Here is a 45,666-nt window from a genome sequence, read left to right as displayed (position 1 = left end):
GGTTGATAGGCCGGATATGGAAGCCCTGTGAGGGGTGGAGTTGACCGGTACTAATAGGCCGAGGGCTTGTCCATAGTTGCTTGCGTCCACTGTGTTAGTTCTGAGACCACGAACAGCCGTGTTTATGTCCGGTGTTGTGTGTTTCATAGTGTTTCGGTGGCCATAGCGTGAGGGAAACGCCCGGTTACTTTCCGAACCCGGAAGCTAAGCCTTTCAGCGCCGATGGTACTGCATGCGGGAGCGTGTGGGAGAGTAGGACGCCGCCGAACTCCTTTTATGTTGAGGGCCCTTGAGCGGGTTCCCGGTGACAGTGTCACTAGGGACCCTGCTCGGGGGCCCTTTTCGCATGCCCGAAAACAGCAGAACCCGGCCCTGGCATTTCACATCTCCTTGGCGGCTCAAGAGCGTACGTACGCGTACGGCCCGGGCAGTACGGCGCCTGTACGTACCCGCGTGTGTGCCTTCTCGCTGCTTCCTTACTCGATCTAGAGGCGTCCCGCTGCCTTCAAGGCGAGGTACGCGTCCGACAGCGCGGGAGCAATATCCGCGGGCAAGGCGTCGACGACGATGACGCCATGACGGCGAAGGCGGTCGGCGACATTTCTGCGTTCCGTTTGCGTACGAGCTGCTGCGGCTGCGTCGTACACCGCCTCGACGGTGCCACGAGCACGTGTCATTTCCTCGATACGGGGATCGGCGACAGAAGCCACCAGGACCGTGTGGCGCTCCGTGAGAAGAGGCAGCACAGGGAGAAGCCCCTCCTCGATTGCCGAGGGCTCCAGGCCCGTCAGCAGGACGACGAGGGAGCGATGTGAGGCGATGCGCAGCGCGGTCGACGCCAGCCCACGGGCATCCGACTCCACCAGGCTCGGTTCCAGCGGGGCCATGGCCCCCACGAAGGCCGGCAGCACGTTGTGCGCGGTGCGGCCCTTGACGGTGGCGCGGGAGACGCGGTCGTACGCGAGAAGGTCGACGCGGTCGCCCGCACGCGCGGCGAGCGCGGCCAGGAGAAGCGCGGCGTCCATGGAGGTGTCGAGACGGGGCGCGTCGCCCACGCGCCCGGCGGAGGTGCGGCCGGTGTCGAGGACGATGAGGATGCGGCGGTCGCGTTCGGGGCGCCAGGTGCGGACGGCGACGGCGGACTGGCGGGCGGTCGCCCGCCAGTCGATCGATCGGGTGTCGTCGCCTGGCACGTACTCCCGCAGGCTGTCGAATTCGGTGCCTTCGCCGCGCGTGAGGATGCTCGTGCGGCCGTCGAGTTCGCGGAGGCGGGCCAGCTTCGAGGGCAGGTGCTTGCGGCTGGCGAAGGCCGGGAGGACGCGGACGGTCCACGGAACGGCGTGGCTGCCCTGGCGGGCCGCGAGACCGAGTGGACCGAGGGACCGGACGGTGAGGCGGTCAGCACGGTGGTCGCCGCGGCGCGTGGGGCGCAGGGGCGTGGTGATGCGTTGCCGTCCGCCGGGTTCGACGGTGAGGCGATGACGTCCGGAGAGGGGCCCTGCCGCCTCCGGCCAGCTGCTGGGGGGCCAGGCGTCGCGCAGCAGGGCGCGCAGCGGTCGCCGGGAGGGGTTGGTGACGACGACGGTGACGTGCGCATCGTCGCCGAGTCGAACTGATGTATCACCGGATCGTGTGAACTGGAGCCGATTCACTGGTGCTGCCCGTGCGAGGTCGTACAGGATTGCGAGTAGCAGCAGGAGCTCGACGGCGAGGATGCCGGTCCAGCTCGGTAGCAGGAGGCCGACCAAGAGGGCGCCGAGGGCCGCGAGGAGGGCGGTGCGTCCGGTGAGTGCCATGGGGGTGCTCGCCAATCAGCCGAGAGCGTCTCAGCGGGGGACCGGGACGTGGGCGAGGATCGAGTTGATCACGCTGTCCGGAGTGACGCCCTCCATCTCGGCCTCGGGACGCAGTTGGACGCGGTGCCGCAGGGTGGGGAGAGCGAAAGCCTTGATGTCGTCGGGGATGACGTAGTCGCGGCCGGTGAGCCAGGCCCAGGCGCGAGCGGCGGAGAGCAGAGCGGTGGCCCCTCGGGGGGAGACTCCGAGGGCGAGTGAGGGGGAATCACGAGTGGCGCGGCAGATATCGACGACGTATCCCGTGACTTCGGGGGAGACCGAGGTCTTGGCGACGGCGGCACGTGCGGCTTCGAGTTCGGCAGGGCCCGCGACGGCACGGACGCCGGCCGCTTGAAGATCGCGTGGGTCGAAACCTTCGGCGTGGCGCGTCAGGACGTGGATTTCGTCCTCGCGGCTGGGCAGCGGAAGGTTCAGCTTTAGCAGGAAGCGGTCGAGCTGTGCCTCGGGGAGGGGGTATGTCCCCTCGTACTCGACCGGGTTCTGGGTGGCAGCGACGAGGAACGGCTCCGGGAGAGCGCGGGGCGTTCCGTCGACCGAGACCTGACGTTCTTCCATGGCTTCGAGAAGCGATGCCTGAGTCTTCGGCGGGGTCCTGTTGATCTCGTCCGCGAGAAGCAGGTTGGTGAAGACAGGACCGGGCTGGAAGGAGAACTCGGCGGTGCGCGCGTCGTAGACGAGCGATCCGGTGACGTCGCTGGGCATGAGGTCGGGGGTGAACTGGAGCCGCTTTGTCTCCAGCTCGAGTGTGGACGCCAGCGTGCGCACGAGAAGTGTCTTGGCGACGCCGGGGACGCCTTCGAGCAGTACGTGTCCGCGGCAGAGCAGGGCGATGACCAGTCCGGTGACGGCCGCGTCCTGGCCGACGACTGCCTTGGCGATTTCAAGGCGCAGCGATTCAAGGGCGCTGCGGGCGCTGTCTGCGGAAGGGGCGCTCACGGGGTGCGGTCCTTGTCTGTGGGAGACGGGGCGGGGGACGCGGCGGTCATGCGTCGTTCGAGTCGGTCGAGTTCGTCGGCGAGCTGGATCAGAGCCGTGTCGTCCTGTGGTGGGGCGCCGAAGAGGAGGGCGCGGATGCCCGCGCTGTCCGTGACGGTTGGCTCGTCGCCTTGCGGGGGCCCGGAAACGGGAGAGACGGGGCCGGTGGGAGGAGGAGCCATGTCCGCCGGTGTGTGTGCGGCCATTGCCGGAGCGAGGACTTCGGGCGAGTGGGCTTGGGAGAGGGGGACACCGACGAGAGGAGCCAGACGGGTGCGCGTCGCGGTACGGAGGGCGTCGGCGGCGCGATCGCGCGCATGAGCCCTGCGGTAGAGACGGGCACGGCCTTCGGTCGCCTCGGAGGCACGTACGGAGACGGGGAGGCGTTCGGGAACGAGCGGGCCGAGACGGCGGGCACGCCACAGGGCGGCGAGTACGGCGGCGATGCCGAGTTGGAGCAGGGCCCACGTCCAGCCGTCGGGCAGGAGGGCGAAGAAGCCACGGTTCTGGCTGTCCGTGGCGGAGGTGTCGGAGGGCGAGGGGAGGTACCAGACGAGATGTTCGCGCGAGCCGAGAAGCTGAAGTGCGAGCGAGGCGTTCCCGCGGTGGCCGAGGCGGTCGTTGTACAGGGGGTCGGGGGCTCCGAGCAGCACGGTGTCCCCGGTGTCGGGGCTTGTGCCACTGTCGCCGTGACCGCGGTCGGCGGGCAGGCGCAGCAGGGACGGCAGGCCCTGGTGCAGGTAACAGGCGTCGGCGTGACGGGGAGCGCCCGCGTAGCGGAGGCCGCCGAGGTCCGCGTCTCCCGCCCGTTCGGCGGCGGGGAAATCGCAGTCGGGCGGAGTGGGCTGGATCTCGGCCGGCGCGGCTGCGCGTACGCCGGGTGCGAGCTCCGAGGCCGAGGCTCGTCCCGGAGCGACGAGGATGGTGCGCCCCCCGCGCTCGGTGGCTTCACGGATCTTGGACCGTTGGTTTTCGCTGAGGCTGTCGGGCTGGGCGACGAGGAGGGTCGTGTCGGGACCCGCCTTGGCGGCCGCCTCGGTGATGGTGGTGGCCACTTCGGTGTCGACGCCTTGCTGGGCGAGGAGTTCGGCAGCGGCTCTGCTGCCGTAGCGGTCGGCGGACCGGGGGTCGAGTACGCCATGGTGGCCCCCGGAGCGCATGGCGGCGAGGATCACGCCTGCCGCGGCGAGGACGGCGGCGGCGATGAGCAGGCCGCGGGCTCGCTTCCACAGTTGGCGGGCTGTGGGGGAGAGGGACGTGGACGCGTCGGAGCTGCTCAACGGCCGCCTCCATGCGCGGAGGCGGGGCCGGAGCCCTCGTCCTTGGCGGCCAGGGCGTGGGCTTCGGTTCCCGCTCTGGCACCGGCCCCGGCGAGGCGGGGCTTCGCCCGCTGGAGTGCGGTGTCCAGGTCACGCATGCGGGTGTACGCCGGGGCGTCGGCCGACCGCCCCGCGTATGTGACTTCGTCGAAGTCGTGCGCGGCAGAGCGTAGGGCGGGTGCGTGGTCGGGCAGTTCACGGCCCGCTTCGGTGGCGGCCTCGTCGGCGGTCCGGCCCGGGCCGGGGTCCAGCAGCGCACGTTCTTCGAGGGAGCGGACGATGGCGCGCATCCGTTCCTGGAGGGCTTCGCTCCAACGGGCGGCCGAGGCATGTGCTTCCGCGGCGGCGCGGTGGTCGGCGGCGCTGCGGGGTCCATCGTGGAAGAGCGCGCTGTCCTGGGAAGAGGACGTCGGGCGGAATTTGCCCAGCCGGAGCCGCAGCGCCACGACCAGCAGCACGAGCACCAGCGCCAGGACCGCGAGGCCGACCCAGCCGCCCGGGGTCGCGCCTGCCGCGGCGGACAGCAGGTTGTTCACACGCTCCCAGACCCAGTCGAAGAGCTGCTGGAGCAGGCTCGGGTCGTTCTCGTGGTACCGCGCTTTGGACAGCTCGCGTTCCGCCGCTTCCCGGGCGGGAGCGCGGGGGACGGTCACCGGCGGACCGTCGTCGTCCGCCGCGGAGGACGACGACTGCCGGGTGAGAACCGGGAGCAGAGCCGCTGTTGCCAGACCCCCAGCCATGGCGTCAGCTTCCGGGCGTGGGGTGGTCGGTCCGCATGCCGCCGTCGCCGTAGCCGGGCACGCCTGCGGCCCGTGCGAGTTCGAGGTCGAGGGCCTCGCGGCGGATGCGCTGGTCGAGATAGAGGAGAGCGGTGACTCCGGCGCTGATGGGAAGGGTGATCGTGGAGGAGACCACTGCTCCGATGCCCGTGATGATGAGGAACGTCCAGCCGGTGGGGGGTGCCGTTCCGGTGAAGGCGGAGGTGCCCTCGCCTCCCGCGAGCATGCCGATGAACGTGGTCGGCATCTGGATGATCGAGGAGACGATGAAGACCAGGATGTAGGCGAGCAGTTGGATGCCGAAGATGCGCCACCAACTGCCTCTTACGAGCTTGCCGGAGCGGCGCATCGAGGTGAGGACGCCCTGCTTCTCCAGCATCAGCGCGGGCGGGGAGAGGCTGAAGCGGACCCAGACCCAGACGGCTCCCGCCAGCCCGATCACGAGGCCGATGAGGAGGAGGGCCACACCGGGGCCGTCGGCGCCGGCGGTGAGAAGGGCGAAGCCGGGTACGGCGCCCGCGAGTATGACGAGGCTGACCAGCAGCGGGACCAAGACGAGGAGGCCGAGCAGACGCAGCAACTGAGGGCGGGCGTCCCGCCATGCCTCGCCGGTCGAGACGCCCCGGCCGAGGACGGCGCGGCTGACCACGACCGTCAGCATGGCCGTGGCGATCACGGAGCCGAGTATGCCGACGACGGCGGCGACGGCGGAGCTGCTGAGGGTGCCGCTGGTGGCGCTCAGGATCTCGTCGGAAGTGGGGTTGGGGTCGTTCGCCAGCGCTTCCAGGTCGCTGGAGCCCTGGAGCCAGAGTCCGCTGACGACGGTGGCCACGACCTGGGTGACGATGGCGACCGCGAGGGAGATCCCCAGCACGGTGCGCCAGTGGGCGCGCATGGTGGTGACCGCGCCGTCGAGGATCTCGCCCACGCCGAGGGGGCGCAGCGGGATGACGCCGGGCTTGGCAGCGGGGGCCTGGTGCCAGGTGGCGTTCCAGTTGCCCCAGCCGGGCTGCCCAGGCGGTGGCGGAGGTGGAGCGGCGCCCCAGCCCTGTCCCTGCGCCGGGGGCGGCTGCTGTGCCGACCAGTTGCGAGGTTGCTGGTCCGAGGGAGTCTGCGGAGACGTGCTCCCGGACGCCTCCGACCCGTTTTCTTCGGAGGGTCGGTCGGCCGGGGAGGATCCGGGCGAGGCCCAGCCCGGAGAGTCGTTCACGTGTGGTCACCTCGGAGTGTCGGTCGCTCCATCGCCTGGTTGGCAGCCATCGTGCCACGGCCCGATGTTGCCCGGGCCGGGCCCCGGGGCGTTCCTTTGCCTTCTGGTGATGGTGCGGGTGGGGGCAGACTGTGCGGATGGCTGATCAGTTTGTTCCGGTGTTGCGGTGGGAGGAACGTCCGGAGGGGCCGGTTCTGGTGCTTCTTGACCAGACACGGCTGCCCGTCGAGGAAGTTGAGCTGGTGTGTACGGATGTACCCGCTCTGGTGGCGGCAATCCGTGCCCTCTCTGTGCGCGGTGCCCCGTTGCTGGGTATCGCGGGTGCTTACGGCGTCGCGCTCGCCGCCGCGCGGGGGTTCGATGTCGCGGACGCGGCGGAGCAGTTGGCGCACGCGCGGCCGACGGCGGTCAATCTCGCGTACGGGGTGCGCCGGGCGGAGGCGGCGTACCGGCTCGCGCTCGACGCGGGGACGGGCGACGCGAGCGCTGCCGCTGCGGCGCTGACCGAGGCGCGGCTCGTGCACCGGGAGGACGCCGAGGCGAGTGCGCGGATGTCCGAGCTGGGGCGGGAACTGCTGGACGAGCTGCTGCCGGGCGGTCGGCTGCGGATCCTCACGCACTGCAACACGGGCGCGCTGGTGTCCGGCGGCCAGGGGACGGCCCTCGGGGTCGTACGGGCCGTGCACCAGGCGGGCGAGCTGCGTCGGCTCTGGGTGGACGAGACCCGGCCGCTGCTCCAGGGGGCGAGGCTGACGGCGTACGAGGCGGCACGTGACGGCATGGCGTACAGCCTGCTGGCAGACAACGCGGCGGGGTCGCTGTTCGCGGCGGGCGAGGTGGACGCCGTACTGATCGGCGCGGACAGGATCGCGGCGGACGGGTCGGTGGCCAACAAGGTGGGCAGCTACCCGCTGGCGGTGCTGGCGCGCCATCACCGGGTGCCGTTCATCGTGGTGGCGCCGGTGACGACGGTGGACATGTCCACGGAGAGCGGGGCGGAGATCGAGGTCGAGCAGCGGCCGGGGTTCGAGGTGACGGAGATCGCGTCGCCGTACCACTCCGACACGAGGGGAGAGGCGGGCGCGGGCCTGACGGAGCAGCCCGGCGCCGGGATACCCATAGCGCCGGTGGGTGCCCAGGCGTACAACCCCGCCTTTGACATCACCCCGGCTGAGCTGGTCACGGCGATCGTTACGGAGCGTGGCGTGATCTCACCGGTGACCAGGGAAAACGTGAGTGGGCTGTGTTCCACGTCACGAAAGGGAACGTCACGATCAGGCGATGGGATGATGAACCCATGAAGGGACGCGTCCTCGTCGTCGACGACGACACCGCACTGGCAGAGATGCTTGGCATCGTGCTGCGCGGCGAAGGCTTTGAACCGTCGTTCGTGTCGGACGGTGACAAGGCGCTTGCCGCTTTCCGCGAGACCAAGCCGGACCTTGTGCTGCTCGACCTGATGCTGCCCGGCAGGGACGGCATCGAGGTGTGCAGGCTGATCCGGGCCGAGTCGGGGGTGCCGGTGGTCATGCTGACCGCCAAGAGCGACACCGTCGACGTGGTGGTCGGTCTCGAATCCGGTGCGGATGACTACATCGTGAAGCCGTTCAAGCCCAAGGAGCTGGTAGCAAGGATCAGGGCACGGCTGCGGCGGTCCGAGGAGCCCGCGCCGGAGCAGCTCGCTATCGGGGACCTGGTGATCGATGTCGCCGGGCACTCGGTGAAGCGGAACGGGCAGTCCATCGCGCTGACGCCTCTGGAGTTCGATCTCCTGGTGGCGCTGGCCCGTAAGCCATGGCAGGTCTTCACCCGTGAGGTGCTGCTGGAGCAGGTGTGGGGTTACCGGCACGCGGCGGACACGCGCCTGGTGAACGTGCATGTGCAGCGGTTGCGCTCGAAGGTCGAGAAGGATCCGGAGCGGCCGGAGATCGTGGTGACCGTGCGCGGCGTGGGATACAAGGCCGGGCCTAGCTGACATGTCCCGGAACGGCTCTGCTCCGCACCGTACGGGTGGGGGCGGAGCCGGGGACCGCGAGTCCGAAATGTCTAAATTCGGGCGGTTGTGGCGCAGTGGCGCGCTCTTCTCCGAGGGGCTGCTTCCCGAGGGGGCGACCGGCCCGCGTGCGCACCCGATGGTGCGGATCTTCGTCCGCTGGGTGCGCCGTCCGCTGCTGCCCGTCTTGCGGCTGTGGCGGCGCAACATCCAGTTGCGGGTGGTCGCCGCCACGCTGCTGATGTCGCTCGGCGTGGTGCTGCTTCTGGGGCTCGTGGTGATCGGCCAGGTGCGTAACGGGCTGCTCGACGCCAAGGAGAAGACCGCGCAGAGCCAGGCCGCGGGCGGCTTCGCGGCCGCGCAGGAGATGGCCGACAGCTCGGGGAGCGGCCGCGGTGGCGAGGGCGGTGGAAGCTCGCGCGCCAGCGGCGGCAGGAGTACGCAGAACACCGGCACCTGGCTGAACAACCTGGTGGAACAGCTCGCCAGCGGTGGCCAGGGCGTCTACTCGGTCGTGGCGCTCGGCTCCGACAACAACGAAGCGCCCTTCCTGGGCACCGGAAGCACGAGCACCAGGGGGCCCCGCTCCTCCGGTGACATCCGCCCCGAGGAGAGCGTCCCCGCCGACCTGCGCAAGGCCCTCGACGAGCAGCCGGGCACGCACCAGCGCTACGCGAAGGTCTACCGCATCAACGGCGACAGCGATGCCGCGCTCATCGTCGGCAAGCGCCTCAACGACGCCAGCGGCAATCCGTACCAGCTCTACTACGTCTTCCCGTTCAGCCAGGAGGAGGAGTCCCTCAGCCTGGTCAAGGGCACGCTGGCGACCGCGGGGGTCTTCGTCGTCGTCCTGCTCGGAGCCATCGCGTGGCTCGTGGTGCGGCAGGTCGTCACGCCCGTACGGATGGCCGCCGGGATCTCGGAGCGGCTGGCCGCTGGCAGGCTCCAGGAGCGGATGAAGGTCACGGGCGAGGACGACATCGCGCGCCTCGGCGAGTCCTTCAACAAGATGGCGCAGAACCTCCAGGTGAAGATCCAGCAGTTGGAAGCGCTGTCCCGGATGCAGCGGCGCTTCGTCTCGGACGTCTCGCACGAGCTGCGTACGCCGCTGACGACGGTACGTATGGCGGCCGACGTGATCCACGAGGCGCGGGAGGACTTCGATCAGGCGACCGCGCGCTCGGCCGAGCTGCTGCTCGGCCAACTGGACCGGTTCGAATCGCTGCTCGCCGATCTGCTGGAGATCAGCCGTTTTGACGCGGGAGCGGCCAATCTGGAGGCCGATCCGATCGACCTGCGCAATGTCGTCAGCCTCGTCGTCGAGGGATGCGAGCCGCTGGCCGAGCGCAAGGGCAGCCGGATTCTGGTGCGGGGCGACGAGCGTCCCGTGATCGCGGAGGCCGACGGCCGCCGCATCGGACGTGTGCTGCGCAACCTCGTGGACAACGCGATCGAGCACGGCGAGGGCCGCGACGTGGTGATCCGCCTGGCCTCCGGGGGCGGCGCGGTCGCGGTCGCGGTCCGCGACTACGGGGTCGGGCTCAAGCGGAACGAGGTCAACCGCGTCTTCAACCGTTTCTGGCGCGCCGACCCGGCCCGCGCCCGTACGACCGGGGGCACGGGGCTCGGCCTCTCCATCGCCGTCGAGGACGCACGGCTGCACGGCGGCTGGCTCCAGGCGTGGGGCGAGCCGGGCGGCGGCTCCCAGTTCCGGCTGACGCTGCCGTGTGCGGCCGGAGACACGCTGCGCGGCTCCCCGATACCGCTGGAACCGGCCGACTCGCGCCGCAAGCGGGGCCTGGACAGCGGCGTCCCCCCGCAGACCCGCATGAGCGACGACGCGAACCCCTCCGCGAACCCGCCGGCGCCCGCGCCCCTGCCCGCGCTGCCGCCCGGCCGGACGGAACCGCAGCGGGCGCCGAGATCGTCGGCTCCGGCCGAGCCGTCGGCCCTCGTCGGCGCCAGAGAGGCCAGAGAGGCGCGGAACGGCAGAGACGCCGGAGACACCACGGGCACCGGCGACGGCGGTGGAGACGGCGACAGCGGTAACGGGAAGCGGAACGGGCCGGGAACGCGCGCCACGACGCGCGGGGACACGCGAGAGGAGGGCAGGGATGAGCGCTGAGCACCGACACGGTCACCCCAGCGGTCCTAGTGGTCCCAGTGGTCCCAGCGGTCCCGGTCGCCCGTCTGCCACCCGCCCCCGCTCGCGCGCCGTCGGCGTGCTCCTGGTGGCCTGTGCCGTGCTGCTGTCCGGATGTGCGTCGATGCCGGACGAGGGCAAGGTCGACCGGGTGGACTCCTCCCACCGGGCCGAACCCGATTCGCAGGTCCGCGTCTTCGGCGTCAGCCCGCAGAAGGGCGAGGAGCCGCAGCAGATCGTGCGCGGCTTCCTGGAGGCGACGACGAGCGACGAGGCCACGTTCACCACGGCCAAGGAGTACCTGACCAAGGGCCTGGCGCGTAGCTGGGACCCGTTCGCCCGTACGACCGTGCTCTCGGACGGGCCGAGCCCCGGCAGGGCGCACCGCACGACCGGAGAGCGGGGCTACACCGTCGAGGTGTCCGGTTCCCGCATGGCAGTCGTCGACGGCAAGCACGCGTACTCACCGGACAAGGGCGACTACACCAAGGGCTTCCACCTCTCCAAGGTCAAGGGGGAGTGGCGGATCGACCGCATGCCGAGCGGGCTGGTTCTCGGCGAGTCCGACTTCCAGCGCATCTACCGCCCCATCAACACGTACTACTACGCCCTCCTGGGCCCCGACTCCGAGTCGGTGGCCGGAGGCAAGGACGTGCTGGTCGCGGACTCCATCTATCTGCGGCGCAGGATCGATCCGGTGACCGAGACGGTCGCCGCCCTGCTGGCGGGGCCGACCGACTGGATCGACCCGGTGGTCACGTCCTCCTTCCCCAGGGGCGCGAAGCTGGCGCGCGGTCAGCACCTGTCCCTGGACGACTCCGGCGCACTGTCCGTACACCTCAACGCGCGGGGGGCGCGCGCCGACCGCGCGCAGTGCTCCCGAATGGCGGCCCAGGTGCTCCATACCGTCCAGGGCCAGGCGTCGGCGAAGGTCAGCAAGGTCGAGCTGGCGGGGCCCGACGGCGAGGGGCTCTGCGAGCAGACGCGCGAGCAGGCCGAGATCTACGAGCCGGGCAGGCTCAACGGGCGTGCGGCACGCCAGTACTTCATCGACGACAAGCACCGTGTCGCCGCGTTCGCCGGGAACAGCGAGAAGCCCAAGCCCGTCGAGGGCGCCCTCGGCCAGGGCAAGGTCGAGATGGGCTCCGTCGCCGTCAGCCGCTCCGAGCGCGAGGGCGCGGCCGTCACGCGCGGGCGGCGCTCGCTGTACGTCGCCTCGCTGGCCCAGGGCAGTGACCTGGGCGAACCCGTGCTGACGAGCAAGGCGAAGAGCGAGGAGGACAGGCTCACGGCGCCCAGCTGGGACGGCCTCGGGGATCTGTGGGTGGCCGACCGCGATCCGGACAGCCCCCGGCTGCTGCGGCTGCGCGGCGGTACGGAGACGCCCGAGGAGGTCACGGTCCCCGGCCTGCGCAAGGGGCAGCGGATCGAGTCCCTGCGCATCGCGTCCGACGGCGTGCGGATAGCCCTGCGGATCCAGGAGCCGAACGGACGCAGGACGCTCCAGCTGGGCCGTGTCGAGCGCTCGGGAACGGTCGAGAAGCCCGAGGTGACCGTCGCCGAACTGCGCCCCGTCGCCCCGCAGATGGAGGACGTCGTCGCCGCTTCCTGGGCGGGCGGCAGCCGGCTCGTGGTCGTGGGGCGTGAGTCGGGAAGCGTGCAGCAGCTCCAGTACATGGAGACGGACGGCTCGGTCTCCAACCAGCCGACGCTGCCCGGCATCAACGACGTGACGGGCGTGGCCGCCTCGGAGGACGAGGACAAGCCGCTGCTCGCCGACTCGGAGGACGGCATCGTGCGGCTGCCTCCCGACGCCAACTGGAAGACACTGACGGGCAGCGGGTCGGAACCGGTCTACCCGGGATAGGCACCGCCCACTCCCGGATAGGCCACCACTTCCACGTCCCGCCGCTGGTCCCGTCGACGCTCCGTCTACCTGCGGTTTTGCCTCCGCTCCCCCTCCCGTCCCTGAGTTATCCACAGGGGTGGTGGCGGGCGAGCAACGCTGACACAGTGGTGGTCATGCGGGAGTTGTGGCAGGAACTCCAGCAGGAACTCACCGGGCTGGTGCTGCCCGCGGACTGCGCAGGTTGCGGATCGCCGCGGGCACGGGGCCAGCTTTGCCGGGAGTGCAGCAGCGCGCTGACATGCGCGGTGCCGCGACGGGTGTGGCCGTCGCAGGTGCCGTCAGGATTGCCCGCGGTCTACGGAGCTGTGCCGTACGCCGATGAGGCACGGGCCGTGCTGCTCGCTCACAAGGAACGTGGGGCGCTGCGGCTGGCCGCGCCGCTCGGGGCCGTGCTGGCCGGAGCGGTGCGTATGGCGGTCGCCGGGGCCGGGGCCACACCCCCGGCCACGCCACACGTCCCCCGCGGACCGGTCAGTCTCGTGCCCGTTCCCTCGGCGCGCCGCGCCGTCGCGGGGCGCGGGCACGATCCGGTGCGGCGGATGGCGGTGATCGCGGCACGGGAGCTGCGGCGGAGCGGAGTGCCCGCGCGGGTGCTGACGGTGCTGCGGCAGCGGCGCGCGGTCGCGGACCAGGCGAGGCTGACGGCCGAGCAGCGGCTGGCGAATCTTAACGGCGCGCTGGAGTCCGCGCCCGGCAGTGCGAGATTCCTTGAGGAGGGGGAAACGGTGCTGGTGGACGACCTGATGACGACGGGAGCCTCCCTTGTGGAGGCGGCCAGGGCGATATCGGTGGAGGCTGGAGGTGTGGCCGGAGCCGCGGTGGTCGCGTGGCGTCCGTGAGCCGGTACGCATGGTGCGGGAGGTGGCTGGGAATGCGGTACGGAACTAGCAGAGACCCGGCATCGTTGCAGGTAATAGATGCCAAAAAGTCCCTGAACGGAGGTACGTGCCAGTAGGGGGTGCCGACCATCCCCCAGTGGAGGTACGTTCGGATTGGGGTGACGATCTTCCCTTCGGGGGAGAAGGAGGTGACAGTCGCAAGCCGACGTTTTCCGGAGGTCAAGCGGCAGGAAGCCGACCTCTGGTGTCAGTGCACAAAGGATGCGCTCCGCGCGTCGAGGCGTGGGCCGTCCGGGAACGGAGTTCTGCGTGGACATCGTCGTCAAGGGCCGTAAGACCGAGGTGCCCGACCGGTTCCGCAAGCACGTGGCCGAGAAGCTGGAGAAAATCCAGAAGCTCGACGGAAAGGTGATCAGCCTGGATGTCGAGGTGTCGAAGGAGCACAATCCCCGGCAGGCCGACCGTTCCGACAGGGTGGAGATCACCCTGCGAAGCCGAGGGCCGGTCATTCGTGCGGAGGCAGCGGCCTCCGACCCCTACGCGGCGCTGGACCTGGCGACCGGGAAGCTGGAAGCGCGGCTGCGGAAGCAGCACGACAAGCGCTGCGTCAAGCGCAAGGGGAACCGAGCACCGATGAGTGTGGCGGAGGCGACCGCGCCCCTTGCGGCGGAACTCAATGGTCAGCTCGACGCGGCGGTGTCCGCCGCGCCCGAGGGCGGCGGTCAGGCCGTGATCACCAAGGTCGGACCGCTGGACGTGCAGGGAGAGGGCCCGCTGGTGGTCCGCGAGAAGACGCACGCCGCCGCCCCGATGACGCTTGACCAGGCGCTTTACGAGATGGAGCTGGTCGGGCACGACTTCTATTTGTTCGTTGACGCCGAGACCAAGCAGCCGAGTGTCGTCTACCGGCGGCACGGCTACGACTACGGGGTGATCCACCTGGAGCCCGATCCCTTCGTCGAAGAGCCACCTCCGGGCGCCGGTGGCGCTCTTGGCGGCTGACCGTCCCCAACTGCCCCACACCTGAGTGAGCGGCGCCCCCGGCCGGGTCGAGAGCCCAGTTGGGGGCGCGGGCATGGAATTATGTCCCCACACGCCAACCCGCTCTGTGCGCAATGGGGTTGGTGCGGCATAGCCTTGCAGGGGGAGGAACCATGGTGGACAGCTTCGGGCCAGCGATGCCCATGCCCCACGCACACTCGGGCCCGTCGGACGAGGATCTGCGCGCGAGGGAACTGCGCAAGGAGCCCATTCGCGTCCTGGTCGTGGACGATCATGAGCTTTTCCGTCGCGGGCTGGAGATCGTTCTCGCCCAGGAGGAGGACATCCAGGTCATCGGCGAGGCGGGGGACGGAGCCGAGGCCGTGGACAAGGCCGCCGATCTGTTGCCCGACATCGTGCTGATGGACGTGCGGATGCCCAGGCGCGGCGGCATCGAGGCGTGCACCTCGATCAAGGAGGTGGCCCCCAGCGCGAAGATCATCATGTTGACGATCAGCGACGAGGAGGCCGATCTCTACGACGCGATCAAGGCCGGGGCGACCGGTTATCTCCTCAAGGAGATCTCCACCGACGAGGTGTCCGCGGCGATCAGAGCCGTGGCGGACGGCCAGTCCCAGATCAGCCCGTCGATGGCGGCGAAGCTGCTCACCGAGTTCAAGTCGATGATCCAGCGCACCGACGAGAGCAAGCTGGTGCCAGCGCCCAAGCTGACGGACCGCGAGCTGGAGGTCCTCAAGCTGGTGGCCACCGGGATGAACAACCGGGACATCGCCAAAGAGCTGTTCATCAGCGAGAACACCGTCAAGAACCACGTGCGCAACATCCTGGAGAAGCTCCAGCTCCACTCCCGCATGGAGGCTGTCGTCTACGCGATGCGGGAGAAGATCCTCGAAATCCGCTGAGCCCGGCGGCCGGAGCCCCCGGGCGACGGTGACCGAGCGCCGGGCCGGACCGGGGCCGGGCGGGCCGGTTACGCGGAGGCGGCCAGCGCCGAGAGCAGCTCAGCGCGGAGGACCGGATCGTCGCACCGGTCGACGCGCACCTCCTCGCACCCCACCCACTCCGCCGCCTCCCACAGGGCCTGGGCCATCGGTGCGACCGCCTTGGGCCCCGCCATCGACACCTGCCGCGCCACCAGCGCAGCGCCCTCGCGCCCAGGGTCCACGCGTCCCGCCAGCTTGCCGCCCGTGAGCAGCGGCATCGCGAAATAGCCGTGCACCCGCTTCGGCTGCGGCACATACGCCTCCAGCCGGTGGGTGAAGCCGAAGATGCGCTGGGTGCGCGGCCGGTCCCAGATGAGGGAGTCGAAGGGGGACAGCAGCGTCGTACGGTGCCGTCCGCGGGGCACCGACTCCAGCGCTGCCGGGTCCGCCCAGGCCGCGGCGGTCCCGCCCTTGTCCTTGCCCCACCCCTCCACGTCGACCGGCACAAGACCCGTGTCCGGCAGGACCTCGTCCACCTGCTCGGCCTTCAGCCGGTGGTAGTCGGCGAGATCGGCGCGGGTCGCCACGCCCATGGCGGCGCCTGCCTGTGTGACGAGGCGGCGGACGCACTCGCGGTCGTCGATGTCGTCGTGCAGGAGCGCGTCCGGGATGGCGCGCTCCGCCAGGTCGTAGACCCGCTTCCAGCCGCGACGCTCCGTGCACACGACCTCACCGGTGTCGAGCAGCCACTCCACCGCGATCTTGGTCTCGGACCAGTCCCACCACTCCCCGCCGTTGCGTCCCCCGCCCAGCTCGGCGGTGGTCAGCGGGCCCTCGGCCTTCAGCCGGTCGCGAACGAGCGCCGTGGAGCCCTCGCGGTCCTCCATCCGGTGCCAGCGGTGCCCCCGCGCGAGGAAGGCCCGGCGCCGGAAGGCGAAGTGCGGCCACTCCTCGACGGGGAGGATGCAGGCCGCGTGCGACCAGTACTCGAAGCTGTGGCCCCCCGACCAGTAAGCGGACTCCACCGTGTCCCTGCCGACGGCGCCGAGACGGGCGTACGGCACCAGCTCGTGCGAGCGGGCCAGCACCGAGATCGTGTCCAGTTGCACGGCGCCGAGGGCACGCAGCACGCCGCGCACTCCCGCACGGCGGTCCGGCGCCCCCAGGAAGCCCTGCGCGCGCAGCGCGATCCGACGGGCCTCATCGGCGGAGAGGGAGATCCTGGCAACCGGGGTGCTCGTCGCGCTCGACGTCTCGCTGCTCGTCATGCGGCTCACCATAAGTGCCGCCACCGACAATCCACTTGGACCCGGTCACCGTCGCCCCTCCGCCCCGGCCACCCCTCCGCCCCGGCCACCCCTCCGCCCCGGCAGCGTCGGCCGCCCCGGCAGCGTCGGCGCCGTCACCCCGTCGCCGACCCCGCCCTCGCCGCCGGGAGGTAGGGCGTCCGCAGCGGGCGCCCCCAGTCCGTGGGCAGGAGCGCGGCGACGCGCGCGTCCCTGCGCGTACCCCGGTGCGCTATGCGCGCCCGCTGCACCCCCTCCAGCACGAAGCCCAGCCGCAGCGCCACCGCCAGGGACCCCTCGTTCCCCACCTGCGCGACCCATTCGAGCCGCTCCACGCCCAGCCCCGCGAAGGCCCAGTCGATCACCGCGCGGGCCGCCTCCACGGTGTAGCCCTTGCCGCGCTGCTCTTTCGCGGTCCAGAAGCCCAGCTCGGCCTGACGGTCGGGAGTGCGCAGCAGACCGAGCCGCACCAGGCCCATGGAACCGACGAAGGCGCCGTCCCTGGTGAAGACGCCGAAGTTGTACATGGTGTCCGACTGCCATCCGTCAGGGCTGACGCCGAGCACGAATTCCTCGGCGTGCTCGCGCTCGTACGGCACGGGCACCGGGATCCAGCGGGGTATCTCGGGGTCCTGGCAGGCCGCCCGTACCGCTTCCACATCGCGCTCGTCGAGGGGACGCAGCAGCAGGCGCTCGGTGCTGAGGGTGATCGGTTCCATTCTCCGATTGTGCGCCGCCCCTGCCAGCGCGTCCCGCGTCTCCCGGCACCTTCCGGGACTCCGGCACGTTAGGGGTACAGGGGCCGTCGCCCCTCGCATACGATGGCCGGTGCGGCGGGGACCGTATCGCCGTGCCCGCGCACTGACCGTGCCAGGCCCGACCGGCAAGGAGCCACCCTAAGTGTCCGTCTTCGGCAAGCTCATGCGCGCAGGTGAAGGGAAGATCCTGCGCAAGCTGGACCGCGTCGCGCGGCAGGTGAATTCCATCGAAGAGGACTTCGTGGACCTGTCGGACGCCGAGCTCCGGGCTCTCACGGACGAGTACAGGGAGAGGTACGCCGACGGCGAGAGCCTCGACGACCTGATGCCGGAAGCGTTCGCGACGGTTCGCGAGGCTGCCAAGCGTGTGCTCGGGCAGCGCCACTACAACGTGCAGGTCATGGGGGGCGCGGCCCTCCACCTCGGCTACGTGGCGGAGATGAAGACCGGTGAGGGCAAGACCCTCGTCGGCACGCTGCCCGCCTACCTGAACGCGATCTCCGGTGACGGTGTGCACATCATCACCGTCAACGACTACCTGGCGCAGCGCGACTCCGAGTGGATGGGCCGCGTGCACCAGTTCCTCGGCCTGACCGTCGGCTGCATCGTCGCGAACATGACGCCCCAGCAGCGCCGTGAGCAGTACAACTGCGACATCACCTATGGCACGAACAACGAGTTCGGCTTTGACTACCTCCGCGACAACATGGCGTGGTCGAAGGACGAGCTGGTCCAGCGTGGCCACAACTTCGCGATCGTCGACGAGGTGGACTCCATCCTCATCGACGAGGCGCGTACGCCGCTGATCATCTCCGGTCCGGCCGACCAGGCCACCAAGTGGTACAGCGACTTCGCCAAGCTCGTGAAGCGGCTGGAGAAGGGCGAGGCGGGCGATCCGCGCACGCAGAAGCCCGAGACCGGTGACTACGAGATCGACGAGAAGAAGCGCACCGTCGCCATCCACGAGGCCGGTGTCGCCAAGGTCGAGGACTGGCTGGGCATCGACAACCTCTACGAGTCGGTGAACACGCCCCTCGTCGGCTATCTCAACAACGCGATCAAGGCCAAGGAGCTGTACAAGAACGACAAGGACTACGTCGTCATGGACGGCGAAGTCATGATCGTCGATGAGCACACCGGCCGTATCCTCGCGGGCCGCCGCTACAACGAGGGCATGCACCAGGCCATCGAGGCGAAGGAGGGGGTGGACATCAAGGACGAGAACCAGACGCTCGCCACGATCACCCTCCAGAACTTCTTCCGGCTCTACGACAAGCTCTCCGGCATGACCGGTACGGCCATGACCGAGGCGGCCGAGTTCCACCAGATCTACAAGCTGGGCGTCGTCCCGATCCCCACGCACCGCCCCCTCGCGCGGCTGGACCAGGCGGACCTGATCTACCGCACCGAGGTCTCGAAGTTCGACGCGGTCGTCGACGACATCGCGGAGAAGTACGAGAAGGGCCAGCCGGTGCTGGTCGGCACCACCTCGGTCGAGAAGTCCGAGTACCTCTCCAAGCAGCTCAACAAGCGCGGCGTGCGCCACGAGGTCCTGAACGCGAAGAACCACGAGCGCGAGGCCGTGATCGTCGCCGAGGCGGGCCGCAAGGGCTCGGTCACCGTCGCCACGAACATGGCGGGCCGCGGTACGGACATCAAGCTCGGCGGCAACGCCGACGACATCGCGGAGAAGGAACTGCGCGCCCAGGGCCTCGATCCCGTGGAGGACGCCGAGGCGTGGGCTGCGGCGCTGCCCGCCGCGATGGAGAAGGCGGAGAAGGCGGTCGAGACGGAGTTCAAGGAGGTCAAGGACCTCGGCGGGCTCTATGTGCTCGGCACCGAGCGGCACGAGTCGCGCCGTATCGACAACCAGCTCCGCGGCCGTTCAGGGCGTCAGGGAGACCCGGGCGAGTCCCGCTTCTACCTCTCGCTGGGCGATGACCTGATGCGGCTGTTCAAGGCCCAGATGGTCGAGCGCGTGATGTCGATGGCGAACGTCCCCGACGACGTCCCGATCGAGAACAAGATGGTCACCCGCGCCATCGCCTCCGCGCAGTCGCAGGTCGAGCAGCAGAACTTCGAGATCCGCAAGAACGTCCTCAAGTACGACGAGGTCCTCAACCGTCAGCGCGAGGTCATCTACGGCGAGCGCCGCCGCGTCCTGGAGGGCGAGGACCTGCACGAGCAGGTGCGCCACTTCATGGACGACACCATCGAGGCGTACGTCCAGGCGGAGACCGTCGAGGGCTTCGCCGAGGAGTGGGACCTGGACCGGCTGTGGGGCGCGTTCAAGCAGCTCTACCCGGTGAAGGTCACGGTGGAGGAGCTGGAGGAGGCCGCGGGCGACCGCGAGGGCATCACGGCGGACTTCATCGTCGAGTCCATCAAGGACGACATCCACCAGCAGTACGACGCCCGCGAGGAAGAGCTGGGCTCCGAGATCATGCGCGAGCTGGAGCGGCGCGTGGTCCTGTCCGTGCTCGACCGCAAGTGGCGTGAGCACCTCTACGAGATGGACTATCTCCAGGAGGGCATCGGCCTGCGCGCGATGGCCCAGAAGGACCCGCTGGTCGAGTACCAGCGGGAGGGCTACGACATGTTCCAGGCCATGATGGACGGCATCAAGGAGGAGTCGGTCGGCTATCTGTTCAACCTGGAGGTCCAGGTCGAGCAGCAGGTCGAAGAGGTTCCCGTCGAGGACAAGAAGCCCGAGGAGGCGAAGGCGTCGCTGGAGAAGGAGCCGCAGGACGCGGTTCCCGCCACGGCCGGGTCCGGCGGCTCCGGCGGGTCCGGGACCCCCGCGATCCGCGCCAAGGGCCTCGACGCGCCGCAGCGCCCCGACCGCCTGCACTTCTCCGCGCCGACCGCCGAGGGCGGTGTCGTCGAGGGCGAGATGGAGACCCCCGGCACCCCGGTCCGCTCCGAGGCGGACGGCATGACCCGCGCGGAGCGGCGCAAGGCGCAGAAGGGCAAGCGCCGCAAGAAGTGACGGTGAGACGGTGAGGTGACGGCCGTCCGCCGCCCGCCCCCGCCGCCTGACGACGTTCCTGACCCGGCCCCGGCATCCCCGTGAGGGGGCGCCGGGGCCAGGTCGTGTGCGGGGCCGCTTCGCGGGGTGCGGGCGCGGGCGGTGTGTCAGGTGTGTGCCGGGGTGGGGAGGGGGCGCCTCCGGGGCGGGGGTGGTGCGGTGCGGCTCGTACGGGCCGGGCCCGCGTGGGGGCCGGGGCCCGTGCCGCCGGGGCTTCGTGAGGGGGCGCCGTCGAGGCCGTCGAGCGCGAGCGCGGCACAGCGCCAGCGCGGCCCGTCGCCGTCGCCGTCCTCGTCCGCCTCCAGCCGGAACGCCAGCGCACGAAGGCGCCCGCCCGACGTGATCCGCGCGAACGCCTCGATCACCCCCGCACGCGGCTGCTGCCTGTCCACCTCCGCCACCACGGGGGCACCGGAACCGACGCCGCGCGGCCTGAGCGGCGCCCGCGGGGCGAGCCGCGCCAGCTCCTCGAAGACCGGGCCCTGGACGTGCCCGAGCAGCGTGTGGACGGGGCGCTGTCCGCTGAGGACGAGCAGCAGCCGCTGCGCGAACCAGTGGTGCGGCTGCTGGGCGCGGCCGTGCTGTGCGGCGGCCCGCAGCGCGGAGTCGGCGGGCCGCGCGCCCGTGCGGCGGCGCTGCGGGGCGCGCCCGGGCCCCCGCTGGTCCCGCCGCCCTGGCGGGCCCTGGCGGCGGCGCGCGGACGGCGACGGCGATGGCGCCGAGGGCAGCGGTGCCGACGCGGTGGCGGGGACGGGGCGGGCGGCGGATGGCTTGGACGGCTGGGACGCGCTGTTCATGGGGACCCCCGATGCGTGGCGGGCACGGGCAGGGCCGCGGTTGCGGATACCCGGCGGTAGCTTCGGTGTCGGTTGTAGCGGGACCGCTCACGGGGCCGCAACGCGCCCGTACCCGGCCGCGCCGGGCCGGGAGAGGTTCACCTATCAGGACCCACGGGCGGACGCGGGCTGACGCCGCACCCCGGTCACCTGCGGCTTCGCGGCACGCCCGTACGGGTGCGCGCGGACGTGCGGACCGTATCCTGGCGGTGCATACGGTCCGGCGATACACGAAAGCGGCAGCCATGCGTGTCTATGTCCCCCTGACTCTTTCCGCTCTCGAAGAGGCGCACAAGGCGGGTGAGCTGGGGCCGGGGCCGGGGCCGGGGCCGTCGCCGGAGCAGGACGCGCTGGTCGCGTACGCGGTCACGCCCGGGCTGCGCGAGTGGTACCTCTCCGACGACATCGAGGAGCTGGAGTACGCCGCGCTCGGCCGCGCGGCCCAGGCTTCGCTGCGGCTCCTGGCGGCCGACCCCGGAGCGGCACGGCGCCGGGTGGTCGTGGCCGCCGACGTACCGGACGCCGCCGTCAGCCCCGCGCCGGGCGACGGCGCCGCCGCCGGAGGCTCGGGGGACCCGGCCGGGCTGGGCGAGGTACGGGTCGCGGAGACGGTACGGCTCGCGAAGGCCGCCGCGGTGCATCTCGACGCGGCCGACGCGGAGGCCGACGTGGCGGCGGCCGTGGACGCGCTGGACGCGGCCGCGCGTGGCGACGAGGACGCGCGTTTCACCGTCGACGGCGCGGAGGACCACGAGCTGCTGTGGTACGCCACACAGGAGATCCCGAACCTGCTCGGCTGAACGGCCCCTGAACCGGGCCCCTGAGCTGGGCTGCCCTGACTCTGTCGAGCCCCGTGGGGCGGACCCGTGGGGCGGGGCTGACGGGCGGGGCGGGAGGAATCCGGTACCGGATTGTCGGACCCGGCGCGTACGGTCGGGAGACATGGGAACGGGGAACCTGAAAAGACGTCCGGGGCACGAGGGGCACGCGGCGCACATCGTGTGGGACTGGAACGGCACGCTGCTGCACGACATCCACGCCGTGATCGACGCCACCAACGCCGCCTTCGAAGAGCTGGGCATGGCGCCCATCACGCTGGAGCGCTACCGGGAGCTGTACTGCGTGCCCGTGCCGCGCTTCTACGAGCGGCTGATGGGACGGCTGCCCACCGAGGAGGAGTGGGCGGTGATGGACGAGACCTTCCACCGCCACTACTGGCAGCGCGTCCACGACGCCGTGCTGGCCGAGGGCGCCATGGAACTGCTCGCCGGGGGAGGCGAGGCGGGGCGCACCCAGTCGCTGTGCTCCCTCGCGCCGCACGACAGACTGCTGCCCCTGCTGCGTACGCACGGCATCGAGCGGCACTTCCTGCGCGTCGACGGCGCGACGGGCCCTTCGGGCGGCGGCAAGGCGGCCCAGATGGAGCGGCACCTCACCCTGCTGACGTCGCTCGGCGGCGGCGTCGAGGCGTCCCGCACCGTGGTGATCGGGGACGCGCTCGACGACGCGCTTGCCGCGGCCCACGTAGGTGCTCACGCCGTGCTCTACACCGGCGGTTCGCACAGCAGGGCCAGCCTGGAGGAGGCGGGTGTGCCCGTCGTGGACACCCTCGTGGAGGCCGTCGATGAGGCCGAGCGCCTCGCCCGCGCCTGAGGCGGCTCCTGAGCCCGCGCCTGAGCGGCCCCCTCGTGGAACGGGCGGCGCCCTCACGGGCCCGGCCTGCCGCGAGTCGCCGCACCCCCGCCAGCCGTGCCCTCGCCGCATGACCGCCCCGCTACGAGACCGGTGCCTTCGCCCGCGGCACCGTCAGGAACTCCCGCATCCACCCGGAGTGGTCCGGCCAGGCGCGGGAGGAGACGAGGGTGCCGTCCACCATGGCCTCGGAGTCCTGGAAGGTGGTGCCCGCGGCCTCCATGTCCTGCTCCAGCGCCGGGTAGGCCGTGACGCGGCGGCCCCGGAGACCGCCGACGGAGGCGGTCAGCAGCGGGCCGTGGCAGATCTGCGCGACGGGCTTGTCGGCGTCGAAGAACGCCTTGAGGATCTTGCGCAGCTCGGCGTCGTCGCGCAGATATTCGGGCGCACGGCCGCCCGGGATCACCAGAGCGGAGTACTGGCCCGGATCGACATGAACGTTGTAGCCCTCCTCGCGCAGCCGTTGATACGGGGAGAGGACTTCCAGGGACTCGGCCGCGTCACCGGTCACGATCAGGATGCTGGCGGTCATGGTGTCCACATCCGGAGCGCCGCGCGTATTCAACGTGCTCCGGGCGGGCGTTTTGCCAAGGGCGCGCTCAGGCCCCGCTCGGCCCCGGTCAGGCCTCGTCCGGATCCCGTCGCGGCCCCGCTCCGGCTCCGCCCTCGGCACGCCCGCTGCCTGCGGGTTCGTCCCCGGGCAGCGCTGTCGCTGTCCATTCCGTCAAAGTCCGGCCTCCGCTTTTGTACAACTGCGGCCCATGACGGGGGTGCGGTGCGGGACGATAGCCTTACGTACGTGATCAGCCCGATATCCACCGGAGGCAACGCCGCCTCCACCCTGCGCCCACCGCGTCACAGCGCCCGGGCCGCGGCTGGTCGTTTCTCGCGGCGCTGCGTCGAACCCGAGCGGTCACCCCGCGTGCCTCGCGTTCCTCGCCGCGCCTCCGCCACACCCGACGTCACGCAACGGCGCGCGACAGGAGCCAGAGGACATGCAGACCAAGCTGGATGAAGCAAAGGCCGAGCGGCTGACGGAGGCCGCTCGGGTAGCTGAGCAAAGCCCCGCCGGGGGGAACCACCCGGTGGAGGGCCTTGAGAACGGCGCCCTTGAGGCGTTTCTCCAGCGCTACTACCTCCACACCGCGCCCGAGGACCTCGCGGACCGCGATCCGGTCGACATTCTCGGAGCGGCGCTCGCGCACTACCGGCTCGCCCAGGAGCGTCCCCAGGGGACGGCCAATGTGCGGGTCTACACGCCGACCGTCGACGAGAACGGCTGGACCTGCACGCACACCGTCGTCGAGATCGTCACCGACGACATGCCCTTCCTGGTCGACTCGGTCACCAACGACCTGTCCCACAAGGGCCGCGGCATCCACGCCGTCATCCACCCGCAGGTCGTCGTCCGCCGCGATGTGACGGGCAAGCTGCTGGAGGTGCTGGACGCCGGGCTGGACCCGTACGAGCCCGCCGGCGCGCGCACCCGTAAGGAGCTGCCGCACGACGCGGTCACCGAGTCGTGGATCCATGTCGAGATCGACAGGGAGACCGACAGGGACGATCTGAAGCAGATCAACTCCGATCTCCTGCGCATCCTCTCGGACGTGCGGGAGGCCGTCGAGGACTGGCAGAAGATGCGCGGCGCCGCCACCCGCATCGCCGACGAGCTGACGGACGAGCCCCTCCCCGCCGACCTGCCCGACCAGGAGGCAGAGGAGGCCCGCGAGCTGCTGCGCTGGCTCGCCGACGACCACTTCACCTTCCTGGGCTACCGCGAGTACGAGCTGTCCAAGGAGCCCAGCGACGAGGAGCTGGCCCTCGCGCCCGTCCCCGGCACGGGCCTGGGCGTGCTGCGCTCCGACCCGCACCACACCGACACCGACGCCGAGGGCCACCCGGTCTCGCCGTCCTTCAACCGGCTGCCTGCCGACGCGCGCGCCAAGGCCCGCGAGCACCGGCTCCTGGTGCTGACGAAGGCCAACAGCCGCTCCACGGTGCACCGTTCCTCGTACCTCGACTACGTCGGCGTGAAGAAGTTCGACGCCGAGGGCAACGTCGTCGGGGAGCGCCGCTTCCTGGGGCTCTTCTCGTCGGCCGCGTACACCGAGTCCGTCCGCCGCGTGCCCGTCATCCGCCGCAAGGTGGAGGAGGTGCTCGCCTCGGCGGGCTTCACCCCTGACAGCCACGCGGGCCGCGATCTGCTCCAGATCCTGGAGACGTACCCGCGCGACGAGCTGTTCCAGACCCCCGTCGACCAGTTGCGGTCCATCGTCACCTCCGTCCTCTACCTCCAGGAGCGCCGCAAGCTGCGGCTGTACCTGCGGCGCGACGAGTACGGGCGGTACTACTCCGCGCTGGTCTACCTCCCCCGCGACCGCTACACCACGGCGGTCCGGCTGCGGCTGACGGAGATCCTCGCCGAAGAACTGGGCGGCTCCAGCGTCGACTACACGGCGTGGAACACCGAATCGGTGCTCTCCCGGCTGCACTTCGTCATCCGGGTGCCCGCGGGCGCGCGGCTGCCCGAGCTGACGGACGCCGACACCGAGCGGATCGAGGCCCGTCTCGCCGAGGCGGCCCGCTCCTGGGCGGACGGTTTCGCGGAGGCGCTGGTCGCCGAGTTCGGCGAGGAGCAGGCGGCCGAGCTGAGCCACCGCTACGGCGCCACCGCCTTCCCCGAGGGCTACAAGGCGGACTTCCCGCCGCGCGCAGCGGTCGCCGACCTCCAGCACATCGAGCGGCTGGGCAAGAAGGGCGACGGCGAGGGCCACGACGGGGGTGACGACGGTGAGGGGTCCGACTTCTCGCTGAGCCTGTACGAGCCGGTCGGCGCCGCCGCCGGAGAGCGCCGCTTCAAGATCTACCGCACGGGCCGCCCCGTCTCGCTCTCCTCGATCCTCCCCATCCTCCAGTCCATGGGCGTCGAGGTCGTCGACGAGCGCCCCTACGAGCTGCGCTGCTCCGACCGCAGCAAGGCGTGGATCTACGACTTCGGGCTGCGGCTGCCCGTGGCGCCCGCGAAGACCACGGCGCACGACCTCGGCGAGGACGCGCGCGAGCGCTTCCAGGAGACCTTCGCCGCGGTGTGGACGGGCCAGGCCGAGAACGACGGCCTCAACTCCCTCGTCCTGTCCGCCGGGCTGACGTGGCGGCAGGCGATGGTGCTGCGCGCCTACGCGAAGTACCTGCGGCAGGCGGGCGCCACGTACAGCCAGACGTACATGGAGGACACCCTCCGGCACAACGTGCACACCACGCGGCTGCTGGTGAGCCTCTTCGAGGCGCGCATGTCGCCGCGCCGCGCGGGCGCCGGGCACGAGCTGACCGACGGCATCCAGGAGGAACTGGACGGCGCCCTGGATCTGGTGGCCAGCCTGGACGAGGACCGCATCCTGCGCTCGTTCCTCACGGTCATCAAGGCGACGCTGCGCACGAACTACTTCCAGAAGGACAGCGCGGGCGGCCCGCACACCTACGTCTCGATGAAGCTGGACCCGCAGGCGATCCCCGATCTGCCCGCGCCCAGGCCCGAGTACGAGATCTGGGTGTACTCGCCGCGCGTCGAGGGCGTGCACCTGCGCTTCGGGAAGGTCGCGCGCGGCGGTCTGCGCTGGTCCGACCGGCGTGAGGACTTCCGCACGGAGATCCTGGGCCTGGTCAAGGCGCAGGAGGTCAAGAACACGGTCATCGTGCCCGTCGGCGCCAAGGGCGGCTTCGTCGGCAAGCAGCTGCCCGACCCGGCCGTGGACCGCGACGCCTGGCAGGCCGAGGGCATCGCCTGCTACAAGACGTTCATCTCCGGGCTGCTGGACATCACGGACAACCTCGTGAACGGCGAGGTCGTCCCGCCCGAGGACGTGGTGCGGCGCGACGGCGACGACACCTACCTCGTCGTCGCGGCCGACAAGGGGACGGCGACGTTCTCGGACATCGCCAACGAGGTCGCCGTCGCCTACGGCTTCTGGCTGGGCGACGCCTTCGCCTCCGGAGGCTCGGCGGGCTACGACCACAAGGGCATGGGCATCACGGCGCGCGGCGCCTGGGAGTCCGTGAAACGGCACTTCAGGGAGCTGGGCCACGACACCCAGACGCAGGACTTCACGGCCGTGGGCGTCGGCGACATGTCGGGCGATGTGTTCGGCAACGGCATGCTGCTCTCGGAGCACATCCGGCTGGTCGCGGCCTTCGACCACCGGCACATCTTCCTCGACCCCGACCCGGACGCGGCCACCTCGTACGCCGAGCGGCGCCGCCTGTTCGAGCTGCCGCGCAGCTCCTGGGCGGACTACGACAAGGAGCTGATCTCGGCGGGCGGCGGCATCCACCCGCGCAGCGCCAAGTCCGTGCCCGTCACCTCGCAGGTCCGCGCGGCCCTCGGCATCGACGCGGGCGTCACCAAGATGACCCCGGCCGAGCTGATGAAGGCCATCCTGAGCGCGCCCGTCGACCTGCTGTGGAACGGCGGCATCGGCACCTACGTGAAGGCGTCGACGGAGATCCACGCGGACGCCGGTGACAAGGCGAACGACGCCATCCGCGTCGACGGCCAGGACCTGCGCGTCAAGGTCGTCGGAGAGGGCGGCAACCTGGGGCTGACGCAGCTCGGCCGGATCGAGTTCGCGCGCAAGGGCGGCAGGGTCAACACCGACGCGATCGACAACAGCGCGGGTGTGGACACCTCCGACCACGAGGTGAACATCAAGATCCTGCTCAACGCGGTCGTGGCCAACGGCGACATGACCGTCAAGCAGCGCAACGCGCTGCTGGCCGAGATGACCGACGAGGTCGGCGAGCTGGTCCTGCGGAACAACTACGCGCAGAACGTCGCCCTGGCCAACTCCATCGAGGGCGCGCCCAGCCTCCTGCACGCACACCAGCGGTACATGCGCCGCCTGGTCAAGGAGGGCAAGCTCGACCGCGGCCTGGAGTTCCTGCCCTCGGACAAGCTGATCAGGGAGCGGCTGACCAACGGGCAGGGCCTGACGCAGCCCGAGCTGGCGGTGCTGCTCGCGTACACCAAGATCACGATCACCGACGAGCTGGTCGGCACGGGCCTGCCGGACGACCCGTATCTGCGCGGCCTCGCCCACGCCTACTTCCCCAGGGCGCTCCAGGAACGGTTCGCCGACGAGATCGACCAGCACGCGCTGCGCCGCGAGATCGTGACGACGCTGCTGGTCAACGACACGGTGAACACGGGCGGCAGCACCTTCCTGCACCGCATGAAGGAGGAGTCGGGCGCCTCGACGGAGGAGATCGTAAGGGCGCACACGGCGGCCCGCGCGATCTTCGGCATCGGTGCCATCTGGGACGAGGTCGAGGGGCTCGACAACCAGGTCCCGGCCGACGTGCTCACCAGCATCCGGCTCCACTCGCGCCGCCTCGTGGAGCGGGGCACGCGCTGGCTGCTCAACAACCGGCCGCAGCCGTTGCAGCTCGCGGAGACCATCGAGCTGTTCGGCGAGCGGGTGCGGACGGTCTGGGACCAGCTGCCCGGGCTCCTCAAGGGCGACGACCTCAAGTGGCACCAGCAGATCCTGGACCGGCTGGAGGGCGCGGGCGTCCCGTCCGGGCTGGCGCTGAAGGTGGCGGGCTTCTCGGCCGCCTTCCCAGCGCTGGACGTGGTCGCGGTCGCGGAGCGTACGGGCGTCGAGCTGATGGACGTCGCCGCCGTCTACTACGACCTCGGCGACCGCCTCGGCATCACCCAGCTCCAGGAGCGGGTGAGCGAGCTGCCGCGCAACGACCGCTGGCAGTCGATGGCGCGCGCGGCCATCCGCGAGGACCTGTACGCGGCGCACCAGCTCATCGCGGCCGACGTGCTGTCCGAGGGCAGCGGCGCCTCGACGCCCGAGCAGCGGTACGAGGCGTGGGAGGAGAAGACCTCCACGATCCTCTCCCGTGCGCGGGCCACGCTGGAGGAGATCCAGGCGTCGGACACCTTCGACCTGGCGAACCTGTCGGTGGCCATGCGGACGATGCGGACGCTGCTGCGCAGCAACCGCTGAGCGGCGCTCGCTGAGCGGCAGCCGCTGAGCGGGCTTCGCCGAGCTGACGAGGGTGCCCCCGGAACGCATCGTTCCGGGGGCACCCTCATATGCGGAGGCGGGTGGGGGTCAGGTGCTGGGAACGCGTTCCGCTTCCGCTTCGGCCGCTTCCCGTACGCCCTCCACGGTGACCCCGCGCAGCCGTGGCGCGCTGAGCCAGCCGCAGGTGTTCAGCCGGAGCAGCACGTCCCAGGTGCCGGGCGCGAGCGGGCCGCCCTGGTCGGCGGTGGCCGGGTCGATGGTGAACTCGGCCTCGTAGCACAGGGCGCGGCCCTGCCCGTTCCGGCTCGGCGGCGCTTCCTCGTCCGGCGGGCTCGTCAGGCCCAGGCGGCGTGCCGCGCGCGCCAGGAGCCCGGCGGGCCCGGGTGCCTCGGGCGCTGCGGTCGCTGCGGCGTCCGGGTCGGCCTCGTCGGGGCCGAGGGGGAGTTCGACGAGGCGCGAGGTGCCGTGCACGGCGATCTCGGTCCTGTCCTCGCGGTGCCGCAGCAGCCCCGTCGCCTTGCCGTGCCGCACCTCGTCGGTGAAGTCGGCGGCCTCGGGGACCCCGGGGACGGCGGTCAGCGCGTGCGGCAGCCTCCAGTGGAAGCCGCCCTCGCCGCCCTCGGTGTCCCTGGTGTCCTCCGCGTCGCGCGTGAAGACGACGGGCGCTGCGGGCCGGTCGGCGACGGCCCGGTGCATCAGCCGCGTGCGCGCCTTCACGGTGAGCAGGGGACCGTCCCACTCGGCCGAGATCAGCCGCGGCAGATGGTCGATGTTCGCTTCAAAGACGGCGAAGTCCTCCAGCAGCGACAGATCCCCGTGCCGGGCGAGCGCCGACAGGACCCGCAGCCGCGCGGGGAGGTGCGCGTCGGCCTCCGGGGGCAGGTCGGCGGCCAGGGAGCTGACGGCGCCGAACCACGCGTCGCGGTAGTCGCCCGGCTGCATCAGCAGGCCCTTGCCGGTGAGGCGCCGCAGCGCCTTGTTGCCGTACCAGTTGGCGAGCAGCCGCTCGCGCAGCGGGCCAGGGGGGACGTGGGTGTCGGGCGCGTCGAGCACGGCGAGCACCCGGCGGATGCTGTCGACGTAGGGGGCGGGCTCTATGCGCTGATAGCTGATGTTGTGGAGGCCGTCGCGGTGCCGCACCCAGTGGTAGCAGGTGTAGTCGTGGACGGTGGCCACGCCCGACGCCAGCAGATAGGCGCGGAGCATGAAGAGGTGGTCCTCCAGGCGCACCCTGCCTTCGGCGAACCGCAGCGCGTGGTCCGTCAGGAAGGCGCGGCGGAAGAGCTTGTGCACGGTCATCGACCCGGCGAGGACGGTGTCCTTGCGGAAGTCGCCGTGCGCCATGGGCTTGGCGAAGGGGGCTCGCGGGGCGCCTCTGCCGTGGCCCGCCATGCGGCCGATGACGATGTCGGCGCCGGTCTCCCGCGCCCGCGCGTACAGCTTCTCCAGCGCCTTGGGGGCGAGCCAGTCGTCGTCGTCCAGGTAGTGCACATACTCGCCGCGCGCGGCGTCGGTACCTATGTTGCGGGGGCGGCCCGGCCAGCCGGAGTTCGTGGTGCGTATGAGCCGCATATGGGGCTCGTCCGCGAGGGCCGACTCCAGTAGCGCGGCGGTGTCGTCCGTCGAACCGTCGTCCACGTAGAGGACCTCGAAGTCCTCGCGGTCCATGGACTGTTCGCGCAGCGACCGCAGCCCGTCCAGAACAGTGCGTCCCGTGTTGTACGTGGGGACGACCACGCTCACCTTGAGAGGCCGGTTCATATGAGCCCCTGGGGCGGGTGGTGGGGCACGGGGTGACGGGGCGCACGGGATGCGGGGGCGGGGGCGAGCGCGGCTTGGGCGGCGGTCTGCACGGGGGTCCTCCAGGCGTACGCGTGTCCGGTATATGGCGTATGGAAATGCTAGAGGCGTGTGACCTGAATGTCGCGATCGGAGGGGGTGCCGCGGCGCGCGTGAGACGTGCGATGCGCGTGGGGCCCGCGCCGCGCAGGGGCCCCGGGGTGCTGCCCCGCGTCCCCGGAACGGCCCAGTGCCGCGCGGCACCCGCCCGCTTCCGGGCATACGGTGATCATTCCGGCACGCTCCGTACATGCGCCCTGGTCCCGGGGCCGGGAAGGTGTGACGTTGGAGAAGAACGGACCCACGAGCGGCCCGGTGATGCCCTTCGAGAGCCGGCTGGCAGCGCCCGTCGTCGCGCTGCCGCTGCTGGCCGCCGCCTGTCTGCTCCAGCTGCTCGGCATCGTGCTCGCGGCTGCGGCGCCGGTCGCGGCCGGCGCGCTGCTCGCGGTGCTGCTCGAAGTGCTCCTGCTCCGCAGGCGATGGCGCGGCCTGGGCAGAAGGCTGGGCCGCATCCAGCTCAGCGCCACCGTGCGGCACCTGGTGCGCGACGGGCTGCTGCTCGTCGGGCTGGCACGGCTGGACGCCCTGCACCCCGTGGTCGAGGGGGTCCCGCTGCTGGCCGCGATGCTCGGCTACTGGGGGCTGCACTTCGTGTGCCAGGCCGTCGCGGGCCGGGTACGGCTCTCGCGCAGGCTGCCCGTCGTCACCCGCAACATCGACGCCTCCGCGCTCAACCTCACCCCCGCGCCGCCCGCGCTCTTCGGGCGGCAGAGCACGCTGCGGCTCGCCGGTGTCGGCCTGCTGACCACGGCGGGGATGGCCGCCACAGCGCTGACGGGGTACGCGCTGTGGGGCGCGCTGGCGGCCGGGGTGTGCTGTGTGGCGCTGCTGGCCGGGGTGGGGCACCTGGCGGGCTGGCTGCTGCCCTCGCGCCGTCCCGTGGGGGAGGCGGAGGCGCTGGCGTGGCTGGACGCGTGGCTGGCGGAGTACCGGCCGACCATCGGCATGTACTTCTCCGGCGGCACCGCCTCCGCCTACCAGGCCAACATGTGGCTCTCCACGCTCGCCGAGCTGGACGGGCGCCCTGTCATCGTGCTCCGTGAGCGCTTCATGGTGCAGAAGCTGGACGCGACGGACATCCCCGTGCTGTGCGTCCCCCGCGTCGCCCATCTGATGCGGCTGGAGCACTCGACGCTGCGCGTGCTGCTCCACCCGGCGAACTCGGGCAAGACCTCACAGGTTCTGCGCATCCCCACGATCAAACACGCCTTCATCAACCACGGCGAGAGCGACAAGCTCTCCTCCTGCAACCCGTACGCGAAGGCGTACGACGAGGTGTGGGTCGCGGGTGCCGCGGCACGCGAGCGCTACCAGTCGGCCGACATCGGCGTGGAGGACAAGGACGTCGTCGAGGTCGGCCGCCCCCAGCTCGCGCCCATTCACCCGTACGAAGGACCTCCGGCGCCGGGTGGGACGACCACGGTGCTCTACGCGCCGACCTGGGAGGGCTGGACCGACGACCCGGGCAACACCTCGGTCGTGCTGGCCGGTGAGGCGATCGTCCGCGCCCTGCTCGCCGACCCCGCCGTACGGCTGCTCTATAAGCCGCACCCCATGACCGGCTCCGTCGACCCGCGCGCCGCCGAGGCCGACCAGCGCATCCGGGAACTGGTGCGCGAGGCGAGCGCCGCGCGCGCCGCGGAACGGGGCGAGCGGGACGGGGGAGCCGGGGAGGAGGCGGCGGAGCTGGAGCGGCGCCGCGCCGAGCTGGAGGCGCTGACCACGTGCGCCTTCCGCCGGGGCGCCGACGAGGCCGAGCGGATGCTGCTCCAGGGCGCGCCCAGGGGCAGCCGCACCGCGCGCGTGGAGGAGGCCACCCAAGCCTGGGAGGAGGCGTACTGGGCCTCGTTCCCCGAGTGGGAGCACCGCGTCGTCACGGGGCGCAGGCCCGGCATCTACGCCTGCTTCAACCGGACGCACCTGCTCGTCTCCGACGTCTCCTCCGTGGTCTCCGACTTCCTCGCGAGCCAGAAGCCGTACGCCGTGGTCAACACCAGCGGACTGAGCGAGGCCGACTTCAAGGCCGGGTACCCGACCGTGCGGGCCGCCACGATCCTCTCCCCCGACGCGTCCGGGGTGCCCGCGCTGCTGGAGTCGGTCAGGCACCCTTCGGCTGACACCCTCGCCCAGGCGCGCAAGGAGCTGAAGACGCACCTCCTCGGCCCCTCGGAGCCGCCCTCCCTCGTCCGCTTCAACCAGGCGGCGCTCGCCCTCGGGGCGCAGGCCGAGGCGCGCAACGCGCGGCAGACGAACGGGCACGCGGCGCGCCTCGCCGAGGCCGAGGCGGTGGGCAGGGAGGCCAGGGACGACGCCGAACTCGTCGGCCGTCAGGCCCTGGCCGACGCGCTCGGCGACGAGGAGGGGCTCTGCCCCTGACGCGGTGAGGACGGGTGGCCCTGGGCCGGGCGGCCCCCGGTCTGGTGGCCGCCGGTCTGGTGGGGCGTCCGCTCGGCCGGTGCCTGCTCGGGCATGGTGTCCGCCGTCTGCGGCTCCTCCTCCGGGACGGGCTGGAGGGCGAGCGCCAGGTCGTTGTTGACGGAGAAGTACGCGCGGACCCCCGTACCGCTGTCGCCGAGTCGCGCCCGGGGCAGCACGTCCGTCTTCTTGCGGGCCGCGAGGTCGTCCAGCAGCCGCGCGAGGCGCACCGCGGCCGCGTCCTGGCCGCCGGGGCGCAGCCACAGGTCCCAGACCGCGTCGCCGGAACCGGAGTCCAGGGCGCCGGGAAGGTCGTAGGGCAGCTCGAAGGCGACCGACGGCGGCCCGTCGGCGCCGTCCGCCGCGCTCGTGACGCTCACCGGCACCTCGAAGCCGCGCTCCTTGTCCGTCCGCGCGACGGCCAGCACGGCCGCCTCCCTGAGCGCTTCGGGGTGCCCGGCAGCGCCGTACAGCAGGGCCTCCACGTGGAAGGCTTCCCGCCCCAGGGCGATCGAGGTGACCTCGGCGTGGCCCTGGCGGCGCCAGGTGCGCAGGGCGAGATAGCCGTCGGCGGTGGTGTACGGGATCCAGGGCGCCACGGCCCCGTCCTCGTCGAGCGGCACGGGCAGGGACAGCAGCCGCGCCGTCTCGACGAGGTCGGCGCGCACGCGCTTGCGCTTCCCGTCCCGTTCCCGCTCCACGTAGAGGTCCCAGCGGGCCTCGGCGAGGCGGTGGCCCGAGCGGTCGAGGCGGGTCTCGGTCCAGCCGTCGACGGCGGCGCCGCGCGGGGGGAGCGGGACGCGGACGGTCTCCGTCCTGGCGCCGTGCCGGGTGCGCAGCAGCAGTGCGGCGCCGTCCTCGGGGAGCCGCTTGGCGCGCAGCCTGACCACGACCGAGCCGTCGGCGGCGACGCGCACATGGGCCTGCGGGCGGGGCAGCGAGGCCGGGGCCTTGCGGGGCACGGGCCGCTGCCCGCGCAGCAGCCGCCGCACGGGGCGCAGGAGGGGGGCGAGGCGGCGGCGCAGGGAGGGGCGGAGGAGACGGCGCAGAAGGCGCCGCAGGGACGGACGGCCGCGGCGCTTCCCGCCGGGGCGCTTCCCCTTGCCGCCCGCGCCACCGGACGCGCCGGGCCTGTCGCCCGCGCCGGACCCGTCGCCCGCGCCGGACGACGCGCCCGCCCCGTCGGACCCCGTGACCGTGGACGTGGCCGCGCCCGCGTCCGCGCCCTCCGGAGGCTGCGCCTGCCGCGCGCCCCTGGCGGGACGGGCTGCGGCCAGCACGGGCCGCTCGGCCAGCAGCTTCCCGATGAGCTGCTCGTACTCGGCGGCGACGCGGTCCGGCGCGTACCGCGCGGCCTTCAGCAGCGCTGCCTGGCCCATGCGGCGGCGCAGGTCCGGGCTCTCGACGAGCTGGAGCAGCGCGTCCGCGTAGGCGCGCACAGTGAACGATTCCTCGTCCGCCAGCGGCGCGAGGAGACCGTCCTTGCCGTTGGTGAGGATCTCGCCAGGACCGTACGGGCAGTCCGTGCTGACGACCGGGACCCCGCAGTGCATGGCCTCGACGAGGGTCATCCCGAAGGACTCTGCGTCGGAGGAGACGGCGGCGATGGCGCCCTTGGCCCACTCCGGCTCGATGGGGGAGTGCGCGCCCATGAGGAAGGCGCGGTCGGACAGGCCGAGGCTGTCGATGTGGGCGCGCAGCGCGGGCTGGCGCTTGCCGCGCCCGTAGAGCCGCAGTTTCCAGTCGGGGTGCTTCTCGGAGACGAGCGCGAAGGCGTTGAGCAGCCGGTCGTAGCGCTTGATCTTGATCAGCCGCCCGGCGGCGACGATCAGCTTGCTCTCGCCGTCCGACGGCTCGATGTCGGCCGCCGGAACGGCGTTGGGGACGCAGACGACGCGGACGCCGGTGCCCTCGTCGTTCTCGTCCCTGGCGCCCAGCGCCTCGCGGTAGTGGGCGGCGTCGGCGTAGGAGACGGTGACGAAGGCGTCGAGCCGTCTGATCGCGGCGTCCTGGTGGCTGCGCACGTGCTCGACGTGCATCTCGCGGGTGAGGTGCTCCTGGCCGATGCGCACGTACCGGTCGCTGCCGTAGGCGGCGAGGTAGTCGTTGAGCTTGGGCCGGGTGGCGATCACGACGTCGGCGTCGGTCCGGTGCAGGTAGTCGCGGATCCGCTGGTCGCCGAGGTGGGTGGCGATGCCGCGCTCGAAGTGGTCGGTGCCCTCGGTGAAGCGTCTGCTGGGCCGGTGGAAGAGGGGGTCGTCGCCGTCGTAGTCCCGGGAGTCCTTGCGCAGGTCGAGGAGCGGGATCAGCTTGACCCTGGGGTCGAAGGGGAGGGCGGGCTTCTCCGTGTTCCGGCGGAGGCTGGCGACCTCGACGGTGTGGCGGTCGGCGAGTGCCCGGGAGAGGTTCACCGTTGACCGGATCGTTCCGCCGATGCCGTAGGCGTTGTCCAGCAGGAAGGCGATCTTCATCTGCTCCAGCTTCCTCACAGAGTGCGACTCGGAAGACGCGGTCATAATGCCCCACATCGTGAATATTGTTCCGTTATGTAGTGAATGCCGCGACAGGGGTTGACGAGGGCTCGACGCGCAACGCGGTCAGGTGATATGGGCTAAGAGAACGTCGTATGTCCCTCTTTCGGGGGTGCGGCGGCATGGCCCACCCCGTGACGCGGAGGGCGCGCCTACGGTCTGGTCAATGTCCTCAGCCACGCTCGGCCGCACCGACCGGTCCGATCACACCGACCGCACCGTGGCCGCGGCCCAGGCCGGAGCCGGGGCCGAAGGTGCCGCCCGTGATCCCTTCCTTGACAACGCCAAGTTCCTGCTGGTGGTTCTGGTCGTCATTGGTCACGGATGGGGACCGATCTCCGACGAGATGCGCGGTCTCAAGACGCTCTATCTCGTCGTCTACGCCTTCCACATGCCGGTCTTCGTCTTCCTCTGCGGCTATTTCTCGCGGGGCTTCACCGGCCGCCCCGAGCAGATCAGGAAGCTGGTCGCCGGGGTCCTGCTGCCGTATCTGGTCTTCGAGACGGTCTACGCGGGGCTGTACGCGCTGCTGTGGGACGACCCGTTCCCCGTCTCCCCGAGCGACCCCCTCTACCTGTGCTGGTTCCTGCTGGCGCTCTTCCTCTGGCGGCTGACCGCGCCCCTGTGGCGCGCCGTGCGCTGGCCCGTCGCCGTCGCCGCCGTGATCTCGGTGGCCGCCGGGGCGCTGGACGTCGGCTACGAGCTGGGGCTCGCCCGCGTGCTGATGTTCCTGCCGTGGTTCGTGCTCGGGCTGCGGACGCGGCGCGAGCACCTGCGGCCCCTGCGCTGCGCGGCGGCCCGCCGCCTGGCCCTGCCCGTGCTGGTGACCGCCGTCGCCGGGGCCTGGTGCGTGGCCCCGTACGTCAGCACGGGCTGGCTGCTGATGCAGCACGGCGCCGCTGACCTGGGGGTGCCCGACGTGGTCTACGTCCCCATGCGGCTCGCCCTGTTCGCGGTCAGCGCCGTCGTGGGCGCCGCCTTCCTCGCCCTCGTGCCGGGGCGCCGCGCGGGCTTCACGGCGCTGGGCGCGGCGACGATGTACCCGTTCCTGCTGCACGGGCTCGTGATCAAGACCTTCGAGGGTGCCGGGGGCTACGACGTCATCCTCTCGGGTGGTCTTCTGGCGGGCGCCGTGTTGACGGTCGCGACGACGGCGCTCGCGCTCGGCCTCTACGCCCCTCCCGTACGCCGCGTGCTGCGGCCCGTCGTCGAGCCCCGGTTTCCCCGGTGGCTGGAACCGGACGCGGAGCGGGGCGGCAGGCGGGACGCGGCGCGGGGGAGCCCGGACGTCGAGCGGGGCGGGGGAGGGGCAGGTGAACGGACCGGTGAACGGGCCGGGGAGCGCCGCCGTTCGTCACCCGTACGGACGAATCCGGCGACGGATGCCGGCCCGTCCAACACGAGCTGAACCCTCAGTGGACGCCCCGAGGCGCCTGGCGGAAGCCCTTTCCGGCCACCGGCCAACGGGATGCGCCACCCCGCGACGCCGCCGTATACAGGATGGCCAGATGCTCCGCCGTCCGAGGAGAAGCGCTCCGCATGACTCCCGCAGCAACTGCAAACGCCACCGCCGCCTCCACCACCTCGTCGGCCGGGGACCTGCCGCAGCCGCGGTCCTTCTACGAGGTGCCCGGCTGGTTCTACAACTCCGACGTCGTCCTGTTCGACTGGTTCCTCGGCCGCCAGTGGCGGCGGGAGCAGCGGGGCGACCTGCTGGAGATGGGCGCGTACATGGGCAAGAGCGCCGTGATGATGCGCGCCTACCTGCGCGAGGAGGAGACCTTCACCGTCTGCGACCTCTTCGACTCCGAGGAGGCCCCCAGTGAGCACAACGAGCGCGAGATGCGCGGCTCCTACGCGTCGCTGACCCGCCGTGCCTTCGAGGCCAACTTCCTCGCGTTCCACGACGAGCTGCCGCGCATCATCCAGGCCCCGACCTCCGTGGTCCCCGACGAGGTCGAGGCGGACAGCTGCCGCTTTGTGCACGTCGACGCGTCGCACATGTACGAGCACGTGCACCAGGACATCGCCTCGGCCCGCGACGTGCTCACGGACAGCGGCGTCGTCGTCCTCGACGACTTCCGCTCCGAGCACACGCCCGGCGTCGCCTGCGCGGCCTGGCAGGCGGTGCTGGAGGGCGGTCTGAAGCCGGTCTGCGTCAGCGGCCAGAAGCTCTACGGGACGTGGGGCGAGCACGCGGCCGACCTCCAGGAGGAGCTGCACGCGGAGCTGCGCGAGCGCGGCGACTGCTGGCTCCAGTGGCAGGAGGTCGCCGGGCAGCCGCTGCTGCTGGTCGGCGGGCGCAAGGCGGAGCCCCCGCGGGTCCCGGCCTCGCGCCACGAGCGGCGCGGCGGACGCGGCGGCGGGAGCCGCCCCGGGGGCCCCGGCGGCGCTGGAGGCCCCGCGGGCGCCCAGCGCCCCGTGGGCTCCCCCCGGCTGCGGCGGATCGCCCGCGACCTCCTCCCGCCCCTCGTCGCCCGCCCCCTCGCCCGCGCGCTGCGGTCCGGGCGGCGCGGCTGACGCGGGCCGACGACGGGCCACGGCCCCGGCCGACGGAAGCCGACGGCGGCTGACGCGGCCGACAACGAAGGAGAGCCACCGTGACGTACCGCAGCATGCCCGGCGCGCAGGTCGCCGACGACGCCGAGATCGGCGCGGGGACCACCGTGTGGGAACTGGCGCAGATCCGCGAGCACGCGAGGCTCGGGGAGGACTGCGTGATCGGCCGGGGCGCCTATGTGGGCCCCGGCGTGCTGATCGGGCGCCGCGTCAAGCTCCAGAACCACGCCCTCGTCTACGAACCGGCCCGCCTGGGCGACGGCGTCTTCGTCGGCCCCGCCGTGGTCCTCACCAACGACCGCAACCCCCGCTCCGTCGACCCCGAGGGCGGCCTGAAGCGGGCGGGGGACTGGGAGGCGGTGGGCGTGACCGTCGAGGAGGGCGCCTCGCTGGGGGCGCGCTGCGTGTGTGTGGCGCCCCTGCGGATCGGCCGCTGGGCCATGGTCGCGGCGGGCGCCGTGGTCACGGCCGACGTCCCCGATTTCGCGCTCGTGGTCGGGGTGCCCGCGCGCCGCGTCGGCTGGGTCGGCCGCGCGGGGGAGCGGCTGCGCGAGCGTCCGGGGCACCCGGGCGTGTGGGAGTGCCCGGAGACCGGCACGGTCTACGAGGAGTCGGGCGGCACGCTGACGGAACGGGCGGGCTGACGGAACGGGCGGGTTCACGGGCCGGGCGCGTCGGAAGAACTCGGAAGAACGCAGCCGCGCCGCGCGAGCCCGGGCACCCCGGTCGGGCGAACCGTGTGGGCGAGGCGGGTGAATTGTCGTACCGGAGTGCAAGGTCCTACGGGATTGCGGGTTGACATAAGGCGTACAGCCGTACTGGCCGTACCAGTCGTACCGGCTGCGTCGGCCGTATCCGCCGTGAACCCAAAGGACACCGCTATGCAGGGCTTGCACCACGACATGATCCCGCCTGCCAGCCCGGTGATCGGGGACGAGGAGATCGAGGCCGCCGTGCGCGTGCTGCGCGACGGGCGGGTCGTCCAGGGGCCGGAGGTCGCCGCGTTCGAGGAGGAGTTCGCCGAGGTCACGGGCGGGCGCGAGTGCGTCGCCGTCAACTCGGGCACCTCCGCGCTGCACCTGGCGCTGCTCGCGCTGGGCATCGGCCCAGGGGACGAGGTCGTCGTCCCCTCCTTCTCCTTCGCGGCGACCGCGAACGCCGTGCGCCTCGCGGGCGCCGAGCCCGTGTTCGCGGAGATCGACCCCGACACGTTCTGCCTCGATCCGGAGGCGGCGGCCTCGGCCATCGGGCCCCGCACGGCCGCGCTGCTGCCCGTGCACCTCTACGGGCATCCGGCCGCCATGGACGCGCTGGTGCCGCTCGCCGAGCGGCACGGGCTCGCGATCGTCGAGGACGCCTGCCAGGCGCACGGCGCGGCGCTGCACGACAAGCCCGTCGGCAGCTTCGGCGCGGCGGCCTGCTTCAGCTTCTATCCGACGAAGAACATGCACTCCCTGGAGGGCGGCATGATCGCCGTCGCGGACGGGCGCCAGGCGCGTACGCTGCGGCTGCTGCGCAACCAGGGCATGGAGCAGCGCTACGTGAACGAGATCGTCGGCGCGAACATGCGGATGACGGATGTGGCGGCGGCCGTCGGCCGCGTCCAGTTGCGCAGGCTCCCCGACGCCACCGAGGCGCGCCGCGCCAACGCCATGGCGCTCGACGGCGCCCTCCACGCGCTGCCCACCCCGAAGGTGGCGCCGGGCGCGCGGCACGTCTACCACCAGTACACGGTGCGGGTGCCGGGCGGCGCGGCCGTGCGGGACGAGCTGGCCCGTGAGCTGGCGGCGCGCGGCGTGGGCAGCGCGGTCTACTACCCGACGCCGATCCACCGCCTCAAGCCCTACGAGGGCTGCGGCGCGCATCTGCCGCTGACCGACCTGGCCTGCGACGAGGTGCTGTCCCTGCCGGTGCACCCCGCGCTGTCCGTGTGCGACATCGCCCGTATCACCGAGGTCGTCAACGGTTCGGCGACCGCCGTGCTCGCGGGTGCGATGGCCACGCCCGACACGTCCGCCAGGAGCACGTCCGACGCGCCCGCAGCCACACCTGTCGCGCCCACGGAAGGCCCCGGCGTCGCGGAGGTGCCCTCGTGACCCGCCAGGCGCTGCGCGCCGGACTCGTCGGGCTCGGCGCCATGGGCCGCAACCACGCGCGCGTGCTGGCCGGGCTCGACGGGGTGGAGCTGATCGGTGCCGTGGACCCGGCGGGCGACCCGAGCGGCAGCCTGCATGGCGCGCCCGTACTGGAGGGGCTGGCGCAACTGCTGGCGCTGCGGCCCGACTACGTGGTCGTGGCCTGCCCCACGGCGCACCACGAGGAGGTCGGCCTCCAGCTCGCCGCCAACGGGGTCTGCGCCCTCATCGAGAAGCCGCTCGCGCACTCGGTGGCCGCCGCCGAGCGCCTGGTCGACGCCTTCGAGGCGCGCGGTCTGGTCGCAGGGGTCGGCCACATCGAGCGCTTCAACCCCGCGCTCCAGCAACTGCGCGGCCGCCTGGAGGCGGGCGAACTCGGCGAGGTCTACCAGGTGGTGACCCGTCGCCAGGGCCCCTTCCCGCACCGCATAGCGGACGTGGGCGTGGTCAAGGACCTGGCCACCCACGACATCGACCTCACGAGCTGGATCACCGGGCGCTCCTACGCGTCGCTGTCCGCGCGCACCCTCTCCAAGAGCGGGCGCCCGCACGAGGACATGGTGGCCGTGGTCGGGGAGCTGGACGACGGCACGATGGTCAGCCATCTCGTCAACTGGCTGAGCCCGCTCAAGGAGCGCTTCACCGCCGTGACGGGGGAGCGCGGCTGCTTCGTCGCGGACACCCTGACGGCCGATCTGAGCTTCCACGCCAACGGCGCCGTCACGACCGAGTGGGAGGCCCTGCGTGCCTTCCGGGGCGTGGCCGAGGGCGACATGATCCGCTACGCCTTCCCGAAGCGGGAGCCGCTGGCCGTGGAGCACGAGCGGTTCAGGGACGCGGTCGCGGGAGTCGCGGGCGAGGACAGCGGGATCGTCACCGCGCGGGAGGGGCTGCGCACGGTGCGGGTCTCGACGGCCGTACTGGAGTCGGCGCGGCTCGGGCTCGTGCTGCCGGGGCACGCCGGGGCCGACGGGTTCGACGGAACCGGCGCGTCCGGCGCGATGGCGGACTGGGCGGCGTGGGACCCGTCGGCCGAGGCCAGGGCCGTCGTCCTGGACGGGCGGCACGACGGCGCGGCGGACGCGGAGGACCCGGTTCCCTGAGCCGGGCGGTCCCCCCACAAGCGGGCGGTTCTCCGGCGGACGGCGCACCGCCTCCGGAGAACCGCCGCCAAGCCCGCCTCCGCCGTCGCCGGAGAACCGGTCGGCCGTCTCAGTCGTCCTGGGCCGCGGCCTCCTCCGCCAGCAGTTCCACGACGAGCTCGGCGGCCGAGCCGTCCCCGTAGGGCGCGTCGGCCGGTGCCTCCGCCGGGGCGCTGCGCACCGCCGTGTCCGCCCAGTCCGTGCCGCCCAGCAGATGCGGGTCGGGCACCAGCGTGTTCCAGCCCTCGGTCAGGGTCTCGGGCCACTCGGTCTCGGTGCGCAGCGTCGTGCAGGCGCGGCCGAGCAGATACGCCTCCTTCTGGAGCCCGCCCGAGTCGGTGACCACCCCGGACGAGCCGAGCACGGCCGCGATCAGCTCCGCGTACGGCAGCGGCCTGCCCACCCGCACCGCGCCCCGCTCCAGCTGCACGCCCTGCTCCTCGGCGCGGGCCAGCAGCCGGGGGTGCGCGGGCAGCACGACGGGCAGCGGCAGTTCGGCCAGCGCTCCGACGAGCGCTTCGAGGCGTCCCGGGGGGTCGGTGTTCTCGGCGCGGTGGAGGGTGGCGACGAGGTACGGCCTGGACGCGTCCACCCCGTCGGGCAGCTCGGGCGCCGGGATGTCACCGGCGAGCACCCGGTCCCGTACGCGCAGGCACACGTCGGCCATCACGTCGCCGGTGAGCCGGGAGCGGTCGGCGAGGCCCTCGGCCGCGAGGTGGCGCATGGCCTCCTTGGTGGGCGCGAGCAGCAGGTCGGCGGTGTGGTCGGTGAGGACGCGGTTGTGCTCCTCGGGCATGCGGCGGTTGAACGAGCGCAGCCCGGCCTCCAGATGGGCCACCCGCAGGTGCTGCTTCACCGCCGCGAGCGCGCCCGCGAGGGTGGAGTTGGTGTCGCCGTAGACGAGGGTCCAGTCGGGCCGCTCCGCCTCCAGCACCGGGTCGAGCGCGCTGAGCGCGGCCCCCGTCTGCGCCCCGTGGCTGCCGGAGCCGACGCCGAGGTGCACGTCGGGGGACGGGATGCCGAGGCCGGTGAAGAAGACGTCGGAGAGGTCCGCGTCGTAGTGCTGTCCGGTGTGCACGATGGTGTGGCTGACGCCGAGCGCGGCGCACGCCTCGGCCATGGGGGCCAGTTTGACGAGTTGGGGGCGGGCGCCGACGACGCTGAGTACCTTCACTTCGGTGAACCGTCCTTGTCGTTCTTGTCGAGTGCGGTGGTGGCGACGAGGGACGGGTGGCGGCGCGCCAGCCGGGCGCCCAGCGCGATGGAGACGGTGTCGGCCGCCACGACGCGGTCCACGGTGGCGAAGTCGATCCGTCCGGCCGTCCGCTGGGCCACCCTCGCCAGCAGCCACGGGCGCAACTGCCGGTAGAGGGGGAGGAAACCCTTCCTGTGCACGGCTCCGGCCGCCCTGCGGTGCGCCCGTTCACCGAGGGCGGTGCCCCGCGCGACGGGTCCGGCCAGCGGGGTACGGGTACGGGTGCGGGTACGGGCCGCGAGCGTTCCGGCCGCCCTGGCCCCGGTCGGCAGGGCGCGCGGCAGGCGGTGGACGAGGGCGCGCTCCAGGCGGGGGATCGGGTGCCGCCGCTCGGCGTCCCGAAGCGTGTGCGTCCGCAATCCCGGCGAGGCGGCGAACCGCTCCCACTCCTCCGGGGCCGTCGTCACCAGCTCGACCTCGGTGCCTTGGTCGAGCAGATGTGCCAGATAGCTCTTGACCCGGCCGCCGACGGGTGTGGCCAGGGCCAGCAGGACGACGCGCCCGTGCGCGGGGCCGGGGGTGGCCGGGCTCATGCCGGGGTCTCCTCGGTGTGCGGGGGACGGTGCGCCGCGACGGAACCGGGGGGTCCGTCGGCGTGCGGGGTGCCGGTGTCGGTGCGGATGCTGGCGCCGGGGCCGTCGGTGCCTGGCGTGTTTCGTCCCGCGAGGGAGCGCAGCCGGGCTTCGAGAGGGGCCAGCAGGGTGTCGCGTACGTACGTGTCGGAGTGCCGCAGCGCGTGCGCGTGGCGTTCGCGGGACGGCGCGAGCGCGGCTCGTCCCGCGGCCAGCAGGGAGCGCGAGACGGACTCGGCGTCCAGCCCCTCGCCCGCGAACCAGAGCGGATAGCCCTCCAGCACCTCGCCCGCCGCGATGCCCGGCAGATGGACGGAGGCGATGGGGCGGCCCGTCGCCATGTACTCGAAGATCTTGCCCGAGGTGACATAGCGGGCGCCGCCCGCGAGGAAGACGAGCACGTCGGCCTCCTCGTAGGCGCGGGAGATCTCGGTCTTGGAGAGCGGGCCGCGCACCCGTACGCCCGTGTCCCTGCTGCCGCCCGGCTCAGCGCTGCTCCCGCCCCCGCCCCCGTTCCCGGCGAGGCGGCCGAGGAGGGGCGTGTGGCTCTGGCGGAAGAAGCCCAGGTGGCCGTGGATGTGCAGTTCGGCGTCGGCGAAGTCCGGGTGGGCGCGCAGCCGCTGGAAGCCCGCCACCATCTCCTCGACGGGCTGCGCGCTGCTGACGGTGCCGACGTAGCTGAAGCGCAGCGGCCGGCGCCGGGCGCCGCCCGAGGGCGGCGCGGGGAGGGCGCGGGCCTCGTCCGAGAGGAGGTCGGCGTCCCAGCCGTTGGGGACGACCATCATGCGGTCCGCGACGTCCGGGTACCGCTCCGCGTGCCAGCCCCGCAGCGCCTCGTTGACGAACACCGACGCACCGGCGGCGCCCAGCACCCTGCGCTCCCACTCCCACGCGGGGTGCCCGGCGGGGAAGGCGGGCTCCTCGGTGAAGAGGTTGAGGGTCCACGAGTCCCGGTAGTCCAGCACGTAGGGGACGCCGGTGAGCCGGTGGAAGGCCCAGGCGGCGGCGAAGGAGGCGAAGGGGTTGCCGGTGGCCAGTACGGCGTCGAAGCGGCCCCGCGTCGCGTGCAGCCGCAGCGCCCTGCGGACGGCGGTGAGCGCCCAGGAGGCGTAGTGCTCGGGGAACAGGTGCCGCATCCCCCAGTCGTAGAGGTCCTGCGCGGCGACCGGGAAGGTGCGCCGGAACGGGCCGTACCGGCGCAGGTCCTTGTCCCACACGAACTGGTTCAGCGACGGCCGCTCCACGCGCACACCGGGAGACACGGTGTCCAGCAGCGCCTCGTCGACGGAGCCCGTCACCTCGTGCAGGAAGGAGAGCGGCGCCGCGCACACGGTGACGTCCCAGCCCCGCGCGTCCAGGTGGTTGGCGGTGGCACGCGCGCGATAGACGCCGCTGGCCCGTGAGGGCGGGAAGTAGAAGGCGAGGTAGAGGACGCGCGGGCGACGGGCACCCCGTGTACGGGGACGGAGCGCGCGGGGCAGGCGGGAGGGAGGGGGCTCGGGGGACACGGGCGGTCTCCGGTACGGGGAGGGTGCGGGGGTACGCGGTGCGGCGGTGGTGCGGGAGGGGGCGGGGCGCGAGGGGCGCGCACCGGATCGCGGAGACGAGACGGAGACGAGGGCGGAGACGAGACGGTGGCGTCGCGGAGGCCGGGGCCCGAGGGCCCGGGACAGGGGCCCGGCGCTAGACGGCGGCCTCCAGATGCGCGGCGCTGTAGGAGAGGCCGGGCACCGGCACGCCGTCACCGGCCCGCCCCGTGCCGACCGCCCGGCCGCTGACCGTGCCGCCCCTCGCGCCGGGGGCCGTGCGGCGCCGCGTGAGCTGGAGTGCCATGGGCATGGACGCGGGATCGCACACCACGACATGGTCCACGGACCGCTCGCGCACCAACTGCCGCGCGAGCCGGTGCCGCACGGTGACGGCGTCGCCGTACAGCCCCCGGTAGCAGGGGAGGAAGAGCCGGTGGTGCACGCGGCGCGCGAGGCGCCGCTCGTACGACCGGCCCGCGCGCCCCACGGGCCGCCGCAGTGGGCCCCGTCCCAGCAGCGAGACCGCGGCGCGCGGGGCGCGGAAGAGCAGCGCCCACTCCAGGAAGCGGGGCGCGTGGCGCAGTTCGAGCCGGGTCATCTCGACCAGCTCCACGCCCGGCGCGAAGGGCTGGTCCCGCCACGACTCGGCGGTCTCCGTCAGCACCAGCACGGTGTGCCCGCAGGCCACGGCCTCGGCCGCCTCCTCGCGCACGGCCCGCTTGCGGGTCGCGCCGAGGGCGATGAAGAGCACGTGCACGGCCTACGCCTCCTTCTCCAGCTCGTCGGGGTACGGGTGGTGCGGGGCACGAGGGGCGCCGTCGGCGCCGTCCGCCCCGTCGGCCCTGTCGGCGCCGCCGAACCAGTGGCCGTGGTGGGCACGTCCTACGGCCTCGACGCCGTAGCGCTCCGCGAGGACGCGGCGGGCCCTGGGCAGGTCGAGACCGTGCGGGAAGCGGGCGCGGAGCCTGCGGTAGCCGTCGGCGATGGACTCCGCGTTCTCCTCGACGTCGATCAGCTCGCCCGCTGCCTCCTCGATCCCGGCGAGGGTC

At 72.1% G+C, this 45,666-nt stretch carries 33 protein-coding genes and 1 rRNA gene (1 of these 34 cut by a window edge); 18 read left to right on the top strand and 16 right to left on the bottom strand.

Translation table 11 applies throughout. The annotated features are described in order from the left end of the window. The first annotated feature begins 152 nt into the window (after positions 1-152). A 5S ribosomal RNA gene (gene rrf / locus ACWGJ2_RS25070) occupies positions 153-269 on the top strand. Positions 270-485: 216 nt separating this feature from the next. On the opposite strand, the gene ACWGJ2_RS25065 is transcribed toward rrf, so the two are convergent. The 5 genes from ACWGJ2_RS25065 to ACWGJ2_RS25045 are packed head-to-tail and all read right to left on the bottom strand — an operon-like array spanning position 486 to position 6,139. Beyond that, positions 486-1,796 (bottom strand): DUF58 domain-containing protein, encoded by a 1,311-nt coding sequence (locus tag ACWGJ2_RS25065; RefSeq protein ID WP_453348458.1) that lies wholly within the window; start codon positions 1,794-1,796, stop codon positions 486-488. Between the two features lie 30 nt (positions 1,797-1,826). Continuing rightward, positions 1,827-2,792 (bottom strand): AAA family ATPase, encoded by a 966-nt coding sequence (locus ACWGJ2_RS25060; RefSeq protein WP_453348457.1) that lies wholly within the window; start codon positions 2,790-2,792, stop codon positions 1,827-1,829. Further along, positions 2,789-4,111 (bottom strand): DUF4350 domain-containing protein, encoded by a 1,323-nt coding sequence (locus ACWGJ2_RS25055; RefSeq protein ID WP_453348456.1) that lies wholly within the window; start codon positions 4,109-4,111, stop codon positions 2,789-2,791. The genes ACWGJ2_RS25060 and ACWGJ2_RS25055 overlap by 4 nt, the downstream gene beginning before the upstream one ends. After that, complete coding sequence (locus ACWGJ2_RS25050; protein ID WP_453348455.1) at positions 4,108-4,890, bottom strand: DUF4129 domain-containing protein; 783 nt, start codon at positions 4,888-4,890, stop codon at positions 4,108-4,110. The genes ACWGJ2_RS25055 and ACWGJ2_RS25050 overlap by 4 nt, the downstream gene beginning before the upstream one ends. Before the next feature lie 4 nt (positions 4,891-4,894). Continuing rightward, complete coding sequence (locus ACWGJ2_RS25045; protein WP_453348454.1) at positions 4,895-6,139, bottom strand: hypothetical protein; 1,245 nt, start codon at positions 6,137-6,139, stop codon at positions 4,895-4,897. A gap of 137 nt (positions 6,140-6,276) precedes the next feature. On the opposite strand from ACWGJ2_RS25045, the gene mtnA reads away from it, so the two are divergent. The 7 genes from mtnA (at position 6,277) to ACWGJ2_RS25010 (ending at position 14,927) form a co-directional block, all read left to right on the top strand. After that, positions 6,277-7,440: an S-methyl-5-thioribose-1-phosphate isomerase gene (mtnA, locus tag ACWGJ2_RS25040; RefSeq protein ID WP_453348453.1), complete on the top strand. Its 1,164-nt coding sequence runs from the start codon at positions 6,277-6,279 to the stop codon at positions 7,438-7,440. Next, positions 7,437-8,114, top strand: a complete 678-nt coding sequence (gene mtrA, locus ACWGJ2_RS25035) for a two-component system response regulator MtrA (RefSeq protein ID WP_453348452.1) — start codon at positions 7,437-7,439, stop codon at positions 8,112-8,114. The genes mtnA and mtrA overlap by 4 nt, the downstream gene beginning before the upstream one ends. A 1-nt stretch (position 8,115) precedes the next feature. Then, positions 8,116-10,257, top strand: a complete 2,142-nt coding sequence (gene mtrB, locus ACWGJ2_RS25030) for an MtrAB system histidine kinase MtrB (RefSeq protein ID WP_453348451.1) — start codon at positions 8,116-8,118, stop codon at positions 10,255-10,257. Continuing rightward, on the top strand, positions 10,247-12,142 hold the full coding sequence (locus ACWGJ2_RS25025) for an LpqB family beta-propeller domain-containing protein (RefSeq protein WP_453348450.1): 1,896 nt from the start codon (positions 10,247-10,249) through the stop codon (positions 12,140-12,142). Before mtrB ends, ACWGJ2_RS25025 begins: the two co-directional genes overlap by 11 nt. A 155-nt stretch (positions 12,143-12,297) precedes the next feature. Then, positions 12,298-13,023 (top strand): ComF family protein, encoded by a 726-nt coding sequence (locus ACWGJ2_RS25020; RefSeq protein ID WP_453348449.1) that lies wholly within the window; start codon positions 12,298-12,300, stop codon positions 13,021-13,023. Positions 13,024-13,332: 309 nt separating this feature from the next. Continuing rightward, positions 13,333-14,025: a ribosome hibernation-promoting factor, HPF/YfiA family gene (gene hpf, locus ACWGJ2_RS25015; protein WP_453348448.1), complete on the top strand. Its 693-nt coding sequence runs from the start codon at positions 13,333-13,335 to the stop codon at positions 14,023-14,025. 152 nt (positions 14,026-14,177) lie between these two features. Next, a complete protein-coding gene (locus tag ACWGJ2_RS25010; RefSeq protein WP_453348447.1) occupies positions 14,178-14,927 on the top strand; it encodes a response regulator in 750 nt (249 codons plus the stop codon). A gap of 68 nt (positions 14,928-14,995) precedes the next feature. On the opposite strand, the gene ACWGJ2_RS25005 is transcribed toward ACWGJ2_RS25010, so the two are convergent. Then, a complete protein-coding gene (locus ACWGJ2_RS25005) occupies positions 14,996-16,216 on the bottom strand; it encodes a winged helix-turn-helix domain-containing protein (protein ID WP_453348446.1) in 1,221 nt (406 codons plus the stop codon). Between the two features lie 134 nt (positions 16,217-16,350). Next, the gene (locus tag ACWGJ2_RS25000) at positions 16,351-16,953 is read right to left on the bottom strand and encodes a GNAT family N-acetyltransferase (protein WP_453348445.1); all 603 of its coding nucleotides are present in this window, start codon (positions 16,951-16,953) and stop codon (positions 16,351-16,353) included. A 181-nt stretch (positions 16,954-17,134) separates the two neighbouring features. Here ACWGJ2_RS25000 and secA point away from each other — a divergent pair, with 181 nt between their 5' ends. Beyond that, on the top strand, positions 17,135-19,981 hold the full coding sequence (secA, locus tag ACWGJ2_RS24995) for a preprotein translocase subunit SecA (protein ID WP_453348444.1): 2,847 nt from the start codon (positions 17,135-17,137) through the stop codon (positions 19,979-19,981). Between the two features lie 146 nt (positions 19,982-20,127). Here the strand turns inward: secA and ACWGJ2_RS24990 are convergent, their stop codons facing one another. After that, positions 20,128-20,817: an Rv3235 family protein gene (locus ACWGJ2_RS24990; RefSeq protein ID WP_453348443.1), complete on the bottom strand. Its 690-nt coding sequence runs from the start codon at positions 20,815-20,817 to the stop codon at positions 20,128-20,130. Between the two features lie 284 nt (positions 20,818-21,101). Between ACWGJ2_RS24990 and ACWGJ2_RS24985 the strand changes: the two genes are divergently transcribed. Then, positions 21,102-21,656 carry a DUF6912 family protein gene (locus tag ACWGJ2_RS24985; protein WP_453348442.1) on the top strand — a complete coding sequence of 185 codons (555 nt, stop codon included), beginning with the start codon at positions 21,102-21,104 and terminating at the stop codon, positions 21,654-21,656. A 142-nt stretch (positions 21,657-21,798) separates the two neighbouring features. Further along, positions 21,799-22,509 carry an HAD family hydrolase gene (locus tag ACWGJ2_RS24980; RefSeq protein WP_453348441.1) on the top strand — a complete coding sequence of 237 codons (711 nt, stop codon included), beginning with the start codon at positions 21,799-21,801 and terminating at the stop codon, positions 22,507-22,509. A 121-nt stretch (positions 22,510-22,630) separates the two neighbouring features. On the opposite strand, the gene ACWGJ2_RS24975 is transcribed toward ACWGJ2_RS24980, so the two are convergent. Next, complete coding sequence (locus ACWGJ2_RS24975) at positions 22,631-23,080, bottom strand: DJ-1/PfpI family protein (protein WP_453348440.1); 450 nt, start codon at positions 23,078-23,080, stop codon at positions 22,631-22,633. 463 nt (positions 23,081-23,543) lie between these two features. Here ACWGJ2_RS24975 and ACWGJ2_RS24970 point away from each other — a divergent pair, with 463 nt between their 5' ends. After that, positions 23,544-28,559 carry an NAD-glutamate dehydrogenase gene (locus ACWGJ2_RS24970; protein WP_453348439.1) on the top strand — a complete coding sequence of 1,672 codons (5,016 nt, stop codon included), beginning with the start codon at positions 23,544-23,546 and terminating at the stop codon, positions 28,557-28,559. 108 nt (positions 28,560-28,667) lie between these two features. On the opposite strand, the gene ACWGJ2_RS24965 is transcribed toward ACWGJ2_RS24970, so the two are convergent. After that, positions 28,668-30,341: a glycosyltransferase family 2 protein gene (locus tag ACWGJ2_RS24965; RefSeq protein ID WP_453348438.1), complete on the bottom strand. Its 1,674-nt coding sequence runs from the start codon at positions 30,339-30,341 to the stop codon at positions 28,668-28,670. Positions 30,342-30,737: 396 nt separating this feature from the next. Between ACWGJ2_RS24965 and ACWGJ2_RS24960 the strand changes: the two genes are divergently transcribed. Beyond that, positions 30,738-32,855 (top strand): hypothetical protein, encoded by a 2,118-nt coding sequence (locus ACWGJ2_RS24960; protein ID WP_453348461.1) that lies wholly within the window; start codon positions 30,738-30,740, stop codon positions 32,853-32,855. Here the strand turns inward: ACWGJ2_RS24960 and ACWGJ2_RS24955 are convergent. Next, on the bottom strand, positions 32,807-35,410 hold the full coding sequence (locus tag ACWGJ2_RS24955; protein WP_453348437.1) for a glycosyltransferase family 4 protein: 2,604 nt from the start codon (positions 35,408-35,410) through the stop codon (positions 32,807-32,809). The two genes, ACWGJ2_RS24960 and ACWGJ2_RS24955, sit on opposite strands and share 49 nt — an antisense overlap. 181 nt (positions 35,411-35,591) lie before the next feature. Here ACWGJ2_RS24955 and ACWGJ2_RS24950 point away from each other — a divergent pair, with 181 nt between their 5' ends. From ACWGJ2_RS24950 to ACWGJ2_RS24930, 5 genes are all read left to right on the top strand, one after another. After that, a complete protein-coding gene (locus ACWGJ2_RS24950) occupies positions 35,592-36,833 on the top strand; it encodes an acyltransferase family protein (protein ID WP_453348436.1) in 1,242 nt (413 codons plus the stop codon). A 131-nt stretch (positions 36,834-36,964) separates the two neighbouring features. Then, on the top strand, positions 36,965-37,945 hold the full coding sequence (locus ACWGJ2_RS24945; protein ID WP_453348435.1) for a class I SAM-dependent methyltransferase: 981 nt from the start codon (positions 36,965-36,967) through the stop codon (positions 37,943-37,945). 80 nt (positions 37,946-38,025) lie between these two features. Further along, a complete protein-coding gene (locus ACWGJ2_RS24940) occupies positions 38,026-38,628 on the top strand; it encodes a DapH/DapD/GlmU-related protein (RefSeq protein WP_453348434.1) in 603 nt (200 codons plus the stop codon). A gap of 237 nt (positions 38,629-38,865) precedes the next feature. Continuing rightward, positions 38,866-40,080 carry a DegT/DnrJ/EryC1/StrS family aminotransferase gene (locus ACWGJ2_RS24935; protein ID WP_453348433.1) on the top strand — a complete coding sequence of 405 codons (1,215 nt, stop codon included), beginning with the start codon at positions 38,866-38,868 and terminating at the stop codon, positions 40,078-40,080. A 41-nt stretch (positions 40,081-40,121) separates the two neighbouring features. Continuing rightward, a complete protein-coding gene (locus tag ACWGJ2_RS24930; RefSeq protein WP_453348460.1) occupies positions 40,122-41,222 on the top strand; it encodes a Gfo/Idh/MocA family protein in 1,101 nt (366 codons plus the stop codon). Positions 41,223-41,331: 109 nt separating this feature from the next. On the opposite strand, the gene wecB is transcribed toward ACWGJ2_RS24930, so the two are convergent. From wecB to ACWGJ2_RS24905, 5 genes are all read right to left on the bottom strand, one after another. Further along, on the bottom strand, positions 41,332-42,435 hold the full coding sequence (wecB, locus tag ACWGJ2_RS24925) for a non-hydrolyzing UDP-N-acetylglucosamine 2-epimerase (protein WP_453348432.1): 1,104 nt from the start codon (positions 42,433-42,435) through the stop codon (positions 41,332-41,334). Then, positions 42,432-43,049 (bottom strand): hypothetical protein, encoded by a 618-nt coding sequence (locus tag ACWGJ2_RS24920; protein ID WP_453348431.1) that lies wholly within the window; start codon positions 43,047-43,049, stop codon positions 42,432-42,434. The genes wecB and ACWGJ2_RS24920 overlap by 4 nt, the downstream gene beginning before the upstream one ends. Then, complete coding sequence (locus ACWGJ2_RS24915; RefSeq protein WP_453348430.1) at positions 43,046-44,596, bottom strand: glycosyltransferase; 1,551 nt, start codon at positions 44,594-44,596, stop codon at positions 43,046-43,048. Before ACWGJ2_RS24915 ends, ACWGJ2_RS24920 begins: the two co-directional genes overlap by 4 nt. Positions 44,597-44,771: 175 nt before the next feature. After that, positions 44,772-45,374, bottom strand: a complete 603-nt coding sequence (locus tag ACWGJ2_RS24910; protein WP_453348429.1) for a hypothetical protein — start codon at positions 45,372-45,374, stop codon at positions 44,772-44,774. 3 nt (positions 45,375-45,377) lie between these two features. Beyond that, positions 45,378-45,666: the 3' end of a glycosyltransferase gene (locus tag ACWGJ2_RS24905; RefSeq protein ID WP_453348428.1), read on the bottom strand. Its footprint extends 1,010 nt past the window's final position; 289 of the gene's 1,299 nt are visible here — the last part of the coding sequence; the start codon falls outside the window, past its right edge; its stop codon occupies positions 45,378-45,380.

Source organism: Streptomyces sp. NPDC054796 (assembly GCF_053611545.1).
Note: the sequence above shows the minus strand (reverse complement) of the source record. Positions and strands in the feature narration are given on the sequence as shown.

Coding starts and splice junctions, on each gene's coding strand:
- ACWGJ2_RS25050 (WP_453348455.1), bottom strand. CDS start 4,890: ATGGCTGGGGGTCTGGCAACAGCGGCTCTGCTCCCGGTTCTCACCCGG.
- ACWGJ2_RS24945 (WP_453348435.1), top strand. CDS start 36,965: ATGACTCCCGCAGCAACTGCAAACGCCACCGCCGCCTCCACCACCTCG.
- mtrA (WP_453348452.1), top strand. CDS start 7,437: ATGAAGGGACGCGTCCTCGTCGTCGACGACGACACCGCACTGGCAGAG.
- ACWGJ2_RS24960 (WP_453348461.1), top strand. CDS start 30,738: ATGCCCTTCGAGAGCCGGCTGGCAGCGCCCGTCGTCGCGCTGCCGCTG.
- ACWGJ2_RS24980 (WP_453348441.1), top strand. CDS start 21,799: ATGGGAACGGGGAACCTGAAAAGACGTCCGGGGCACGAGGGGCACGCG.
- ACWGJ2_RS25000 (WP_453348445.1), bottom strand. CDS start 16,953: ATGGAACCGATCACCCTCAGCACCGAGCGCCTGCTGCTGCGTCCCCTC.
- ACWGJ2_RS25005 (WP_453348446.1), bottom strand. CDS start 16,216: ATGACGAGCAGCGAGACGTCGAGCGCGACGAGCACCCCGGTTGCCAGG.
- ACWGJ2_RS25020 (WP_453348449.1), top strand. CDS start 12,298: ATGCGGGAGTTGTGGCAGGAACTCCAGCAGGAACTCACCGGGCTGGTG.
- ACWGJ2_RS24930 (WP_453348460.1), top strand. CDS start 40,122: ATGGGCCGCAACCACGCGCGCGTGCTGGCCGGGCTCGACGGGGTGGAG.
- ACWGJ2_RS24985 (WP_453348442.1), top strand. CDS start 21,102: ATGCGTGTCTATGTCCCCCTGACTCTTTCCGCTCTCGAAGAGGCGCAC.
- ACWGJ2_RS24990 (WP_453348443.1), bottom strand. CDS start 20,817: ATGAACAGCGCGTCCCAGCCGTCCAAGCCATCCGCCGCCCGCCCCGTC.
- ACWGJ2_RS25025 (WP_453348450.1), top strand. CDS start 10,247: ATGAGCGCTGAGCACCGACACGGTCACCCCAGCGGTCCTAGTGGTCCC.
- ACWGJ2_RS24950 (WP_453348436.1), top strand. CDS start 35,592: ATGTCCTCAGCCACGCTCGGCCGCACCGACCGGTCCGATCACACCGAC.
- ACWGJ2_RS24955 (WP_453348437.1), bottom strand. CDS start 35,410: ATGACCGCGTCTTCCGAGTCGCACTCTGTGAGGAAGCTGGAGCAGATG.
- mtrB (WP_453348451.1), top strand. CDS start 8,116: ATGTCCCGGAACGGCTCTGCTCCGCACCGTACGGGTGGGGGCGGAGCC.
- ACWGJ2_RS24935 (WP_453348433.1), top strand. CDS start 38,866: ATGCAGGGCTTGCACCACGACATGATCCCGCCTGCCAGCCCGGTGATC.
- ACWGJ2_RS25010 (WP_453348447.1), top strand. CDS start 14,178: ATGGTGGACAGCTTCGGGCCAGCGATGCCCATGCCCCACGCACACTCG.
- ACWGJ2_RS24965 (WP_453348438.1), bottom strand. CDS start 30,341: ATGAACCGGCCTCTCAAGGTGAGCGTGGTCGTCCCCACGTACAACACG.
- ACWGJ2_RS25065 (WP_453348458.1), bottom strand. CDS start 1,796: ATGGCACTCACCGGACGCACCGCCCTCCTCGCGGCCCTCGGCGCCCTC.
- mtnA (WP_453348453.1), top strand. CDS start 6,277: ATGGCTGATCAGTTTGTTCCGGTGTTGCGGTGGGAGGAACGTCCGGAG.
- ACWGJ2_RS24970 (WP_453348439.1), top strand. CDS start 23,544: ATGCAGACCAAGCTGGATGAAGCAAAGGCCGAGCGGCTGACGGAGGCC.
- ACWGJ2_RS24920 (WP_453348431.1), bottom strand. CDS start 43,049: ATGAGCCCGGCCACCCCCGGCCCCGCGCACGGGCGCGTCGTCCTGCTG.
- ACWGJ2_RS24975 (WP_453348440.1), bottom strand. CDS start 23,080: ATGACCGCCAGCATCCTGATCGTGACCGGTGACGCGGCCGAGTCCCTG.